Origin of the sequence: Bacillus cereus (genome assembly GCF_015071065.1) — a bacterium.
GTDB lineage: Bacteria > Bacillota > Bacilli > Bacillales > Bacillaceae_G > Bacillus_A > Bacillus_A cereus_BA.
The window spans coordinates 287,370-344,680 of sequence record NZ_VOVA01000003.1 but is presented as its reverse complement, the minus strand read 5'-3'; the positions used below and the strand labels follow the sequence as shown (position 1 = coordinate 344,680).

Sequence of the window (57,311 nt, the reverse complement as noted above, 5' to 3'; positions counted from 1 at the left end):
AAAGAGTTTGCTTTGCCGTTGAAATACTTTGTATAAAAAGTACGCATTAATTCTAAGTCATTTACCCAAATTGCAATATGTTCAATGTTCATTGGTTTCACCAATCCTATCTGTACTAATTAGGCTTCCACTGTATAAAAGTTGCATGTACATTGCAAGAAATTTGATTTGGTGAAAAAAGATAATTGTTAATTTTTGGTTGTTTACGTACATACAATTATGTAATTAAGTGAATGACTTACATAGGAATTACAGAAAAGGGTGAATGAGGCTTATGAGTCAATTAGAGCAAATGATGTACGTTGGTGTCATCATGTCTATTGTACTTTCCGTAATGATTTTGGGGTCTTTATATTATAACCCTCGTCTTTCGTTAAATGATTATCCGAAAGATATTCAAAAGGTAGTTTTTCCGAAATCAATTCATGAAAAAAAGCAAACGATTTACTTTAATATTGCATACAATGTGATTCTCTTCGGTACTCCTTTCGTTTCAACCTATATACTATATCAACATGAAACATTATTGTATATTGAGGCCTATTTACATACTTTTGGTATTTTAATGATTTTCAATTTAGTAGATTTATTAATAATCGATTGGCTTATTTTTTGCTGGATTACCCCGAGGTTTGTTGTTATTCCTTGTACGGATGGGATGAAGGGATATAAAGATTACATGTTTCATTTAAGAGGGGCTATAGTGGGTACTCCATTTTTAGCAATTGTAAGTTTATTTCTGGCAGGAATTGCGACAACTATTTAGTATAAAGAAGAAAGATAGGAAACGTTTATATAAGGTAAGGAGATTTATAATTTATAGAATTAAAAATGAGAATTTGATACTATTGAAGTAAAGGGTTCTAATAGCGATATATTAAGCGGTATCAATATATGGTTGCGAATGTTTTGATATTCCATGAAATCACCTAATTTTATGGAAGTATTTGATAGAACTCAAAAAAACGCAATGGAGGCTAATATGAAAAAAATAATTGGCGCAGCAACAGCAACAGTTCTTGGATTGGGGGCTTTTACCACATCTGCTATCGCAGAAACTATCGTAACAGCGGATGTACTCAACGTACGTGAAAAGCCAACTACGGAATCAAAAGTTGTCGAAAAAGTAAAAGAAGGACAAAAGTTAAAGGTCATACATACTGAAGAAGGATGGTCAAAAATTGATTTAAATGGTAAAGAATTGTTTGTAAGTTCGGAGTATACAAAAGATATTTATCATGTAACAGCAAACCTATTAAATGTACGTTCGGAAGCAAACACAGAATCAGAAATTCTTGGCAGACTGAAAAAAGATGATGTAATTGAATCAACTCATCAAGTAAAAGACGGATGGCTACAATTTGAGTATAAAGGAAAAACAGCTTATGCAAATGTTTCTTTCCTATCAAGTACAGCACCGATTGAAAAGAAATCCGAAGAGAAAACGAAGCAAGTAGCGAAAGTGCAAGAAGTGGTAAATGCAAAGGAAGAAGCAAAAACGCAGAAAGTAGCAAAAGTAAAGGAAGAAACGAAAACGCAGGAAGTAGCAAAAGCTAAGGTAGCATCAAAAGTTAAGGTAGCATCAAAAGCGAAAGAAAAAGAACAAGAAATAGCAAAAGTGAAAGAACAGGAAGTAACAAAAGCGAAAGAAGATGCGAAAGAACAGGAAGTAACAAAAGCGAAAGAAGATGTGAAAGAACAGGAAGTAACAAAAGCGAAAGAAGATGTGAAAGAACAGGAAGTAACAAAAGCGAAAGAAGATGTGAAAGAACAGGAAGTAACAAAAGCGAAAGAAGATGTGAAAGAACAGGAAATAGCAAAAGCGAAGGAACAGGAAATAGCAAAAGCGAAGGAACAGGAAATAGCAAAAGCGAAGGAACAAGAAATAGCAAAAGCGAAGGAACAAGAAATAGCAAAAGTGAAGGAACAAGAAATAGCAAAAGCGAAGGAACAGGAAATAGCAAAAGCGAAGGAACAGGAAATAGCAAAAGCGAAGGAACAGGAAATAGCAAAAGCGAAGGAACAAGAAATAACAAAAGCGAAGGAACGAGAAATAGCAAAGGCGAAGGAACAAGAAATAGCAAAAGCGAAGGAACGAGAAATAGCAAAGGCGAAAGAAGAAGCGAAAGCAAAAGAATCAACAAAGACACAAGAAGTATCTAAAAATAACACACAGTCTGCTAAACGTGAATTAACGGTAGTAGCGACAGCTTATACTGCTGATCCAAGTGAAAATGGTACATATGGTGGACGCGTTTTAACTGCGATGGGGCATGATTTAACGGGAAATCCGAATATGAGAATTATCGCAGTTGATCCGAAAGTAATTCCATTAGGATCAAAAGTATGGGTAGAAAATTATGGTGAAGCAATCGCTGGTGATACTGGTAGTGCAATTAAAGGTAATCGTATTGATGTTTTAATGGGTTCAAAAAGTAAAGCTATGAATTGGGGAAGACAAACTGTTAAAGTAAAAGTTCTATAATAACGATAGTTATCCAAAAAGAAGTCAGTTCTCTTTATTGAGACTGGCTTTTATTTTTTGAGATAGTGTAATTTCATTGGAAAACTTTGTTGGTCTGACATTGTTAAATCTGCACCAAAACTTAAATTAAATATGACACTTGTATCGTAACATCATTAAGAATTGCATGAAATATATCTTTTTGCGTGAAACCATCTGTAAAAACAGTTTCTCCATTCACTTCAATCGTATCGTGCGGACTATACCATTTCTGTAATGCATCCTCACCAAATTCATGCCGTTTTTCTCTTGTATTATGTCGTCTAATCGTTTCTTCTAATGATAAATCGAAATAATATGTATACGCGTTGCCTTTGAAATAATGTATTAATTCTTTGAGCATATCACCGTATCTACGACTGTTTAAAATACCTTCTAAAATAACAAATTCACATTTTCCTTTTCCGTACTTCGTAATTTCAAAGATTAAATCATGAGATAAGTTACCCATCGTGTCGTGTACTTTTAACATATCTCTACGCACGACATCTTGAGAGACTAGAAGTGTTCCTTGCCCGAAATGTTCTTGTAATTCCTTTGCGATTGTTGTTTTGCCACTCGCGGAGTTTCCCCTAAGGATAATTAAAGTTGATTTTTGTATAGGATTAGACATAATATATTTCCCCCCAACACCTTTGAATATATAGAAGATTTTAACAAAATTTGCAAGGGAAGTGTATAATCAATTTGATGGGAATAAAAAAGGTGGGAGATAGATGGAAAATAAATTAAATAAAGCGCAGCCGATTTGGAAGTGAAATTGGTTTCGTTATTTAGGGGCATTTATAATTGTGCAATTTATTTTTATAATTTGTGATGTTGCCGAATGGGCACCAAACTTTAGACCAGGAGGAGAATTTTTTAATAGAATTTTACATTCTCAATTTTTCACGGAATGGTTCACTCCATATAAAGTCCCTCAGTTTAATTTATTCACAGCGTTTTTTGCGATAACATTACTACCAAATGCGTTAATAGGCGCAATTAAAGATTTAACTTTAAGAAAAAATATAAATAATTTATAAGAGGTACCACATGCTATTTCAAAAAGAAAATGTATCGGTTAGGTATGTAATAGAAAACGATGCACCTATCATTTCAAAATGGTTAACAGAACCAGAAGTCCTGCAGTATTACGAAGGACGAGATAATCCGCAATCTGTAGAAAAAGTACTTGATCATTTTATACATAATCCAAACAGTCATGAAAAAAGATGTTTAATAGAATTTGATGCCGTGCCGATCGGTTACATACAAATGTATCCTGTTGATACTGAGTGGAAAGCTTTATATGGATATGAAGAATCACAAAATGTATGGGGCATGGACCAATTCATCGGTGAACCGATTTTTTGGGGAAAAGGAATTGGAACAAAACTTGTTCAAGCAGCAATTACATACATTATGGAGAACTTAGGAGCAGAAGCAATCGCGATGGATCCGAGAGTAAATAATGAACGTGCGATAAAGTGTTATGAAAAATGCGGATTTAAAAAGGTGAAAGTACTAAAGAAACATGAACTGCATGAAGGGGATTTAGAAGATTGTTGGATGGTGGAATATAAAGCATTATAATGAATATGTAATGGCTTATACAAACAAAGGGAGCTGTGTGAAATGAAAAAAGCATTAATAGTAATTGATGTGCAAGCGGGTATGTATACAGCAGGAATGCCAGTACATAATGGGGAAAAGTTTTTAGAAACGTTGCAAGAACTTATTGGGGAATGTCGTTCGAATGGTATTCCGGTTATTTATGTACAACATAACGGGCCAAAAGATCATCCGTTAGAAAAAGATACAGATGGCTGGAAAGTACATGCGGCGATTGCACCGCAAGAAGGGGATCTTGTCGTTGAAAAGACGACTCCAGATTCATTCTATAAGACAAATTTAAACGAAGTGTTACAAGGAAAAGACATTGAGCATGTTATTATTTCAGGAATGCAAACAGAGTACTGTGTTGATACGACAACGCGCAGAGCGTTTAGTGAAGGGTATAAAGTAACGTTAGTAAGTGATGCCCATAGCACGTTTGATACAGATGTATTGCGTGCTGAAGATATTGTAAAACATCATAATGTTGTATTTGGATCATTTGCAGATGTTATTACGTTAAAAGATTTAAAAGTAAAAGCGTAATTACAGAAGTTGCTGTCTCTTAATGGGGGGCAGCTTTTTTATTTGAAGATAGGATATCAAACGTTGACGATAAATCGATATTTCTTGTCGAATCGTTGATATAAGTAGAGTTACGATAGATATATTCAAAAAATCTTTGAAATAATTTCATTCACCGTATTAAAATCACAAAAAAACAAAAAGGAGCACCACATAATCAAAAAGGGGGCTCCTTCATCGAAACTTTACTTCTTCTTATCTTTATCCAACACATTCTGTTCTTCAGCAAACTCCGTACCATATGCAAATCGGCGATTAATACGAATGCTATCGTTGTTATGTTGTGTGCGAGAATTAGAAAAGCGATGAACGATTACTTCAGATAATGTAAAGACAATAGCGGAAAGGAAACTGCCCCATGCGATTTGCATGTAGTTGTCTAATAAAATATTACCGAAAATCCAAACGCTTAAATACGTTAGTAAGAAATCTGTCATAATGGCACCAGTATTGCCAATTCGATTTAAAATAATTTTATCAACGAACATATAAGATACGATTGTTACAAAGAGACTGAAGGAAATAATTTGGACGAACGTTGCAGGGAAAAATAAAGCGAGTCCAATGCTAAAAGCGATGATACACGAAATAAATTTGATAAGTACTACAGTAAAATCATTCAATATTTACACCTCCGATTTATACATAGTTTTGCAATAAATTCGGGCGTTCATACATTGTAACTGATTTATTTAGATAAAACTTTTTCATGTTCGAATTTTTATCTAAATATTAAAAAAACAATAAAAAAATGTTATAGTAAAATGAGAGTATATGACATTTTTAGGTAAGGAGGGGATCTAGATGTGGATTACTTCAGAAGTAGAAATTCCAGATGAGTTAATCGATCACCTTGAACAAGGGAAGTTAGTATTATTCGTTGGAGCAGGAGTTTCTATGAAGGGGAAATCAAACTTACCGAATTTCGATGATTTAGTTGATGAAATTTCGAAAGCTTTATATGTCGAAAGGCGTGAGATGACAGAACCCCACGATTATTATCTCGGTAAAATTGCGAAAACGAAAGATGTACATCAAGTTGCAAGAGATCTAGTTCATATAGAAAAGTCAAAACCAAATCCGCTTCATTATGCAATTCCGAGGTTGTTTCCTTTAGATACAGAAGTCCGCATTGTAACGACAAATTTTGATCGACATTTTACAACTGTGATGAAAGAAATGAATAGAGAATTAAACGTTTATTACGCACCTGCTTTACCTACAGGTAGAGCGTTTAAAGGGCTGGCTTACATACATGGCAATATAGAACAGGAAAAAGAAGCTTTAATTTTAACAGATGGTGATTTTGGAAGGGCTTACTTAACAGAAGGATGGGCGAGACGATTTTTAGTTGATTTATTCTCAAATTACACCGTTTTATTCGTTGGATATAGCCATAATGACCCAGTAATGAAATATTTAGCAACTGGTTTACCACCAAGTACAAGGCGTTATGCATTTGTCGCACAAGGGGAAAATACGTACCACTGGGAACATTTAGGGATAAGACCGATTGTGTATCCGAATAAAGCAAATAATCATCAGTCCCTTGTCAAAGCGGTGAAACGTTGGGCGGAATTAATGGGGGATAATTATATTACGAAAAGAATGCGTATTCGTGATATTGTAACCGTACCTCCATCAGTAGAGCAGGAGCAATTATCCTATATAAAACAGTCAATAAAAAAAATTGAAACTGTTCGGTACTTCGTTGAATTTGCCCGTGATTATGAATGGGTCGAATGGCTTGAAGCAGAAGGGAAATTACAAAATTTATTTTTACTTACGCCAAACTATGATGAAGTAGATGAGTTACTTGCAGAATGGTTAGTAGAACAATTTCTTTTTAGTCATCAAAAAGAATTATTTCAATTGATTTTTAAAAATCATTCTAAAATATCTCCATTATTATGGAAAACGATTTGTAGCTACTTAAACGAAACGAAGATCAAGATGGACCCGTTGTTGTTTGCAAGGTGGACACTTCTTTTATTAGAAACAGCTGAAAAAGATAGTAGATCTATAGAAAAAATCTCTTACTTACTTCAAAAATGTTCTTTTCCTGAGCATAAAGAAATTGCTTTATTGTTACTCACGTTTATTTTGGACGGAAAACTTAAGTTGAAGCGTGAAAGAAAGTGGGGAAATGATACGCAAGAATCAATTGAACTCGAGGAATCGAGTCGTTTACCAGTGTCTACCTTTTCTCATGTGGAGCAAATTTGGAATGAGAAAATGAGACCGCATATCTCTTATTACGCTGTTCCAATTATGATGATGGGATTAGAGAAGATGCGAATATTGTCATTAAGACAAACAGCACTGAAAAAAAGAGATAAGGAAAATGTAGAGAAAGAGTTTCATCAAAATGACCTTGCATTTTTAATTCAAATTGTAAAAGAGTGTCTAACCTATTTGTGTGAAAACAATGAGAAAAAAGCGAATTATTATATTACAGAAATGATAGAAGCGAATAGTGTACTTCAAAAGCGAATTGCAATTGATGCGATGAATAAAAATATATTTGTTAGCGTAGATGACAAAATGAAATGGTTGTTACAGGAAGGATTTCTTTTAGATGTCACATATAAACACGAAGTTTTTCAACTTTTAAAAAATCATTACGCACATTCTTTAGAAAAAACAAAGGAAGAAGTCATTCAAACTGTAATGAAGCGTCTTGTAGAGGAGAGGGCATTTGATGTTTGTTTAGTCTTAGATGTATTATTCACTTATGATTCGAATAGTCCAGCTACAGCAAAAGGATATGAGTTAATGAAGCAAAAACATCCTCATTTCAATTCTGATCGATACAGTGTACAAAAGAAAGAGACTACAGAACAAAGCATTACTTGTAATGTAACTGCTGATGGATTATTGCAACTGAAAGACGATGAAATTATGAAGCAAGTTCGTCAATTTTCTCAAGACGGTCTTTTTGAACAACGCCATTTTTTAGAGATGTTATCGAAAGCATGTAAATTGAATACAGAATGGAGTATTTCATTTGCATACCAATTAGTAGGTGTACATGAAATAAGTAATGAAGTATGGTTCGTTTGTATAAGAGAGTGGCGAAATAACCGGGGACTGACAAATGAGCAAATCCCAAAAATTATTCCGCTATTGCAGAAATTTGTTAGAAATACCGCCTTTCATTGGCTAATTAGTAGTTTTCTATATGAAATTAGTAATCGATTAGAAGAGTTAGAGGAGAATAGTATACGGGTTGTAAAACGATTTGCTTTTTCAGTATTTCCTCAAGTTATGAAAAGCGATACAGATTTTAAGCTTGGAAAACAAGACTTTTACAATGAATCGATTCAGCATCCTGTCGGGAAAATGACAGCTGTATTATTAAAACTGTTATCATATGATCATTTATACGATCGTAATGTGTATGAATATTTATTTTTGTTTGAAGAACAAGTAAGAGTTAGTTCAGAACGGACAAACCTTATGTGTGCTCGTTTAATAGCAGATATTACATTTTTATATCATATTGAGAAGCAATGGTGCCGAAAATATATGTTACCGTACTTAGATTTAAAGAAGGAAAATGAAATTACGAAATATGCGTGGGCGGGCTTATGTTACACGCAAATAAATTTACCTTTATTTACAGAGATGAAGCGATTTATTAAGTATGCGGTAGAACATTTGGAAGTATTACATCCGCATACGAGGGAAGCTTTTTTGAAGTGGCTAAGCTTTGTATTTATTAAATGTGTACTGTATTGGGAGCAAAAAACAGATTGGTTATATCCTTTACTCATACAAGAAAATGAAGAAAATAAAATTAAGTTCATGCAGTATTTATGCTATTACGTCAAAACGCTAAGTGTAAAAGAACAACAAAAATTTTGGACAGCTTGGCTCAGTATATTTTTACGAGAACGACCAAAAATGGGCGAGATAAAAACGAGAGAATATGTAATGCTTTTACGCATTATTTTATACATGGATGAAATTTTAGAAAAAGGATTATGTATTATGTCTCGTACATTTTCGGGTGTAAATGGAAAATGTACGGGGGAGGAAATGAAGCAGTTATTTATCGAAATGCTTGATAAGAAAGAGAGTATGAAAGCGCATAAAAAAATGTTTGCAAACGTGTTTTTTATTTTACTGCAAACATGTCAGGAAGCCGATTTACTTGAAAATGAAATCATACAAATAAAAGAATTGTTAATCCAATATGAAGTAGAGGAATGTGTTTTACATTTACTTGAAAATGAAATAATCCGTATCGGAATTGTTATGGGGAATTTACAAGAGGAATCATAGGGCGAAAACGGAATTTTAAAAAATAAATAAAAAGTTGTTGACAGTGTTTTGAAAAGCGTTCTATAATACGAATCATACTTATTCAATTTCAAAAACATTTGAATAAACAAAGTGCAATGAAGAGATCACAGTAGTGGTTAGTCTTACTGTAACAGAGAGCTGGTGGTTGGTGTGAACCAGTACAGGGATAATCATGAATTACAGTCTTGGAGCATCTTTTTCGTAGTAAAGATAGTATTGTCTTTATGAAGAAAAAGCGGTCAAATGATCGTTAACAGTGAAGAGAGGTAGACGGAAAGTTAGTCTACAACTAGGGTGGTACCGCGATAAATATCGTCCCTACTGATTTATTCAGTAGGGACTTTTTGTATTTTAATGGTCCAACTTGAAAATAAAATATATATGCGTTGAAAGGAAAAGGAGTAGTTGTTGTTTCCCTGTAACAGAGAGCTGGTGGTTGGTGCGAACCAGTACAAAAACAAGAGCGAATTACAGTCCTGGAGCATCTTTTTCGTAGTAAAGATAGTATTGTCTTTATGAAGGGAAAGACGGTCAGATGATCGTTAACAATGAAGAGAGGTAGACGAAAGAAGTCTACAACTAGGGTGGTACCGCGATAAATATCGTCCCTACTGATTGGATCAGTAGGGCTTTTTTGTACAAAAAAAGTGATTTTTAACTAGTAGATAGTGTCTTTATGGTAATTATTAGTTTAAAATAAGAAGAGGTATCGATTCCACGAAGAATTTGTATAATTTATCAGTTCAGAAAATAGAGAATTTTACATTCTCTTACTATACTTTTAAAACATTAGAGGAGGATTTCCAAATGGCAAATCATGAATTAGATCAATTACGTAAACAGGTAGATGAAATTAACTTACAACTATTACACCTTTTAAACAAACGCGGTGAAATCGTTCAAAAAATTGGGGAGCAAAAACAAGTACAAGGTACGAAACGTTTTGATCCAGTACGTGAGCGTGAAGTGCTTGATATGATCGCAGAGCATAACGAAGGACCATTCGAAACGTCAACGGTTCAACATATTTTCAAAACGATTTTCAAAGCAAGCTTAGAATTACAAGAAGATGATAACCGTAAAGCATTACTAGTTTCACGTAAAAAGAAAAAAGAAAATACAATTGTTAATGTTAAAGGTGAATTGATTGGAAACGGAACACAAACGTTCATTATGGGACCTTGTGCGGTAGAAAGTTTAGAGCAAGTTCGCCAAGTAGGGCAAGCGATGAAAGACCAAGGCTTAAAATTAATGCGCGGTGGTGCTTTTAAACCGAGAACATCTCCATACGATTTCCAAGGTTTAGGAGTAGAAGGATTACAAATTTTACGCCAAGTAGCAGATGAATTCGACTTAGCGATTATTAGTGAAATTTTAAATCCGAATGATGTTGAAATGGCATTAGAATACGTTGATGTAATTCAAGTTGGCGCACGTAACATGCAAAACTTTGACTTACTACGAGCTGTAGGTAAAGTTAACAAGCCAGTATTATTAAAACGTGGATTAGCAGCAACAATTGATGAGTTCATTAACGCAGCGGAATACATTATTGCGCAAGGTAACGACCAAATTATTCTTTGTGAGCGCGGTATTCGCACATACGAAAGAGCGACACGTAACACATTAGATATTTCAGCAGTACCAATTTTAAAGAAAGAAACACATTTACCAGTTATCGTTGATGTGACGCATTCAACTGGACGTAGAGATCTATTATTACCAACAGCGAAAGCGGCACTTGCAATTGGAGCAGATGCAGTAATGGCTGAAGTTCATCCGGATCCAGCAGTTGCGTTATCAGATTCTGCACAACAAATGGATATTCCAGAATTCCATAGATTCATGGATGAGTTAAAAAGTTTCAAAAATAAATTGTCTTAATTCCATATCATATATGCGCTGAAGAGGAAACAGTAGTGCTTATCTCACTGTTAAAGAGAGCTGATGGCCGGTGTGAATCAGTACAAAGGTAAGCATGAATTACAGCCTTGGAGCATCTTTCCCGCCAACTTTTGAAGGGAAAGACGGTCAAACGATCGTTAAAGAAGAAGAGAGGTAGACGACAGTTGTCTACAACTAGGGTGGTACCGCGATAAACATCGTCCCTACTGAGCGCTCAGTAGGGACTTTTTTGTACAAAAAAATAGTAAAGGGGCAAGAGAAATGAGATACATTACAGCTGGAGAATCACATGGTCCGCAGTTAACAGTTATTTTAGAAGGTGTACCAGCAGGTTTAACACTCGCAGCGGAACATATTAATAAAGAATTGTTAAGAAGACAAAAAGGGCATGGACGCGGAAGACGCATGCAAATTGAAACAGATACAGTTGAAATTGTAAGTGGTGTACGTCACGGGATGACACTTGGCTCACCGATTACGTTAATCGTAAAAAATGATGATTTCAAACATTGGACGAAAGTAATGGGTGCAGACCCGATTTCGGAGCAAGAAAGTAAAGAAATGAAACGTACCATAACGAAACCACGTCCAGGACATGCGGATTTAAACGGAGCCATTAAATACGGCCATCGTGATATAAGAAACGTATTAGAGCGCTCTTCTGCAAGAGAAACGACAGTTCGTGTAGCTGCTGGTGCAGTTGCGAAGCAAATTTTGAAAGAGTTAGGTGTGGAAATTGCAGGGCATGTTCTTGAAATTGGCGGAGTAAAAGCGAAGCCTATTACTCACTTGCCGATAGAAGAAATTCAAACGATTACTGAAAACTCACCTGTTCGATGTTTAGATAAAGAAGTAGAACAAGAGATGATGGATGCGATTGATGATGCGAAAAGCAGCGGAGATTCAATCGGTGGTATTGTTGAAGTAATTGCAGAAGGTATGCCAATTGGAGTTGGTAGCTACGTTCATTACGACCGTAAATTAGATGCAAAACTTGCCGGTGCTATTATGAGTGTGAATGCATTTAAAGGTGCTGAAATCGGAATTGGTTTTGAAGCGGCAAGACAGCCGGGAAGTAAAGTGCACGATGAAATTATGTGGGATGAAGAAAAAGGATACACGAGAAAAACGAATAATGCGGGCGGTTTAGAAGGCGGTATGACAACAGGTATGCCAATTGTAGTAAGAGGTGTAATGAAGCCAATTCCTACATTATATAAACCGTTAGCAAGCGTAGATATTGATACGAAAGAAGCATTTCAAGCGAGTATTGAAAGATCTGATAGCTGTGCAGTACCAGCAGCAGGGGTTGTAGCTGAAGCTGTTATTGCGTGGGAACTTGCAGATGCACTAGTCGAACAATTTGGAAAAGATCGCATGGAATTACTAAAGCAAAACATTTCGCAACATAACAAATACGCAAAAGAATTTTAATGAAAAGGTGGATTTAACATGCAAGTAAAGGATCAATTATCGTCATTACAACCGTATAAACCAGGTAAATCACCAGAGCAAATGAAAGAAGTATACGGGAATCATTCATTTGTTAAGTTAGCATCAAACGAAAATCCATTTGGCTGTTCACCACGTGTTTTAGAAGAATTACAAAAGTCATGGTTGGAACATGCTTTATATCCTGACGGAGGTGCTACAACACTCCGTCAAACGATTGCAGAGAAATTACAAGTGCAAATGGAACAAGTGCTTTGTGGTAGTGGGCTCGATGAAGTCATTCAAATTATAAGCCGTGCAGTGCTCTGTAAAGGAGATAATATCGTAACTGCTGGCGCGACATTCCCTCAGTACCGTCATCATGCAATTATTGAAGGCTGTGAAGTGAAAGAAGTTCCTTTAAATAACGGTGTATATGATCTAGACGAAATTTCTTCAGCAGTTGATGAATATACAAAAATCGTATGGATTTGTAATCCGAATAATCCGACAGGCACATATATTGATGAGAAAAAATTGACTCAATTTATTGAGGGAGTTAGTGAAAAGACGTTACTTGTCATTGACGAAGCATACTATGAATACGTAACCGCGAAAGATTTCCCAGAGACGTTACCACTATTAGAAAAACATAAAAACCTTCTTATTTTAAGAACGTTTTCTAAAGCGTACGGTTTAGCATCATTTCGCGTTGGGTATGCGATTGGACAAGAAGAATTAATCGAGAAATTAAATGTCGTTCGTTTGCCGTTTAACGTGTCTTCATTAGCACAAAAAGCGGCAACGATTGCCTTTAGTGATGAAGCGTTTATTGAAGAAATCGTACGTGTTAACGAAGAGGGATTACAACAGTACGAAAGTTTTTGTACAGAAAATGAAATCCCGTTTTATCCGTCGCAAACGAACTTTATCTTCTTGCCAGTAGATGATGCTGGAGAAATTTATGAATCTTGCGCGCACGCTGGGTTTATTATTCGTTCGTTTCCAAATGGCGTCCGTATTACAATCGGAACTAGGGAACAAAATGAAGGAGTGATTTCAGTGTTAAAACAACACTTTGAAAATAAAAAAGGTAAGTCTCGAGATGAGGCAAATGTGTAAAAAGGTAGTATTAATCGGTACTGGATTAATAGGAGGCTCTCTTGCATTAGCGATTAAAAAAGAGCACGATGTAACGATTATCGGTTATGACATATTTAAAGAACAAGTAGAGCGCGCGAAAGAATTACATGTAGTTGACGAAGTAGCAGTAGATTTACAAAGAGCATGTGAAGAGGCAAATTTAATTATTTTTGCCTCTCCAGTTGAAGAAACGAAAAAGTTATTACACAAACTTGCATCATTCCATTTACGAGAAGATGTTATTGTTACCGATGTAGGAAGTACAAAAGGAACAATTATGAATGAAGCAGAAGCTTTATTATCAAAGGAAGTTTCTTTTATCGGCGGACATCCGATGGCAGGTTCTCATAAAACTGGCGTTGAAAGTGCAAAGGCGCATTTGTTTGAAAATGCATTTTACATTTTAACGCCAATGAATCACGTGCCAACTAATCAAGTAGACGAGCTTAAAGAATGGTTAAAAGGAACAGGCTCGCATTTTCTTGTTTTAAATACAAAAGAACACGATTATGTAACAGGAATTGTTAGCCATTTTCCCCATCTAATAGCAGCAGGATTAGTAAAACAAGTTGAGAAACATGCTGGGGATAATCCGCTTATTCATCAACTAGCGGCAGGCGGTTTTAAAGATATAACACGCATTGCATCAAGTAGTCCGAAAATGTGGAGTGATATCGTAAAGCAAAATCGCGGGCATTTATTGGAACTATTAGAAGAATGGATTTCAGAAATGGAAGAGCTATATAAGACGGTTTCTAAAGGAGATGCAGGAGAAATACAAAGCTATTTTGCTGACGCAAAAGAATACCGTGATTCTTTACCAGTACGAAAGAGGGGCGCAATTCCTGCCTATCACGACTTATACGTCGATGTTTTAGATAAAATAGGGGCTTTAGCTCATATTACGAGTATTTTAGCAGAAGAAGAAATTAGTATTACAAACTTGCAAATATTAGAAGCCCGCGAAGGATTACTTGGGGTGCTTAGAATTAGCTTCCAAAGAGAAGAAGATCGCATGAAGGCAAAGCTGGCGCTAGGAAAAGAAGAATACCAAACGTATGAAACAATTTAAAAAGAGGGTGAAAATGTGAAAGTAACTACAATACAACCTGTAACTAGCGGATTGAATGGCGCAATTACAATCCCAGGTGATAAATCAATTTCGCATCGCGCTGTCATGTTCGGTGCGATTGCAGAAGGGAAAACAACAATTAAAGGTTTCCTTCCTGGTGCGGATTGTTTAAGTACGATTTCTTGTTTTAAAGAAATGGGAGTAGAGATTACGCAAAATGAAGACGAAGTTACGGTAATTGGAAAAGGATTAGAAGGTTTGCAAGAACCAAAAGCTGTATTAGATGTTGGTAATTCTGGTACAACAATCCGATTAATGTCAGGAATACTTGCAAACACACCATTCTTTTCTTGTGTACAAGGCGATGAGTCTATTGCAAAAAGACCAATGAAACGTGTAACAGCTCCATTAAAGCAAATGGGTGCAAAAATTGATGGCCGAGAAGAGGGGACGTTTACGCCGCTCACAATACGCGGAGGAGATTTAAAAGCGCTCCAATATACTTCTCCTGTCGCAAGCGCGCAGGTGAAATCAGCTATTTTACTTGCAGGTCTTCGTGCAGAAGGCGTAACAGCTGTTACAGAACCTCACGTTTCGCGTGATCATACAGAAAGAATGCTTGAGGCGTTTGGTGTAAAGGTAACTCGCGTGGGGGAAACTGTAAAACTAGCAGGTGGACAAAAGTTAACAGCAACAAACGTTCAAGTGCCAGGTGACGTATCATCTGCGGCATTTTTCTTAGTAGCAGGTGCAATTATTCCAAATAGTAAACTACTATTACAAAATGTAGGAATGAATCCGACTCGTACAGGTATTATTGATGTTCTTGAGAAAATGGGGGCGACGTTTACTGTAGAGCCAATTAACGAAGGTGCATCAGAACCTGCTGCAAACATTACAATTGAAACATCTTCATTGAAAGGAATCGAAATCGGCGGGGATATTATTCCGAGATTAATCGATGAAATTCCAATAATCGCTTTAGCGGCAACGCAAGCAGAAGGAATTACAGTCATTAAAGATGCACACGAGCTAAAAGTGAAAGAAACGAATCGTATCGATACAGTCGTTGCGGAACTAACGAAACTAGGAGCTCGCATTGAAGCGACCGACGATGGAATGATTATTTACGGTAAATGTAAGCTAAAAGGAAATACAGTACATAGTCACGGTGATCATCGTATTGGAATGATGCTTGCGATTGCTGGCTGCATTGCTGAAGGAGAAACAACAATTGAAGATGCAGAAGCAGTAGGTGTATCGTATCCTACATTTTTTGAAGAGCTTCAAACGTTAGCTAAATAAATTGATGAGAGGCAGATGCGTAATGTATCTGCTTTTTTATATAAGATAGGTGTCGATATACTTTGTCGAAGCGTCGGTATAATTTCATTCACCGCAATGGAATGTTAAGAATTATGGTACAATTCAAACAAAGGATGGAGGAGAAATATATGAACGTTATACAACTAAAAGAAGATAAATTCAGAGAAGCGTTAGCTTTATCAGAATACGCTTTTCAATATAAAGTAAATGAGGAACGATTGCAGCAGCAACTTACTCGAATGAAAGAAAGCCATCAAATATACGGTATCATGGAAGGTGAAGAGTTAGCGGCAAAGTTACACTTAATTCCTTTTCATATTTACATAGGAAAAGAAAAGTTTAAAATGGGCGGCGTTGCGGGGGTAGCGACGTATCCGGAATATAGAAGAAGTGGATATGTAAAAGAGTTACTTCAGCATTCACTGCAAACTATGAAAAGAGATGGATATAGTGTATCGATGTTACATCCATTTGCCGTTTCATTTTATCGTAAATACGGCTGGGAACTTTGTGCGAATCGAATCGTATGTCAGATGACAAAGAGCGATTTAATAATTAAAAAACAAGTGAATGGTACAGTGAAACGTTTTAGTAAAGATAATCATCCAGAAGAAGTAGAGAATCTATATGAAACATTTGCAGAACGATTTTCTGGTATGTTAGTTCGCGGACGTAAATGGTGGCTACAAGCGGTGTATCATGATTTAACATTGGCAGTTTACTATGATGAAAATAAAACGGCGGCTGGTTACATTTTATACAAAATAGAGAATTCTAAAATGAAAGTAGAAGAATTTGTCCCATTACATAATGAAGCAAGAATTGGTCTTTGGAACTTCATTTGCCAACATGATTCTATGATTAAAGATCTAGAAATGATACTAAGTGAGACAGAACCACTTCTTTACACATTACAAGAACCACGAGTAAAAGCAGAAGTAACTCCATATTTCATGGGAAGAATTGTAGATGTAGAACAGTTTTTCAAACAATATGAATGGAATAGGAGCAACGAAGAGCAAGAAGTGATTTTACATATTACAGATTCATTTGCACCGTGGAATAACGTAACGGTTCAACTTATAAATAATGAAATAAAAATCATTAAAGAAGAAACAGCAAAAGAAAAAGGGATTCAAATGGATATTAATGCGTTATCTACTATTATATTTGGTTATAAACGTCCGTTAGAATTAAATGAATTAGAGTTAATAAGCGGAAACGAAGAGGAGATACGTGCATTTGAGAATTTAGTGCCTGTGCGTAAGCCATTTATTTATGATTTCTTTTGATGTTTAAAGAAATTATTTTGTACCCAATACAATGATGTAAGATATACCTTTAGTTTGTTAAATATGTTATAGTAATTGAAGTATGTATATAAAAGTATCGAAATTGGAGGAAACACATGATTACAGTAAGTAACGTTAGTTTGCGTTTCGCAGATCGCAAATTGTTTGAAGATGTTAACATAAAATTCACGCCAGGTAATTGCTACGGTTTAATCGGAGCAAACGGTGCTGGTAAATCAACATTTCTAAAGATTTTATCTGGAGAAGTTGACCAATCAACAGGTGACATACATATTACGCCAGGTGAGCGTCTAGCTGTATTAAAACAGAATCACTTCGAATATGAAGAGTTCCCTGCACTAGAAACAGTAATGATGGGTCACACACGTCTTTATAAAGTAATGCAAGAGAAAAATGCAATTTACATGAAAGAAGACTTTAGTGATGAAGATGGCATGCGTGCTGCAGAACTTGAAGGTGAGTTCGCTGAGCTAAACGGTTGGGAAGCAGAGTCTGAAGCAGCAATCCTTCTAAAAGGATTGGGCATCGGTGAAGATATTCATGATAAAAAGATGTCTGAATTAACAGGGGCAGAGAAAGTAAAAGTATTACTTGCTCAAGCTTTATTCGGTCAACCTGACATTCTATTACTAGATGAGCCTACCAACCACTTGGACTTAAAAGCGATCCAATGGTTAGAAAACTTCTTAATGAACTTTGAAAATACAGTTATCGTTGTATCCCATGACCGTCACTTCTTAAATAAAGTATGTACGCACATGGCTGACCTTGATTTCGGTAAAATTCAATTATACGTTGGTAACTATGACTTCTGGTATGAATCAAGCCAATTAGCATTAAAACTAACGCAAGATTCTAACAAGAAAAAAGAAGAAAAAGTAAAAGAGTTACAAAACTTTATTGCACGCTTTAGCTCAAATGCATCTAAAGCGAAACAGGCAACTTCTCGTAAAAAATTGTTAGATAAAATTACATTAGATGATATTAGACCATCATCACGTCGTTATCCGTTCGTTGGTTTCACACCAGAACGTGAAGTAGGGAATGACCTATTAACAGTTGAAGGTATTTCGAAAACGATTGATGGCGAAAAAATATTAGATAATGTGTACTTCACTTTAAATAAAGGTGATAAAGTTGCATTTATCGGACGTAACGATATTGCGATGACAACATTATTTAAAATTCTTATGGGTGAAATGGAGCCAGATAGCGGTTCATTCAAATGGGGTGTAACAACATCTCAAGCTCATTTCCCAAGAGATAACTCTGAGTACTTCGAGAACAGTGATTACACTTTAATTGATTGGTTACGTCAGTTCTCTCCACAAGATGAATCAGAAAGTTTCTTACGTGGTTTCTTAGGCCGTATGCTATTCTCTGGTGAAGAAGTAAAGAAAAACGTTTCTGTTTTATCTGGAGGAGAAAAAGTTCGTTGTATGTTATCTAAAATGATGTTAAGCGGAGCAAACGTATTAACACTTGATGATCCGACGAACCATTTAGACCTTGAGTCTATTACAGCATTAAACAACGGTTTAATCACATTTAAAGGAACATTACTATTCACTTCTCATGACCATCAGTTCGTACAAACAATTGCAAACCGTATTATCGAAGTAACGCCAAACGGTGTAGTTGATAAGGTAGCAACGTATGATGAGTTCTTAGAAAGTGAAGAACTTCAAAAACAAGTTGATGCAATGTACAAAGGTCAATAATAAATGATGAAAAGGAGCTGTCTCATAAGTCGAGTTTTCGACTGTGTGACAGCTCTTTTTTTTCATTTACTGAAAGGAAAATATTAATTTTGTTTTTATATAAAACGAATAATTATTCAACAATAATATTAATGATAGCAAGAAACTTTTGAAGTAGGGATAAACCTTGAAATGATAATAAACTGTTTTTTATAGTGAATTTTAGTACATTACATTAATGTTCCAAAATTGGAGATAGATATGTTTGCGGATTAATGAATAAAGGTTTATAGTGGGTAATGTTCTAATTAGCGGATGAATTTAGGGGAGAACTTAATGTAAGAAAACAGGAAATGTTACAAATGTATTTTGTTAAATAGAAACCAAGGTCAAAATATTTAAAAAGAAATAGTTGAATAAATAAAAGCTACAAATTATAATTACTAATATTCTTCATATAGTTAAACAAATAAAATCTATTTGAAGAAGAAAAATTGAATAGAGAGACAGACTTATACAAAATAAGCCTTGGATGATCAAAAGAGGTGGAGAGATGCAACAATTTTTATTAAAGAGTAAACGAGTATTAAGTAATCATTTTGGATTTTTCGTATTTGCCGTTATTTTACTTTGGTTAAAAACATATGCAGCATATGTGACAGAATTTAATTTAGGGATATCGAACACAATCCAAAAGTTCTTACTGTTTTTCAACCCGTTAAGCTCCGCAGTTCTATTTTTAGGACTCGCATTATTCGCAAAAGGGAAACGAGCTTACATTTGGTTAATCATTATTAATTTGCTAATGTCTATACTTTTATACGCAAACGTAGTATATTATCGCTTTTTCAGCGACTTTATTACGTTCCCGACATTAACACAATCGAATAACTTTGGAGATTTAGGCGGTAGTATTTTTGCATTGCTACACTTATATGATCCACTATATTTCTTAGATACAATCATTTTAATTGTTTTAGTCGCAACGAAATTTGTAAATCCTAAGCCAATCCGTGTTGCGAAGCATAAAATATCTCTAGTATTTGTAGCAGGTATTTTACTCTTTAGTATTAACCTAGGTCTTGCAGAATCTGACCGTCCTGAATTATTAACAAGAACATTTGATCGCAATTATATCGTGAAATATTTAGGGGCGTACAACTTTACGATTTATGATGGTATTCAAAGTGCGAAAGCATCAACAGAACGAGCATTAGCTGATGGAGATAATATGACAGAAGTTAGAAACTATCTTACATCAACTTATGCAAGTCCAAATCCTGAGTATTTTGGTAAAGGAAAAGGAATGAACGTAATTTATATTCATTTAGAGTCATTCCAAAACTTTTTACTAAACTACAAGCTAAATGGCCAAGAGGTTACACCATTCTTAAACTCATTTACAAAAGATGCGAATACGTTATACTTTGATAACTTCTTCCATCAAACAGGACAAGGTAAAACATCTGATGCGGAGTTCATGTTAGAGAACGCAATGTTTGGATTACCACAAGGATCTGTATTTACAAATAAAGCTCATAACACGTATCAATCAGCACCAGCTATTTTAGGCCAACAAGGATACACATCAGCAGTGTTCCACGGTAACTACAAAACATTCTGGAACCGTGATGAAATTTATAAATCATTTGGTTTTAATAAATTCTTTGATGCGTCATACTATGATATGAATGAAAAAGATGTAGTAAACTATGGCTTAAAAGATAAACCGTTCTTTAATGAATCAATTCCGTTATTACAAACGTTGAAACAACCGTTCTATACGAAATTCATTACGTTATCGAACCATTTCCCTTATCCAATTGATAAAGCGGAAGCAACGATTGAACCAGCTAAAACAGGTGATTCATCAGTAGATACGTACTTCCAAACAGCACGCTATTTAGATGAATCTGTAAAAGGATTCATGGATTACTTGAAACAATCTGGTTTATACGATAACTCAATTATCGTTATGTACGGTGACCATTACGGTATTTCAGATAATCATAGTGCAGCAATGTCTCAAATAATGGGTAAAGAAATGAACTCATTTGAAAATGCTCAATTACAACGTGTACCTTTAATCATTCGCGTACCAGGAATGGAAGGCGGCGTACAACATCAATACGGCGGAGAAATTGACGTTCTTCCAACGTTATTACACTTACTAGGTACAGATACGAAAAATTATGTCCAATTCGGATCAGATTTATTATCACCAGAGCATAAACAAGTCGTTCCGTTCCGTAACGGTAACTACGTAAGCCCAACAGTTACAGCACTTAACGGCAAATACTATGATACAGCGACTGGGAAACCTGTAGAATTTACAGATGAAATAAAACAAAATGAACAAATGGTTCAAAAATCACTAAAATACTCCGACCAAGTTGTTAACGGTGATTTATTACGATTCTACACACCAGAAGGATTTACACCAGTAGATAGTTCTAAATATAACTATAACAATCGTGATAACAATAAAACGAAGGTGAAGACGACTGAGGACGGGGAAACAAAATAAATAATAAAAAATCCTACTCGTATGGAATACGGGTAGGATTTTTTATTTTAAGATTTACTTTCGGATTTTTGGAGTGCTACTTTTTTAGGCATGAAACATGCAAATATTAGTGCTACAAAAGATAAGACTAACATAAATGCGTAGGCATCACTTGAGCTGAAGATAGAAGATAATTTCTTTACTTGCATAACTGAAATGTTTCCATTTTCACTAGATAACTGCGAAGCATGTGAAGTTGATTGAATTGTGTATACCGTGATAATAACTGCTGTTCCAATAGCACCTGCTAATTGACGTACGGTATTATTCACTGCGGAACCATGTGAACCCAGTTCTCTTGGTAAAGCGTTTAAACCTGCTGTATTTAAAGGCATCGAAATGAAACTTAGTCCAATGCGTAGAATAATGGTACGAACCATTAAATACATATAAGTGGTGGATTCGGTCAAATCAATTACACCCCACATCGATATAATGATACATATTAAACCTGTAATAAAGAGTGGCTTCGCCCCATATTTATCAAACATTTTACCTGTGATAGGTGATAAGAATGCATTAATTACAGCGCCAGGTAATAGAAGTAAACCTGATTCAGATGCAGTGAAACCTCGTCCATTTTGCAAGTAAATCGGTAAAAGAATTAAATCAGCATACATAATCATTGTAATGAGTACGTTAATGACTGATGTAAGGGTGAAAATTTTATATTTAAATACGGATAAATTTAATAGTGGATCGCTAGACTTTATTTGACGTAAACAGAATAGAGTTGTAACGATTATTCCAATGATAATTGTAGTAATAACAACTGGATGATCCCATCCTTTACTTCCTGCACTACTAAATCCAAATATAATACAACCAAAGCCAATCGTTGATAAAATGACACTTACAATATCTAATTTTACTTTTGTTGTCTCAGCAACATTCATTAAATATTTTAGCGCGAGAATAATAACGATTAATACAAATGGAGCTAATCCAATAAATAACCATCTCCATGATACATATTCAATGATAAATCCAGATAATGTTGGAGCGATGGCTGGCGCGAAAATTATGGCGAAGCCGATGGTTCCCATAATACTGCCACGCTTTTCACTAGGGTATAAATATAAAATAACTGTCATCATTAGTGGCATAATAATTCCTGCTCCAACTGCTTGAATCATTCTTCCTGTTAACAAAATGCCAAAATTCATGGCGCATGCACAAAGAACGGTCCCAATAAACAAGGAGAGCATTGAGCTAATGAATAGCTGCCTTGTAGTAAATCGTTTCATTAAAAATGCAGTAATTGGCACGAGAACGCCATTTATGAGCATAAAGCCTGTTGATAGCCATTGCACTGTTGCAGCCGTAACATCAAATACCGCCATTAAATTACTCATCGCTACATTTAATAGCGTCTGATTTAATGTTGATAAAAAACAGCCGGCAATAAGGACAACTAATATAATTTTTTTATTTCTTGCCGAAAATTCCTTTTGCATTGGTAAACTCCTTCATTGTTGTCTTGATTTATCGACAACGTGTCGATAAAATTAATGGTAACAAAATAAATTTTCTTTGACCATGAACAGTTTTGTTGAAAATGTTCACTACTCGACATATAAGGTATGCACTGTCGAGTAAGTAAAGAGAAAATCTATAAAGGAGTTTCAAAATGTCTACACCTAAAAAAGAAGATCCTCGTACAGTTCGTTCAAGAGAAATGTTTAAAAATGCTGTTTTTTCTCTTTTATGTGAGAATCCTAGTATTTCAAGCTTAACGGTTCAGAAAGTCGCAACAAAAGCAGGATTAAATCGGACAACATTTTACTTACATTATCAAGATATTCAAGATTTACTAGACCAAATCACAAATGAGATTTTAAATGAGCTTTCTAATAAAATTGTTGATTTAATACATGCAAAAGATTTATCAGAAAAACAAAAGCTAACACAATTACTTGATTATTTATATATCCACCGAAATTATTTATTTATATTATTTAAAATGAATCAATTTGAGGAGCAATTATTTTTATTTTTAAAAGAGTTAATAGAAACGAGAAGGGAGAATACAAAAAAGGATTTACCAGACGATTATGTTGCGGTTGATATTAAAACAGCTTCATTGGTAGGTATTATCATGTGGTGGATAAGGAATGGACTTCACTTTAGTTCAGATTATATTGCAAATCAAATTTATTTCATGTACAAAGGGTAATGATTTTAAGGATCGGAATTAATACAATTTTATAAAACGAAAGATTCCAAGAAAGAAGGAGATATTCATGAATTTTAAAAATGAAAAAGTATCATTACATTTAGAGGTTGTGAAATACCAATTTAAAGATGAGAAAGACGAGTGTGATAGAAACTGGTTAATAGTAAAGGCGAAAATGTTGGAAGAAAATAAAGTTTTTAAAACGATGGATCCTTTTTTACAAACTTATGACTTGCAGTACATGATAAAATGGTTTGAATCTTTACCAAACCCTACATATAATGAACTAGATTTCATAGAACCAAATTTGGCGTTTGAATATGTCGGAGAAAATGAAGGGGAGTTTCACATTGTTATTCGCTTATCGCAAGAACTTAATCCTGCATGGTGTAAGGAAGAGGAGTACGAATTTTCTATCAGTATAACTCAAGATGATAGAGAGAATATTATTCGTGCTATTGAAGAGCAGCAAAAGAAATTCCCAAAACGATAAAAAAAGACTTGATAACCTACAAGAGGAAATCAAGTCTTTTTATTACATACGATTATCATGCCAGAAGTTTAATGGGAAGTGTTCGTTCTCATTATAGCTTTCTAATTCATATCCTCTTTCTTTCAGCCCTTTAATAATTCCAGGTACTGCTTTTACTGATTGTGGATGAATATCGTGCATAAGGATAACTTCTGTTGGGTTTGTAGCACCATGTAGAACGTTTTCTACGATTTTAGCAGATGCAGCGTCTACTGGCATTTTGTTGTATTTCCAGTCTAATGAATCAATTGTCCAGTCCCAAACTTTTAAACCATTTTCGACAACTTTGTTGCGAAGGGCTTCATTTAATCCTGGCATTGAGCCGTAAGCTGGACGAGTTAATACTGGTGATTTCCCTAGAACGCCAGCGATTAAGCCTTGGTCTTCTTTCATTTCATCAACGTAATGACCTTCTGTGTAAAGCTTCTTGTAGTTATGAGTCATACTGTGCATCCCAACATAGTGGCCTTCAGCATTTTCACGTTTTACAAGGTCAGGGAAAGCTTTCACGTTTGAACCAATTAGGAAGAATGTTGCTTTTGCATTTTCACTTTTTAACATATCTAAAAGCTCAGCTGTGTATTTTCCAGGACCATCGTCAAATGTTAAGTAAGCGACTTTTCTAACTTGCCCGTTATAGTGCTTTGGAGCTTCTTTCGGAGCAAGGGACGTTTGAATTTCACTTACAAGTTGAACAGATTTAGCCTCATCCTCTGTACTTGCTAGAGCGATATGTGTTGATCCGTAAGCAGCTTCGTATGTAAATAATACCCCAGCGCAAATCAACAGAGCCCTTTTCACTAAAGTTGTCATCCGAATTCCATTGTGCATAATTTTCCTACTCTCTATAAAAGTTCTACTCTACTATATTAGCAATTTTAGAGGGGGAAATGCAAAAAAAATTTTTTACAAGCGCAAAAAAGTTTGTTAGAAAATATGCAAGATTTCAGTTGTTTGCAGGTTTAATAAAATGAAACAAGAATTGAATAAATGGAACTGTATGTAAAATGGTTCATACATGTTTTTTTGTTTTAGAAAGGGAGGATAAGTATGAAAAAACTAGCTTGTTTACATGCTCATCATTCAAATATTGAATACATTGACCGAGCGTTGCAATCTTTTGGAATAGAAATAATCCATTTTGTAGATCCCATCTTATCACGCAGACTAAAAATAGAACGAGAATTTCAAAAAGAAAAAGCACGAAATAAATTAAAAGATATTATAAAGTATATAGCTGAAAGTGATGTAGATACACTTTTACTCACTTGTACAGATTATATTGCGCTATTAGATGAGAATTTCAAAATAGACATACCTATATTGAAAATTGATGAGCCATTCTTTGAAATGATTTGTCATGTTGAAGAGCCACAAACAATACTTTTTACAAATAACCGTACTGTTTCAGGAACGATGGAACGTTTAACACAATACGCTAAGCAGAATAATAAATCCATACATGTAAAAGTAGTAGTGATAGAAGGGATATTTGAGTTAATTATGCAAGGTCGTAAAGCAGAGCATGATGCTAAATTAGAAAAGTATTTATATGAAATTATGAAAGATAGAAACGAAATACTTTCAGTTGCGCAATTATCGATGGTAGACGCTGCTACAAGGGTAGAAAATATAATAGGAAGGAACATAATAAATCCGTTGAATGCGCTAGTGGAGTATTGTATAGAGAGTGTGAATGGACAACCGTGTGAAAAATAAGGAAGAGGATTTTTGTTGTTTTAAAATACATCAATAAAAATTTCACATACCGTATTTGAAAAATAAATATAGGAAAACCAAAAAGTAATGTAGAATATATCGTACATGCATATGTGAAGTCAACATAAAACATAAAAGAGGTGGGTATATGTTACTTGAAGAAGTAATGCAGCAACTAGAGGAATATGGAACAGAACAAAATCGTAAAACGTTTAAAAATCATGGGGCGAAAGAGCCGTTATTCGGAGTTAGTTTTGCGAATTTAAAATTGTTAAAAAAGAAGATAAAAAAGGATCATGATTTAGCAATTTCACTATGGGAAACGAAAAATATGGATGCAATGACTTTAGCAACGATGATTTTAGATCCAAAGAAACTAACTTCAGAACAGCTAAATAGATGGGTACAGGAAATTGATTATTATTGTTTAATGGACGTTCTTATGACGGCTATATGTACGTCACCAATCGCTATAGAAAGAATGGAAGAATGGACGAAATCTGACGATGAATGGACTGGAAGAGCAGGTTGGTCTTTATTAGCGAATATCGCTATGAAAAATAAAACATTAGATGATGAATACTTCTTACCTTATTTAGAAGAGATTAAAATTCATATACATAATGAGAAAAATCGAAAAAGAGAAGCAATGAATAGAACTTTAATTGCAATAGGGGTTCGGAATGAAAGTTTGGAACAAAAAGCAATTGAAATTGCACGTGAAATTGGAAAAGTAGAAGTTGATCACGGTGTAACGTCATGCAAAACACCAGATGCAGAAGCTTATATTAAAAAGACACGAGAAAGAACTGAAAAAAAGAAAGTAAAATAAGAGAAGGGGAAAGGCTATGGAACCAATTGAAGCGGCACGAAGCATAATTGCATCACAATTTCCGAATTGTGATGTTGCTTTACTAGGGGGAAGTGTTGCTAGAGGAGATGCTACGAAAACATCTGACCTTGATATTGTAATTTTCGACCAAAGTTTGTCATCTTGTTATAGAGAATCTTTCTATAGTAATGGGTGGCCTGTTGAAGTGTTTGTACATAATTTTGAAACGTATAAAACCTTTTTTAAAATGGATTGTGACCGCGGGAGACCTTCTTTACCACAATTAGTATTAGAAGGGTTTGTTTTAAAAGGGAAAGTTGAAATTGTTGAGCGGTTAAAAAGAGAAGCGAATGATTTACTAATGAAGGGACCAGACAAATGGACCGAAGAAAAGATGAAGCAGAAGCGCTATTTTATTACGGATGCTTTGGATGACTTTATTGGTGCAACAAAGAGAGAAGAAGAGTTGTTTATCGCAAACTTATTAGCTGATTTAGTACATGAATATGTTTTGAGGGTAAATGGACAATGGCTTGGAAATTCAAAATGGTTTATTAGAGTGTTGAAAAGGTATAACGAAGTATATGCAGAGAAATTTGTTATGGTTTTCGATCACTTTTATAAAACAGGTGAGAAAAAGGAATTAATCGCTTTTATAGAAAAAACGTTAGAAGAGTATGGGGGAAGAATGTTCGAAGGATTTTCTATAGGGAAATGAGAAGGGGTAGCAAAATGAATTTACCAATTGTCCAATTAAGAGAACTATCACTAGATGATGTAGAAGATCGGTACAGGTGGTCATTAGATACAGAAGTAACAAAGCACTTAGTTGTACCAGATCAATATCCACCGTTCACTCGTGAAGATACGAGAAGGTGGATTGAAACGTGTATAAGTCGAAAGAATGGATATGAACAACGGGCTATTCTAACTGATAAGGGTGTACACATTGGATGGGTAGATATTAAAAATTTCGATAAAACGAATAAAAATGCTGAACTAGGGATTGCCATTGGAAATAAAGAATATTGGGGTAAAGGATATGGAATAGCAGCTCTATACAGTATGTTACAAATTGGCTTTTCTGCATTCGAATTAGAAAAAATATGGCTACGAGTAGACGAAGATAATTTACCAGCTAGAAAGAGTTATGAAAAAGCAGGATTTGTTTGTGAAGGAATAATGAGAAATGATAGATTGCGTCATGGTAAATTCATTCACCGCTATCGTTATAGTATGTTAAAAGAAGAATATCAATCTTTATTTAATAGTCTATAAAAATATTATGTAAACTTAAGGGAGATAGGGAAAATGATTCGATTACTTACTAAAGAAGATGCGGAAAAATATTGGAACTTACGCTTACAAGCATTACGAGTAAATCCAGAGGCGTTTATAACAACTTATGAAGAGGCAATCCGCCAGGAAAATCCTCTTGACCGAGTTGCAAGTAATTTATCATCTAATACGAGCTGTACATTCGGTGCTTTTAATGAAGTAAATCATTTAGTTGGAGTTGTTACTTTATTAACGGAAGAGAAGCAAGCATATAAGCATAAAGGACATATTGTCGCGATGTATGTAGATGCACAAAATAGACGTAATGGACTGGCACGTGAGTTAATTGCAAATGCAATTCAAAGAGCGAGAGAAATAGAACTAGAGCAATTAACCTTAGGTGTTGTATCCACAAACGAACCAGCAAAAAAATTATACGGATCCATGGGCTTTAAAACGTATGGAATTGAAAAAAGAGCTATAAAGATGAATGGTGTGTATAGTGATGATGAAAATATGGTGTTGTTTCTTTAAAGACTACATCTATAATGAGATTTTTGAATATTAATTATATTCATTTTGTTATATAGTAAAAGGAGAAACTATATAAGGGGTTTTAAGATGAAAGCTATTGCGATTGGGATATTGGCATCGTTTTTCTTTGCCTTTACCTTTGTGTTAAACCGGTCGATGGACTTAGAAGGTGGAAGTTGGATTTGGAGTGCATCTTTACGGTATTACTTTATGGTTCCCATGCTATTACTAATTGTCATGTATAGAGGTAACTTAAAACAACTCTTTCAATATATGAAAAACAATCCGAAAGAGTGGTTGATATGGAGTATTGTAGGGTTTGGTCTTTTTTATGCACCACTTAGTTTCGCGGGTGCTTTTGGACCGGGGTGGCTTGTTGCTTCAACTTGGCAAATTACGATAGTCGCAGGGATTTTATTAACACCATTATTCGCTACAAACTCATTACATAAAAAACTTCCGATAAAGGAATTAGTAATGTCGGGCATTATTTTATTCGGTGTTGTTCTCATGCAAGTAGAACACGCTTCTTCTTTAGGAATTCGTGAAACGGTTTTATGTGTAGTTCCTGTACTCATTGCAGCCTTTGCATATCCACTTGGAAATAGAAAGATGATGCAAGTTTGTAAGGGCGAATTAGATGTCTTCCAACGTGTTCTCGGTATGACATTAGCCAGCTTACCATTTTGGTTTTTACTATCTGGTTATGAAGTTTCTACAAGTGGATTACCGTCAAGTAGCCAAGTTTTCCAATGTTTTATCGTAGCAATTAGTTCTGGATTAATTGCGACAGTATTATTCTTCTTTGCGACAGATCTTGTAAAAGATGATCCGCAAAAACTAGCAACAGTTGAAGCGACGCAGTCTGGTGAAGTTTTATTTGCATTAGTAGGAGAGCTCATCTGGCTATCTGCTCCAATTCCGTCTTCTTTATCTTGGATTGGAATGAGCCTCGTAATTGTCGGCATGATACTGCATAGTTATGTAGCTGTAGTTGTGAAAAAAGAAGAAAAAATAACCGCGTAAAAAGATTAGCTCTTTTTCAATAAAGAGCTAGTCTTTTTTTATGAGAAGGGATGGGAGTAAAATGCTACAACGTGTTGAGCATATAGAAATAGATCCAATTAAGGAAGTATTAAAGTATGCGATCGGTCCGAGTGAAATAAGCTTAAATAAAGCGGTGGCACTGTATGAAAATAATCATGCAGTACTATATAAATATGGGAATATGGGGTGCATAGGTATTGTATTAATTGATACAAATAGAGCGAGAATGTGTCACATAGCTGTTGATGAAATATATCGTCATCAAGGAATTGCACTTCAAATGATAAGAGAAATAATTAGGAAGTGTGAATTAACATATATAGAGGCAGAGACAGACGAAGAGGCAGTCGGATTTTATAAAAAGTGTAAGTTTAAGATTAAAAGTCTGGGAGAAAAACATCCAGGGGTGGAAAGATTTCATTGCCATTTTGAGAATGAACAGTTTAAAAGTATGTGAAATATGTAATTTTACATATTTAGTTTAGTTTGAAAAAAATGATATATACAGTATATAATAAAGACAATTGGAAAAATATAGATAAATAGAAATTAGGTGTATAACACATGAGAATGGATAAAAGCAAATTTGTGAAAATTGCAGCTTCAATAGGAGTGTCATCTTTTTTATTAACAGGATGTGCTGATAATGATGAAGAGAGTGCACAAAAAGAAAGTAGTGCGGTAAAAACAGATGGTACGAAGCAAGAAAGCGAGCGAGAAACATTAAATTGTGATGATAAAGCACCAACGACAGAAAATATAGAAAAAGAAGAATTATGTAGAGAGAATAATTCACCTGCTACATTTAATAATGGGAGTTCTCATCTGCCGATACTCCCGTTTGTTGCTGGATATTTATTAGCAAGTAAGACGTCGAATATGTATAGTACTGCGAAACCAAATCTTACAAAGAAACCATATGCAAATAACATTATTCCATACCGTGAAAAAGATGAGCGAAGAAGTGGTGGCAGCGGTGGTGGTGGGTATTACGGTGGCACTAGTAGCAATAACGATTCTTCAAAGAAAGTGGATTTGAATAAGCAACAGCCGAACAGTTCAACTAAAGTGACGCCAGATCCAAATACGTCAAAATCATCTACTACGCAAACGCCGAAAGTGAATTCTGGTTCAAATGGAATTGGAAACGCAAAAGCACCAGCTGGATCCTAATTTGAAAGGATAATGGAGAAATGTATACAGAAAAAGAACAGGAAGAGTATATGAAAATCTGGTTTTCTCTTGCAGAAGAGGCTGGTAGAAATGGATTTACATGGCCGAGTTTGTTAGAGAGTGAAGAATGGAATCAATATATGGCAACTAGTATGTATCGTATGCCAGTACGTACATATACTGCAATTTCTAAAGCGACAGAAGAAATTATGTATGTGTTATATAAAACATATCAATACATTACAAATACACCAGCACAATTTCAAAAACTTGGTTTTCCACCAGAGACGTGGGAAATTGCAAGAATGAAACATACTGGTTTATTTTCATATTTTACAAGGCTTGATTTCATCGTAAATCATGAGGATATTAAATTAATTGAAGTAAATTGCGATACTCCGACAGGCTATTTAGAACCATCCGTCGCTAATGAAGTATTGTGTCGATATCATGATGTGAATCATCCGAATCATATTGAAGAACACGTTGTTCAAGCTTGGGAACAAATTAAACATGATTACAAAATAAGTCCTGACGAAACAATTTATTTTACAAGCTACGATTGGCATGATGAAGACCATCAAACCGTTCAGTTTTTAAGAAGTTATTGCTTACAACAACAAACCGATTATGTAGGAATACAAGATATCGTTGTTGCAGATGATGGAATATACACTCCGGCAGGCGATAAAATTAAATACTTATATCGTTTATATCCAATTGAATATTTAGTTGCAGATACTGATAAAAATGGTAAAAGAATTGGTCTACAATTTTTAGATCATATCGCACAAGGAAGGGTGCAAATTATTAACCCACCGGCTGCCTTTGTTATGCAAAATAAAGGTATGCTCGCATTAATTTGGCAACTTTATGAAGATGAAGTTTTCTTTGACAAAGAAGAACGAGAGATCATTAAGAAATACTTCCTTCCAACGTATTTTACAAATAAACGATTTTTAGAAAGTAAAGAATCTTATGTTTCAAAACCGTTATTTGGCCGTGAAGGCGGCGGAGTGTCTATTTATGAAAATGATGAACTATTAGCTGAAGATCAAACGGAGTATTATTTTGAACAACGAAAAATATATCAGCAATATGTAGACATGCCTGACTATACAATTGATACGTGGGATGGACCGTATACTGGTAAATTACTTATCGGTTCTCATTGTATTAGCGGAAGAGCCGCTGGACTGTTTTTACGTGTGGGAGAAAAAATAACAGGGAATTTATCAATGTTTACTGGAGTTACGATTGAAGGGTAGCAACAGTTGAATTAAAAGGTAATTAACAAAGAGCGCATCATTTGTGATGGGCTCTTTCATATGAGTATAAAGCTTGAATTAAGAGTGCTAGAGTGCAATTTTTTCATTGCTTTGATGTAACGCTTTCATTTTGTTTCATTTCAAAAATTTTCATACCATCTTCATCTACAATTTTAATAGAATCTCTAAGTTTAGGCACACCGATATACATAACAGGGTTTTTATCTGGTCCTTTGTTTTTTTCAATACGTAAGACGATAACTGATGTATCTTTTTCGTCTTTAACTTCTTTTACTGTAATTTTATCGTTTTTATACTTTTCTCCAAATGCTAAATATACCATTCTCTTTCCTTCACTAATGCTATCATTTGAGTAATGAAGCATAGTTGGATCTTCTTGTGCTTTTTCGTATAAGTTTGAAGGGCCATATCCACCTTCGTTATATCTAGATTTTTCTAACACCCAAAAATCTTCATATTCATTATTAGAAAAAGTACAACCACTTAAGCTAATCATTCCTAATATGAAAAGGGATAATATCATTTTTTTCATCGTGTTCACCTTTCTATAATTTATTTCAAATTAATATACCATAATTTAACTGTTTTCGATATGATAAAAATGACAGACGTATAGTAATCGGAATGATTAAGTTAAAAATTAAGAAAAATATGATAATATATGTATGTATTAGTTTAAAGAAAAATGGGGGAACAATCGTGAAAATGAATGACATAGTGGCGAATACACAATTTCCAAATACAATCGAAACAATGACAAATGATTTAAAAGCATTAGGGATAGAAAAGGGAATGACAGTTATTGTACATTCTTCATTAAGTTCGATCGGTTGGATATCTGGTGGGGCAGTTGCCATAGTAGAAGCGTTAATGAAAGTTGTTACAGAAGAAGGAACGATAATTATGCCAACCCAATCTTCAGATTTATCCGATCCAAAACATTGGTCAAGACCACCTGTACCAGAAGACTGGTGGCAAATTATCCGGGATAACGTCCCAGCATTTGACCCACGTATAACACCAACAAGGGCAATGGGAAAAGTAGTTGAATGTTTTCGTACATATCCGAATGTATTGCGCAGTAATCATCCGCTTAGTAGTTTTGCAGCATGGGGGAAACACGCAGAAGAAATTACAGCGAATCATTCACTTTCCATAAGTTTTGGTGAAGAATCGCCATTAAGAAAAATATACGATTTAGATGGATACATATTATTACTTGGTGTCGGTTATGACTCCAATACGTCCATACATTTATCTGAGGTACGTACAGGTGCACGCGAGTTACTAAAGGTAGGAGCGCCTATTATAGAAGAAGGTGTAAGAGTATGGAAAGAATTCGTTGAAATGGATTACGATTCTGACACGTTTGTAGAAATCGGAGTTGAATATGAGCGTAAAGGAACAGTTACGCGCGGGAAGATAGGGAATGCGACGTGCCGTTTTATGAGGCAACGTGATGCAGTTGACTTTGGAACAGAGTGGTTTCGTGCGAAAAATCAGTAAGGGATGGTTATGATGAAGGGGAAAAAAGTATTAATTACGAGCGGCGGTTGCCTAGAAAAGTGGGATCAAGTACGCGGACATACAAATTTAGCAAAAGGTACGATTGGAAGAATTATTGCAGAAGAGTTAATGACAAAAGGAGCAAATGTTATATATTTGCATGGCTATTTTGCTGAGAAGCCAATGGATGTAAATAACCAATTAGAATTGCACCCATTTGAGGGGATTATTGATTTACAAGATAAGATGAAAAGTATTATTACACATGAAAAAGTTGATGCGGTTATTATGGCTGCTGCTGGCTCAGATTGGATTGTCGAAAAGATTTGTGATCAAGATGGAAATGTTCTTAATATGAACGGAAAGATTTCAAGTGATATCGCACCAATTATTCATTTTCAAAAAGCGCCAAAAGTATTAAAACAAATAAAGAGTTGGGATCCAGAAACGATACTCGTTGGCTTTAAACTGGAAAGTGACGTAAATGAAGCAGAACTTATTGAAAGAGCAAGCAAAAGGATGGAAGATGCAAAAGCGAGTGTAATGGTAGCGAACTCACCGCATTCTTTATATTCTCGCGGCGCTGTGCATCACGTCATTGGACGAGATGGTAAGGTGAAGTTATGTAATGGGAAAGATGAAACAGCAAAAGAAATTGTCAATATGTTAGAGCATTTATGCAATCGTATTACTGCTATGGAAATTTAAGCTTTTAGAAAGAGATGCAGTCGCATAGTATATAATGGAGTTAATAGTAAATTAGTGGGGGAACGTATCCCTCACTAATTATTAAATTGAATCAAATCAATGGAATAGATCAGTAGCTGCTCGTAAATGTGTAATACATGATATATGCATAATGAACATTTTGTGAGGAGTGGATTGCATGGAACATTTATTAAAGCAAGCTATTAAACTTAGAAATGAAAAAAAATATGCGCAGTCTAGAGAGATACTTATAGGATTAACAAACTTTACGAGGGATGCAGAAGTGCTATATCAATGCGCTTGGATACATGATGTAATGGGGCTTGAAACGGAGGCGGTGCCGTATTATGAACAGGCGATTGCGAACGGGCTTGATGGTGAATCCCTTCGCGGTGCGTATATCGGTCTTGGCAGTACGTATCGTTGTATAGGGGAGTACGATAAAGCGATTATTGTATTAGAAGCAGGGATAAAGAAGTTCCCGGAAAATGACGTGATGAAAGTGTTTTTATCACTAGCAAAATATAACGTAAACGATCATGAAGAAGCGATGAAATTACTGCTTGAAACGGTCGTTAAAGTAGAGGAAGTAAAAGAATTTGAACGTGCCATTTCATTTTATAAAGACCATCTAAATGAGATTTTTAAATAAAGGAGTTAACGTATGAATTTATCCATATCACGAAGGAGAAAAGGTATTTGGATTGGGCTCGTATCTTTAATTATGTTATCAAACTATTTATTGTATGCCCTTCCAATAGTGCCAGCTGCCCCGAAAGAAGTAGTCCTCGGTTCATTATTAGATTTTATGTTTGTAATTCCAGTCATCACATATTTATTTATTATACGGAAAAGATATTCGTTAACGTATATGTTCCCTGTAGTTATAGCTGGATACGTATTCGCAAGATTTATAATTCCTAGTGATTATTTACAAGCTTTTTCATTTGTTTCGTATGTAATAGTTGCTGGAGAAATTGTGTTCGTATGTTTTGAACTGTTTCTTATATATAAAATGATAAGAGTACTTCCTAAAATAATAAAACGATATAAAGAATATAGAAGTGAGTATTCTTCATTTTCTTATGCGATTGATGCAGCGTTTGATGCTAATATGAAGAGAAGTAAGGCAGTAAATATCATTCTAACAGAGTGTAAATTACTCTATTATGCTTCTTTATCGTGGCGTGTAAAAGCATTAGAAAGTGAATTCACATACTCATATCATAAAAAGACCGGTGCAATAGGTGTTTATATCATGATTATTCATGCAACATTAATTGAAAGTATCGGTTTTCATTATTTACTTCATCAATGGAATCCAGTAATAGCTTGGATTTTACTCATCTTAAACATATATGCGATGTTTTATTTTTTAGCTGAAATACAAGCGATGCGTAAAAATCCAATTATCATTGCGGAAGAAAAAGTGATCATTCAAATTGGATTAGGAAAGAAAATCGTTATACCATTTACACAAATTGATAACATTGCGTTTTATAAAGGCGAACCTTTAACGAAAGAAGAAAAGAAAGAGGTTCTTGACGCAACTGTTATGGAATTTATAAAAGAACCTGCAACTTTTGAAATAACGTTAAAAGAGCCAATTAAAGCGCAGTTGTTATATGGATTTTCTAAAACAGTAAGTCGTGTTCACTTAAATGTAGATGATGAACGGAAATTTTATGATGCGGTTATGGAGAAGTTGAAATAGGAGTGGAAATAGTGAAAAATAAAAAAACTCGCAGCCTAATAGCTTGCGGGTTTTCGTCGTAAACAATTAAAAAATATGATAAAATTAAGAGGTAACTTATGGTACGGTTGGTTGTTCAATTATCACTTCTCCGAGTAGGAGGGGGGTGATAATACGTGAGTGAAATTACGTTGTTACTGCAAGGTGGACTGTTTCTCATTGCATTGTTAACGTTTATTGTCGTCTTAATTGACAAGCTCAAAAAATAACAACCCACCTATGCCTATAGAATGTGGGTTGTTGTGTTTGTACGAAACAAATAGGATAAATGAACAATCCAATCTGCTAAGTTACGTGGACTAGTGTGTAGCCGCACACTAGTCTTTTTTATTTATATACAGTTTTTAATTGTTTTATGTGATTGTATTGTTCTTTTCATACTCATTATAACACAGTGTCTTTTCATGAAGAAAGGAGACCGTATGTTCTTATATGGATTAAATAGAACGTGTAGTTTCTTTAAATAGCCCATCCATATACTGTTTTAAACTTTCCACAAAAAATCCTTTTTTGTCTACATTATTTACACCGACAATTGGTGATGGAAGATTGTATCTCTTTTCTGATAAATGAACAACAACATCAAAAATATCAAATAGGCGAATGAAGCAGAACAGACCGTCTTTATCACTAAGTAAAATAAAGTAATGGTTTTCGCTCGTTGTATTTAATGTATTCCATAAAGAGCTTTTGCTTAAGTCACGAACGATACTCTTTTCCTTTAATTCCATGAAATCGGCATTTAATAGAATAGTAGAAATATCAATCGCATCTGGATCGTCAAAGTAACCATCAATTGTTTGTACAGCAAAAGTATAAGCCATTTTTAATACACTCATCTTATATTTACGGTTATCTAAAAGCAATTCACGTTGAATAGAACTAGCTACTTTTGTTACACTCTCTTCTTTCCAAATTTCATTATGTAATGAAATATCGTGCTTTTTACATAGTTTCATAATTAATGCATTGGAATAAAGCATCTCATCACTTACTTCGACTACATCTGTCTCAGCGGCTGCTAGCTCCTCACCATGTTCATTCGTATAGAGAGGGGAGTCGATTTGTTTTTTCATTTGCTCAATCTTATATTGACTTAGTTTATGCCTAATTAAAGGACGGTCAACATTTGTTGTCAAATGTTCATGACAGGAATCACAAATTGAGTTTGTGAAATAATATCCACATAATATCTCTGGAATGACATATTGTTCACTAAGTTCTTTCGTATCTTTTCTGCAAATGATGCATTGTGTCATATTTATCACCTTTACCTGCGAATTTGTCTGTAATCTCATTGTAGTGTATTTAATAGGATTTTGGAACATTGTAAAGGAAAATATTATGTGAAATCTAAGTTTAATTTGGTACAATGAAGAGAAGTGCTAGTTTAAAGGAGGACGTTTTTTTGAAATCGAAAGTGCACTTTTGGACATTAGAAGTGCTGATGGTTGTAGGAATCATATTTATTTGCACAAAAATATCGTTTCTATTTCAACCGATTGGTATCTTCATATCAACATTATTTTTCCCAATTTTAATCGCGCTATTTTTATACTTCATATTTAACCCTGTGTTAGTCTTTTTGGAGAATAAAAAAGTACCTAGAGGTTTAGCGATTTTACTACTGTATCTTTTTATCATCACATTAACTGGAGTTGCTATTGGAGTAGTTGTTCCAACCATCTCACAACAGCTAATGGATCTAGTGAAAAACATGCCGACTTATATAAAAGAGGGGAAAGTATACATACAAGATCTATCCCATCATAGGTTATTTGAATGGTTATCTACACAAAACTATGTTTCCATTGAAGCAATTGAAAAAAATGCGATTGAATACTTAAAGGAAATACCAAACACAATTACGTCGAGTGCAACGGCTTTATTTGGTATTATCACGAATGTGGCGTTAGTTATCTTTACAGTACCGTTCATTTTATTTTATATGTTTAAAGATGGACATGCATTTCCAGGAAAAGCTGTTAGTGTATTACCAGAGTCTTACCGTGAAGAAGGACTTCGTATCATAAAGGAAACGAACGAAACATTATCTGCATATATTCAAGGGCAAGCGCTCGTTTGTTTATTTATAGGTGCTTTTACATTTACTGGTTATTTAATTATCGGTTTACCGTATGCTTTCGTTTTAGGAATTATCGCAGCATTTACAAATATAATTCCGAACTTAGGTCCATTTATCGGAGCAGCACCAGCTGTCATTGTAGGGCTGTTCGTATCTCCGATGCAAGCTCTGTACGTAATTATTATAGTAACAATTGTACAGCAGTTTGAAAGTAACATCATATCTCCACGTATTATGAGTTCAAAATTAAATATCCATCCGTTAACAATTATCATCCTTATTTTAGGGGTAGGTAATTTCGCGGGAATTATCGGAATGATTTTAGCAGTACCAGCTTATGCGGTAACAAAAACAGTTGTTTCGAACTTAGTGAGATTGTTTAAGACGAAACGAAGTAAACGGAAATAGAATATGTTGAGAAAGATACACCGCTTAATAAAAAAGAGGTGTATCTTTTATTTTTTTAGAGTGTATGAAATACGTATTATTATATATTTTTGACACATCAAATCAGCGGTGAATTTTTGTTAAATAAACTATGTGGAATCCCTCTGAACTATCCAAATCATTTCTTTACACCGCGTTATTAACATCATAATCGACTCCTTTCATTTCTAATATAAGTTCAAACAATTATAGGTGAGTGTAGTACTTGCTTCTACGATCACGAATTTCATCTATAATCTTTTTATACTGTTTCTCTTGTTGTACTTCATTTGCAGATATAGTTTCTTTTTGAATCGTAATGGTTAAAAAGAAAAGGTGAAACTTCATACATGAATTCCTCCTTTCGAATAGGAATTACAGGTGACTACAATAATGACTTTGTCGTTCTTTTACGTTGTCCATAGCCTGTTCAATTTGTCGGTCATGAAGCATATCAGAATCAGACAGTTTATTTTTTTGAATGGTAATAGTTAAAAATAATACTCTGAATTTCATTGGATTTTTACCCCTTTATAATTTATTTAGTAAAGACGATTGTAATAAGAGGACTGGCGCTCTTTCACATCATCCATAATATTTTTAATTTGTTGTTCGCGAGAAATTTCATCTCTTGAAAGTTTACGTTTTTGAATGGTAATCGTTAAAAAGAAAGCCTTAAATTTCATTAGGATATTGCCCCTTTATAATTTATTTAGTAAAGACGATTGTAATAAGAGGACTGGCGCTCTTTTACTCCGTCCATAATATTTTTAATTTGGTGTTCACGTGAAATTTCATCTCTTGAAAGTTTACGTTTTTGAATGGTAATCGTTAAAAAGAAAGCCTTAAATTTCATTAGGATATTGCCCCTTTATAATTTATTTAGTAAAGACGATTGTAATAAGAGGACTGACGCTCTTTTACTCCGTCCATAATATTTTTAATTTGTTGTTCACGTAAGATTTCAGCTTTTGAAGATTTACGTTTTTGAATGGTGATAGTTAAAAAGAAAGCTTTAAATTTCATTAGGATATTGCCCCTTTAAAAAATATTTTTAATACATTTGTGTATAATACGAACTTTTAATGTCCGTTATTTTATCCATAGTTTGTTTTAATTGTTGTTTACGAAAGATTTCAGCTTCAGATAACGTTTTTTTCTGAAGTGCTGTCGTAAAAAAGAAAATATGAAAAGTCATAGACGAATTCCTCCTTTCGAAAAGGAATTACAGGTGATCACAATAAAGCATTTGGCGCTCCTTAATATCGTTCATAGCTTTTTCAATTTGCTCATTATGAAAAATTTCAGCTTTGGAAATTGTATTTCTTTGAATCGTAATACTTAAAAACAATACGCTAATAGTCATCGAATGTTGCTCCTTTCTTTTAAAAATAATGTAAGAGACTAAAAAATCGCACAAAAAAGCCACAGGAAGATATCGTTCTCCTATGGCCGGCGTGAAAAAGCCACAGGAAAGTATACGACCTCCTGTGGCGAATTTATGAATTAAAAGAAATAAAGTACGATTTTCAATTCTCCATTATGGTGGTCGAACTTATATTTAATTGTCCGAAAAACAAAGGTGCAGCTAACGCTAAAGTTAATGCATGTAATTGTAATTTCATCATTTCATTCGACCTCCTTTTAGAATATTTTTCTTACGTTAGTAATTATATACAATTAATGGATAATTGTAAACACGAAAAGTGAAAATTTTTAATTTTGATTAAAATGCGTATATTTTGAAGGGTTTTTAATGGATATATTGTATTACTCGAATTATATATAGAAAATGGGGGTGTCTAATGAACTATATGAATAAAATAGCGAGTGTTATGCTAACAATTTTTTTATTTGTTACTGCTTGTTCTAACGGAGGGAGAATAAAAGAAATATCTGATATAGAACCAGTGGATTTTAAGAAATATACGTGGAGCTACGTTGGAAATAATTCCGATGTGTCTGCGATTGTTAAAAACTTACCTGGTGGTGAAACAGTTCAAAGTTTAAGTTTGAAAGATGAGAAGATCACAGTGAAATACGGTGAGAAAAAGAACGATAATTTAACAGAAGATATGATTGAGACGTATTGGTTTGACGGAAAGGATACGATGAAGAAGAATTTTCTCTTTAACGCTATTTATCTTGCAATTTTAGTACCAAATGCGAAAGGATATGAGTTTCAGTTGGGAACTAAGGATTTTACACTGAAAAGAGAAGAAATCTTACCCATACTGTATAAAGAATTTAATGATTTTCCGAAAGGTGATCAAATATGGAATAAGGGAATCATAATGAACTTCTTTTACGGTAATCTAGAAAAAATAGTAGCGCTTGTTAATAATAAAGCTTTCCGGAAACAATTTTTTGATGAGCATCCTGTGCGGGAATCTAAATGATATAGGGGAGGAAGATGGAGTTATTTCACGATTGAAAATGCGAAGGTTTTTGAAGGGGAGTCATTCAATATAGAATGACTCTCTTTTTTTAGAAATTAATGGAAAAACATTCATTGGTGTGATATGGTTACTTACATAAGTAATGAACCTATGAACCTAAGGTGGTGAAATTGTGAAACCTACTCTGGAGCAAAATAAGTTAATATACATACAAATTGCAGAAACCATTGAATCTGATATTTTAAAAGACATATTGCTTGAAGAAGAACAAGTCCCATCGACAAATCAATTTGCGAAGATGTTACAAATTAATCCGGCTACAGCTGCAAAAGGAGTAAATCTACTAGTGGATGAGGGGATTTTATATAAAAAGAGAGGGATCGGGATGTTTGTTGCAAAGGGAGCAAAAGAAGTCGTACTAAAAAAAAGACAGCATGTTTTTATGAATGAATATTTACCTAAAGTGTGGGAAGAAGCAAAAGTACTAGAAATATCAAAAGACGAATTGATGGACATGATACAAAAAATTACGAAGGAGTGGAAAGAGAGATGATTGCAATTGAAACGAAAAACTTGTCTAAAAAATATAAAAAGAAAGTAGCTGTTAACGAAGTAACTATTTCATTGGAAGAGCATAAAATATATGGTTTGCTTGGAAGGAACGGAGCAGGGAAAACGACATTATTAAACATACTTGCTGGTCAAATTATTTCAAGTGGTGGCAGTGTATCTGTATTTGGTGAAAATGTTTTTGAAAATAGTAATGCGATGCAAAATATTTGTTTCGTAAAGGTGAAAGAAAACATTAATTTAAGTAGTAAGGTAAAAGATGTTTTTTATTTGTGTAACATGTTTTATGAAAATTGGGATCAAGAATATGCTGAGGAACTTATTAAAAAATTTCAATTGAATGCAAAAGAAAAATATTATGATTTATCCCATGGTATGCAAACAATTGTTGGTATTATTAAAGGTTTAGCTAGTAGAGCACCAATTACTATTTTTGATGAGCCGACTACCGGTTTAGATGCAGCACATCGAGAGTTGTTTTACGAATTACTATTGGAAGATTATAGTGAATATCCACGAACAATCATCTTATCAACACATTTAGTTGAGGAAGTGTCCCATGTTATAGAAAATGTAATCATATTAAAAGAAGGATCATTAGCTGTTCAATCCTCTGTGGAAGATTTTTTAGAAAAAGGACACATAATATTAGGACATAAAGATAAAGTGACAAATTTTTTAATGGGGAAAAATGTTGTAAAACAAGAGTTGTATGGGAATAAAGAGATTTCTGCGATATGGGAAGATCTTTCTGCTAGAGATTATGAGCTGATAGAAACTGAAGGCTTAGAAATAGACAGAGTAACACTGCAAAAACTATTTATTTATCTAACAGATAATGAGGTGAAATGAAAATGCTTTTAAAACAATTAAAGTTACATATGAAATTTCATTATAAGGCTGTTCTTATCTTTTGGTGTGTGGCATTACTTATAAAATGGACAACAACTGCAACTGATATAAAGGGACTAAAGGTAGCATTTTTACATGGTATCTTCAATAATTCATCTATCGCAATTGCAATATTTATTGTGGCAAGTGTTTTTCTTGTTCAAGATGACATATTTCGTACAGTTGTCTCATTTGGCGTTACTAGATTACAATTCTTTATTGGTTCAGTATGTTTTATCATATTACAATCAGTAATTTTTTCATTTCTTCAAGTTTTGCTTTTACAAGGTACATTTTATGAAACGAAACATATAAATTTAGGAGCACATACAATCGAACAATTCTTTGCACAGTTCGTGTTCTATCTTTTATTAGCTAGCTTATTTCAATTAACAACTATTTTTCAGAAAAGATTTAATTGGATAGGCTTTGCTTTTAGTGTGATTTTTTTCTTGGGGTTGACGAGTACAATTTATGGTAAGCAAGGTTTGAAAGAATTGGTATTTATTGATAGTAAATCGTTAATTGATATACCTAATTTTATATCAATTTCGATAGTGCTTATTTTAATATACTTTATAATTAGCGCTCTATTTATTCGTAAAGTTTCTTTTGAGGATACGATTTAAGCACAATTACTTTAAGAGAGAAGGAAGACTGTATGGGAGATACTTCTTCACTAATAACCGTCTTTTTATGCGTAGCACTGCTGATTTTTTGGCGACGATATCGTTCTATGTATAAGCCGATAAAGGGAAAGGGAAAACGTATTTTGTGGCCATTACTATTTTTAACACCAGGTATTTTATTGTTTTTTGGTCCAGTACACCCAGCTATATTACAAGTGACTATAGCAGTATTCATTGGAGTTCTTTTCGCTGTGCCACTTATAGTTCTAACAAATTATGAGCGAAGAGATGATGGGAATATTTATACGAAAAAAAGTGCAGCCTTTTTAATTACCTTTATTGGAATTGTTATTTTAAGATATGGTTCAAGACAATATATTGTTGACTTAGATCAGCAAACAATAGGTTTATTATTTTACGTAGTTGCAGTATCGTATATTATTCCGTGGAGAATTGCTTGTTATATAAAATTTAGTAAAGTTTGGCGGAAAAATAATAACCATGCTATATGAAAACTTCTCATTTGAGAAGTTTTTTGTTTTTATATGCAAGCAAAATAATTTGTTGAAGTTCACGCTACCATACAATATGATAAATATAAAAAAATTGAGAGGGAGTAGGGGATATAAAAGTGCGTACAATTCTACTGTTTTTACAAAACATGCTCATTGATGAAATAGAGAGTATGAGAGAAAATCATGATCCTTTATTTGGATTAATCCCTCCTCATATAACAATTGTATTCCCGTTTGAAAGTTCCATTTCGAATGATGAGCTGGAATTATATATTTTGAATGTGGCGAAAGGGGTTCGTCCGATTGAAATTGAGTTTGCTAGCCGGATAAGCAACGAGGGAGAGTATTTATTTTTGGAAGTGGAAAGAGGGAAAGAAAAAATAGAAGAATTGCACGATAGATTGTATACAGGTCCTTTACTACAATTTTTGAGAACGGATATCCCATACATACCACATGTAACGGTTGGGAGAAAAGGTAGCGCGGAATTAGCAACTGAAATAGCGAAGGAGATTCCTAGTTTTCATGAGAAGTTGAACTGTGTAATTAATAGAATTAGTGTGGAACGTATTGAGGAGAACGGAGAATCAATTATTGAATTTGAAGTATCGCTTTAAAAAAAGCTGACAAAAGTCAGCTTTTTTATTTCGTAGCATGAAGCAAAGCACCAATTGCACCACTATACCCATCATCTTGTATAAAGACTGGTATTTTATTTTGATATTCTGTATAGCTACTTATAATGTTTTGAAGGTGTACGTTATTACTTAGGGTAGAACCAATGTAAACGATATGGTCAATGCTTTTCGCTTCGGCGAATTGAAGGCTTAATGCTGTGACGACTTCACCGACAAGTCCTTGAACGGTAGCTAGTATATCTGAACTACTGAAATTCGAGTCTGTAATGGCTGCTTTCCCAAAGTTGCTAGCTGTTAAGCTATTATCGATAGGAGAGAGAATACCACCATAAATATCTCCAACTGTAATATCTAGCCCTTTTCTTGAGCCTGTTTTCGTAAGAGGAATTACGTCTTCAAAATGATCTATATTTGTTAATAGTTTTGAAAGACCCATAATTGTACCTCCGCCAACTCCAGTTCCACCGGCGCGGACATATTGTTTGTCATGAACGTAATGTATGGAAGTACCTGTACCGATATTTGTTAATACAAAGTTGTTTATAGCACGTTTTTCTTCTTTTAGTATGTATCGTACTCCTGCTAAAGTAGCTTCAAACTCGTTTAACGCTACTATTTTATATGAACCTGAAAGTAGTTGTTCTAACTGTTTAGCTTTACCACCTGTAATGCATAATTGTGTAATTGAATTATTATTATGAAGCCATTCTTTAATTCTTTCTTGTTCATATGAATAAAATTTTTCGAAAACTAATTTGTTCATTTCGTTAAAGTAAGCAATTTTTGTTAATGTTCCCCCAGCATCAATACCAACAACATTCCGCATTTTCCTACTCCTTACTATGTAATCTGTTTAATCAGCTTGATATATTAATAGCTTTTCAATGGTAGCGATTGATTGACCGTTTACAGAGGCAATTCCTTTCCCAAGAATAAAACCTCGTCTGTTACGTGTTAATTCATAATGTAAGTCAAGTTTATCACCTGGATACGCATTTTCATGAAATTCCACCCCATCTAAAGAGGAGAGGAAACCAAGTCCTTCAGATTCACCTGTACTTACAAAAGCACTAAGTTGAGCCAGTGCTTCTACAATTAACATATGAGGCATATAGTTTTGATTGTTATTAATAAACCACTCATTATTTGTGATTAGTTTGTATCCTGTAGCTGATTGAGATTCTTTAACGTTTGTAATTTTATCAATCATTAAAAAGGGATAGCGATGGGGAAGAGTATCTTTAATATTCATATCGTACCTCCAGGAATAATAATACCCCTGCTAAAGTTAAGCAGGGGAGTTATTATTAATTTTCAACTAATTCCTCTACTTTTTCAATAGAGAAAATACCGCTGTTTTTAATATTTTCAACTGCTTCTTGTAATACTACTTCATCTTGAACAAGTGCAATACGTACAAAGCCTTCACCGTGAGGACCAAATGCATGGCCTGGTGTGACAACGACATTCGCGCGATCCATAAGTGCATAAGCGAATGCTAGAGAAGTCCAACCCTTCGGAATTTCAGCCCAGACGAACATACTTCCAGCTGGTTTATCGACATTCCAACCGAATGTTCGGAATCCGTCCACTAAAGTATCTCTACGTTCTTGGTAAATGCTTCGGTTTTTCTCGCAAAATGCAGCGCCGTGTCGTAATGCAGCGGATGCAGCTTTTTGAATTGGTAAAAACACACCGTAATCTGTATTAGATTTAAATTGCGTAAGTGCACCGACAATTTCTTCGTTACCAATCATATAACCAATCCGGCTACCAGCTAAACTATAACTTTTAGATAAAGAATTAATTTCAACGCCAACTTCTTTTGCACCAGGTACAGATAAGAAGCTAATTGGCTTTTGGCCATCAAAATAAAATTCAGCATAAGCAAAATCATGGACAATGATAATATTATGTTTTTTCGCGAATGCGATTACCTCTTTAAAGAAATCTTCATGAGCTATTGCTGGAACTGGATTCCCTGGGAAGTTCAAAATCATCATCTTCGCTTTCTCGGCGATTTCTTCAGGGATAATTTCTAAGTTTGGTAAGAAATCATTTTCTTTCTTTAAAGGCATGTAGTAAGATGTTGCACCAGCCATTTGAATACCTGTTTCATAAGCCGTATATCCTGGATCAGGAACTAATATAACATCTCCCGGATTTGCATAAACCATAGGTAAATGAACGAGTCCGTCTTGTGAACCCATTAATAATAAAACTTCTTTATCGGCATTTAATTTAACGTTATGAGTATTATTGTAATATTCAGTTACAGCTTCGTGAAATTCTTGAATACCAGTTAATGTGTATCCGTAACTTTCTTTTTCACTCGCTGTATGTACTATTGCTTCTCTTACGAAATCAGCAGGTGGCATATCAGGATTCCCGATACTTAAATCGATCATTTTATGACCTGCTGCAATTTTCTCTTTTTTATAGGCCCCTAATTCACTAAATATAGAAGATTGGAATGCTTTCATTCTAGTTGCTAACGTGTAAGTCATCAAAACCCCTCCTAAAACAGTGTTTTCTTTTTGCGTTTTTAATTATTCTGAAAACACATGTTTATATTTTATCATTGTTTTATGAAAATTAAAACGATTGACAAATTTAGAGGGAGGATAATAAGTGGAAAAATAAAAATAACGCAGAAAATATTTTCTACGTTATAAATGAAGATTAATTGTTTGTTTTTTTGTATGTACATGTTTTTTCAGTTGTAAAAAAGTATACATTTAATTTATTATCAACAACTCTTAAAGATTGATCCGATGTAAACGAGTTACCATAATCAATATGATAAACGTTAGAATTTTTAACAAACGATCCTTTAAATAAATCCTCTTTTTTATTTGTTGTTTGCATTTCCACTAAATTGTGAACAACCTTTTCTTTCTTTTCTTCTTTTACAACTGTTTCAAATTTATAAGACGTAGGGCATTCACCATCTTTATTATCAACGACTTCCCAAGAAGCAAATATGTCATTATTACTACATCCACTTAGTAGAACAACTAGTATAGGGAAAATAAGTAGATACTTTTTCATTTTGTGCTCCTTTCTTATTAGTATTTATAAACGTGCGAATACGATAGGAATATTGTAATGAATAAAGTTTAAATTTTTATAAAGAATTAATAAATTTCACATAAAAATTTTGGGGGAGATGGGAATTTCAAAATAAAAAGGCATGAATCTAGTGTAATGCCAGATTCATGCCTAGCAGTCTATCTTATGTTATGTCTTTTGAGGATAAATGAAGCGGAAAGAAGAATGACAATTCCATTTACAACATACATATTTGCAATAATAAAGGCTAGGTTAGCTGCGCCAAATCCACCTTTATCGAATATGGAAGCGAATGCTGTAGTAGTCAAAAAGATAATGGGAGTTAACAGTAAAAATAAGAAACCTGCAACAATCCTTCTTTTAAAGTTATTTTGAGATAGGGAAATGGCTAAAAAATTAAGGACGCCAAACATAATTAATGAAAACAGAAGGGTAATTAATAATTGCATACCAACAGACATTCCCACAGCTCCTTTTTGAAAAATCTATTGTTTATTGTATTCGAAAACAGTAGGCGATCCACCTTTAAATATTTGGACTATACAAAGTATATAAAGTTTGATCATAGAAATTGAAAAAGAATGGACCAAGTAAAATACTGGATCCATTCTTAAGAAGTATTAGTCTTACTGCCCGTAAAAGCCCGATTGGTGAGGGCTAATAATCAGTGGGGGATGAACAAAACCCTCCACTGATTAAAGTTTCACTTTATAAATTCGCAGATTGCGACGTTTGTTTTTCAAATTGTTTCTGCTTAGAAAGGGAAATAAAAATAATTACCAATGAAATGAGACCGAAAATTAGAACCATATACTGTAATCCAATCGTATCTAAGAAGAAGCCTGTGCCGAGTAAGACAATTTGGAACATAACTCTTTCAAACATATTACGGAATGAGAAGAGACGTCCGTGATAACTTTTTTCCACTTTCGTTTGGAAAATTGTCGACATAATAGGGAAGAAGCAACCAACACTAAATCCAAACAAACCAAATGAGGCAAGTGCCATCCATTTAATATCGCTAAAGAACAACGAAAGGTGTGCAAAAGCGGTACAAAATGCGAAGAAATATAGTAACTTTTCAGGTTTGAAATGATCAGATAAACGTTTAATAACGAATGCACCTAACATAAACGCTACACCTTCAATTGTATATATGAATCCTTTAATTGTTGGGTCATGTTGCATTTCGCTAATGTTAATAACCATTAAATTGAATCCAGCTATAAATAAAAGAGGGATAATACTTAATATAAGTGCTTTAAAAGCAATAGGGATTCCTTTTAAAATACGAAATACTTCCATAAAACTATTATCTTTCGCTGCTTGTTTATTTGGTGTAGTTGGTTTTTCATCTTCAAATTGTAGGAAGAAAGTTGAGAGGAATAATAAAGCGTAAGCTGCCATGGAGAAGGCATACATATACTGTAAACTCATTACAACTAAAAGAATTCCACCTAGTGAAGTACCTGCAATACGAGCGATTGTACCGATATTCATATGTACACCGTTCATCTGTAATAGCTCATGTTCACGAACGATGAGTGGAATTACAGATTGTAATGCTGGGAAATAAAATGCTGCTGAAATTTGAAGTACAACCATAAATGCAATCATAAAGGCGATACTTTCATATTGAATGGCGAAAAACATGAAAATAACACTAATAACACGACCAAATCCAGCGTAAAGAAGTACTTTCTTTTTTTCATACTGGTCAATTACTCGACCAGCCATTGGACCAACTAGAACGCCAGCTAACAGTCCGATAAATAATATAACTGATTTCATGAAATCAGAAGGGACGTATTTTTGCATAAATTCAAGGTTACCAAGAATACCAAGCCATAAACCGAGACCAGCAATAAACTCCCCAATTAATACGATCCAAACGTTTTTATTACGCCACATAATTAAAAACCTCGCAGTCATTTATAATTTAAAAATCGTATATAAAACCTCCTTATTTATTCGTTATTTTTTAACGTGCTTTTTTTAGAGTCAGAGTCTATATTACGTGTTTCATTAGTGGATTTCAATTTTTTTGATTTGTAAAAAAATTACTTTGTTAAGTACTGAAATAAGCAATTCAAAATGTAAAAAAACTTATGCTTAAATACCAATTGATAGTAAAGATAAACATAGAAAAAATAAAAAAGCAAGAACGTATATACTACGTCTCGCTTTTTTGAAATACAAAATTAAACAATAAATTTACTTAGCAACACTTATGATCTTGTCCAATAGCTAAACCGCTAAAAGATAGTGGACCAACAACATCTGCACTTGCACCACTAGTAAGGTTTTCTACAGTTAATGAATATTCGTGAGTCCCGCAGCTAACATTTTGATCTATAGCTTGAAATGTTTGCGCGTAAAATTGCTCAGAATCTGTAGATTCAATCCCTACTTGAGCGTTGAAGATTTCTGTATTGTCACGGAAAATTCGGAATAAAACTTGTGAAATCTCAGTTATACCTTTAACTCCAACTGTAGCAATTAATTCTACTCGATTATTACGTGAATCTCTTCTTGAAATTTTTAATTTAATATTTGCTAGAATTGCTTTTTCTGGGGAATGGGGAATTGCAAAAGTTGTTTCACCAGTTTTATTTATTGGTTGAGTAGCTTGGTAATCAATGATATGAGTCATGTTCGTCACCTCCTCATATACTAAAATATGAAGGTAACGATGAATTAGCTTGGACATATACTAGAAGATTTTAAGAGAATTGAGAAATAGTGTTGAATATAGGGAGATAATATAAAAGCATCAAAAATGAATCACAATTATGTGAGCTGTTTCTTGATGCTTTTCATACTTTAGGCAGAGAATTCCTCTTTACGTACTTCAAAGAATTCATTCCGGCGTAAGTAATTAAAAATTTTCTCTGAAACCTCTTTTTCCTCGGATATTAAGAAACGATGATCAAAAGCATAGAAAGATTGACCTTTAATTAATTTTACGTAGTATATTTTACACGCCTCCTTTAAATTAGGATTCTTAAATACTTTATATTATGATGACCTATCTGGCTGTTAATAATACTTAAAGTTTCAAAGGAGAGAAGTATAAATTCAAAAACATTGAAACAGCTTACAAATCTGTAATGATTTTGTCACCTTTGCCGATAGTTAAAATTAACCAACACCTTCTATACTACAAATAAGTTACATAAAACAAGGAGGTAGAAAGATGGAGGAAGTAATTGGAGAAGTTGTAGCAGGGATTTGTGAATTTGTAGTTGGAGTTACTGCGGATGTTATAGGTAACTTAATGTCTGGAAATGACGAAGAAAAAGAAACAATATAAATAGATTTGTCAAAATTTTAATACTGCTAGTGTATAAAAGCTGACTTCTAATGGAAAAGCGGTTTTTATATTTTTACATTATATTAACTTAATCTGAATATTGAACTGTTATGATGTATATGAAATCAATAAAGGAGCTGATTAATATGCATATGCCGAATTCTGGATTTGATGTTTCTATTTCTCGTTTGATTGTAGCAACTAAAGATGAACAGAAGTATCATTTTACTGTTCGCGAACATCCAATCGCTGGGAAGTTTATCTCGTTATTAGAAAATGGGATAGAATATGGATTAATAGATAAGCAAACGGTTAATAAGAATAGATTTATGAGATTGGAACTTGTTAAGTTAGAAAATGTAAGGAATGCGGTACTTGATGGTTCAGCAGAATGGATATGGGTTGGTATGAATCAATCTGAAATGTTTGCAAGATTGGTAACTAATAATGAAATTGAATTCTATGTGGATTTGCAAGAGAATATTCACCTTTTAGACGAATGTGAATGGGCCCTTATGTAAGGGGCGGTTTATGAGGTTGTGGGGATAAATTCTCACAACCTTTTTTTGTTTTCTCTTGATAATCTAAGTATTCAATTATTATAACTCAACAATTTACATAGAAGAATTAAGTTTTGGATATGTAACAAATAAGTCTAAAAGAGGATTTGAAAATATGTAAAGAGAACTTATTAATTAAATGAATCGTATATGTAAATAACAATAGAAAGAAGATGATAAAAATGAGTAAAGAAGAGCTTGTGAAACAACAATTTGGTAGTAATGCAGAGAAGTATGTAAAAAGTAAAATTCATGCAAATGGACCGGATTTACAATATGTAGTTCAGCAAGTTGAAACTCGTCATAATACTCGTCTTCTTGATATTGCTACTGGTGGTGGACATGTTGCAAATTTGTTAGCCCCAATGTTTAAAGAGGTAGTCGCTCTTGATTTAACAGAAAAAATGTTAGAAAAAGCAAAAGGTTTTATAGAAGGGAACGGGCATGAAAATGTATCATTTGTAGCAGGAAATGCAGAAAGGTTACCATTTGCTGAAGAATCTTTTGATACAATTACATGCCGAATTGCAGCACATCACTTTGTTGATCCTTTGCAATTTATTTTTGAAGTAAATCGAACGTTAGAGGATAATGGATTATTTATATTAATTGATAATGTTTCACCAGAAAATAATGAATTTGATACATTTTATAACTTTATCGAAAAGAAACGTGATCCAAGCCATGAACGAGCTCTGAAAAAAACAGAATGGATTACTTTATTAGAAAAACATGGTTTACAAATGCAGTCATGTCTTACTTTTGACAAGAAGTTCGATTTTGATTGGTGGTGCGATATGATGGATGTACCTATGCAAAAACGTGTAAAGTTAACAGAGTGTATGATGAAAACATCAAATGAAATGCAGGAATTTTTCAAAATTCAATTTGAAAACAATAAAATAGAATCGTTCTATACTGAAATGGCACTGTTCGTATGTAAAAAAAGTTCAACATTAAAAAGATAAATTTCTTGCAGACTTTCTGAAGTACGATATACTTAGTACAGAGAAAATGAGAATTGAGGAATAGCAATAATGATTCGTGTACGTATTGAGGGAACTGAGGAAGAGATGCTTGAATTTTTAGAGAAAATGCCTGACATTCCTGGGTTTGAAAAAACACATATGAGAGAACCGAGAAAAGGGAATAATCCGAAATATGATTCAAGCAAAAATGTACTAGCGTATTTATCGTATAAGAAGATTGAAGTCGCCAATAAATAAATAGGCGGCTTTTTTAATTATCTCCGTTTCACCGCCTTGTCTTTTTCGCATAATAATGATAGTAGATTATGCTGGAGAGAGGTGAGGAAAGTTAATAAAAAAATAATCTTTTTCGGAGATTTTGGTATTGATGATGCAGTAACGTTAATTTATGCGAATAAAACATGCAAATTAGATATTATAGGTATTGTTGCAGAGTATGGAAATGTATCAAGAGAAATTGTAACGGAAAATGTTTATTTTTTAGAAAGATACTATACAAAAGTGAAAATTATTGAAGGTGCCAGTAGACCGATGACAGCTGAAGAGCCGTTGTTTTTCCCTGAAATTCATGGGGATCACGGTTTAGGTCCAATTATTCCACCGAAAATGAGAATTTGTGACAGCGAAAATTTTTGCGAATTGATTAAATTAATTGAGCCTTGTCCTGAAGATATTATTATTGTAGCGACGGGGCGATTAACGACACTTGCAACATTATTTTTATTGTACCCCAATTTAATGAATCGAGTATGTTCTTATTATATAATGGGTGGTGCTTTTCTTTTTCCGGGAAACGTTACACCAGTATCGGAAGCTAATTTTTACGGCGATCCAATTGCGGCGAATATCGTTATGAAATATGCGAAGAATGCTACTATATATCCGTTAAATGTAACGCAGCGCGCTCTTATTACCCCTGAAATGGTCGATATTATTGACAAAGAAGGAACAGGGCAGGCGAAACTTATTAAGCCAATGATCGATTTTTATTACGAGAACTTTTACAAAAAAGAATATCCAGGTATTGGTGGGAGTCCGATTCACGATTTACTTCCGTTCATTTCATTTATAAATGATGATATTTTTGAATATAAAAAATCAGCAGTTTGGATAAGTACGACAAATGATGTAACGAGAGGTCAAAGTGTTGCAGATTTTAGAAAAATAGCTGAGCCGACGAGGTTTGATGATCGGCCAATACAAAGAATTGCGGTTGATTTTAATTATCAAGTGTTTAAAGGCGAATTTATGAGAACAATATTGAAGCCAGATTGTCCTTAAAAGGTTGAGCAGATTTGAATGATTTTCATAAGACGAATAACTTACGAAAAATGTAACATAACTAATGGTAAGCAATTGTTTCTAATTATAATTTTTATTGGTCAATTATAAAGGAGGAAATGATATGATTTGGTCTTTAATAGTCGGTGGTATATTAGGTTGGTTTGCAAGTTTAATTACTGGAAAAGATGTACCGGGCGGTGTAATTGGTAATATTATTGCGGGTATTGTCGGTTCTTGGCTTGGTACAGCGTTACTTGGTAAATTTGGACCTGTTATAGGCGGATATGCGATTGTTCCGGCTTTAATAGGCGCGATTGTTTTGATTTTCATCGTAAGCTTTATATTCCGTGCAATGCGGAAATGAATACAGGGGGCTGTTTACATTTGTAAGCAGTCCCTTTGTGTTATGTTGTCTAATCTGTTATGCTACTGTTATACAATCAGGAGGTGTCAGCATTGAAATCATTTACAGTAAATTTCCATCAAGAAGATAATGCAAAGGCAACAACAGTACATAAATTAAGTGAAGAGGACTTCGATAAAGCAACAGAAAAAGGTACTCGTCATCTATTTGATTTAGATACAAACGTTGGTTTCTTCGTATTCTTTGATGCTGAAGATGCAGAAGGAAACGAGCAATATTTAATGTTACAATATGAAGGAGATCATGAAGAACCAAGTGCTTGCTACGGATTTGATTTGAAACTGTTCTATCAATTTTTAGCATTATACTTAAATGATCTTGAATTCCAAGGTGAAACAAATGAAGAAGAGGAAGAAAATGGTCCAATTCATCATTTAGCACACTTACTTTACCATATCGTTGAAGATGGTAAATCTATCGAAGTATAAAATACATAATTGAAGCTGCCCTTTAATAGGGCAGTTTTTTTACTTTTCATGATTATGATGAATGCTTTGCTTTACATAACAGTAAATGGATTTCTGACGACGACAAATGGTTTGATTAAATTTCAGAAACCCCAACAATATTAAATCAGCAGGGAATGATTATTCACTCCCTGCTGGTTTTTTGCATTTAAAGGGGTTTTTGTGACAGTGTATTTCAAGTTATAGAAAAAGGATATAACGAGTAAGGAGAGAAGGTGTATACAAGGAGATGAATAAGATGATTAACAATACAATTCCAAGCTTTTTAAAGCTTTTGGAAAGCAATGATATAGGATTACATGACTTGACTTGAACAAATATTATGATATGCACCCAGAGGCATTCGAAGAGTATTTTAAGTTTCACTGTCCTAAGACAGAAGAACGTCTTGTTAGTGCGATTGCAAAATATTCTGCAAAACTAGAAGACATTCGTATTATTTCGGAAACTTTACCATCAATTATTCAAGAAGTTGGTGAGGACTATCGTATTCAATTTGGTTTTAATATAAATTTAACATTTCATATATTTGTAGGTGGATTTGGTTCCAATATTATAAAGAAAATGAGAAGAAATTAAGAAACGTTTTTTACAGGATTATGTTGAAGGTTGGACAGCTGAAAAAGAGAAAGAATGGTTCCGTCTATCAGGAGGGAACTATTTCGGATACAATCGCCTAGGTTATTTTTTAGGCACATCTTATATGGAGTATATCGTGCATACTTTCGGGGAAAGAGAAGCACTTACTTTTTGGAGCAAAAATAATTTGAAGAGTAGTGTAATGGAATGGTTGCAAAAGTGAATATGTTGAAGAGGGAGGCTGAAAATGATGAAAGTATATATGAAAGTGCTTATATTATTCCTAACTTTAACGTGTGTAGCGGCTTTAACCGCGTGTAATAACGAAGAGGAAAAGAAACAAACTAATCCAACATCAGAAAATAGTACGGAAGAAAAGAACGATAAGCCGGAAACGAGTAAAAAGAATGAGGAGACTGCTCCGAAAAAAGAGAAAGAACCTGTGGAAAAACCAAAAGATCAAGACTCATCCAAACCTTCAAAAGACTCTAATTCAAAAAATACAGCAGTTAATCAAAAATCAATTAACCATGTAAAAGATTTATTTGAGCAGGCGAAAGAAGGTAAAGTACCTAACGTACCATATGCAGCACATACAGGTGACATCGAGGAAATAGAAAAAGCGTGGGGAAAAGCGGATAAAACTGAGCCAGCAGGAAACGGGATGTACGCGACTTTTACAAATAAAAATGTTTCATTTGGCTTTAATAAAGGATCGCAAGTCTTTGACGTACGCTCTTACCATTCAGAACTCAAATCAATTACGTTACAAGAAATCGAAAAGGCTTTAGGAAAACCAGCGTCTGTTAAAGTCAACGGTAATGATAAAATATACATTTATAAAGTAAATAATCAGTTTGAGTTGAAATTCGTTATTCCAACTTCGACTGGAAAAGTACATCACATTTCTGTGTTCTCACCAGAGGATAGTATTAATAAAATGGCGGGTTAAATGAAAGAGCTGTTCCTATAGGGACAGCTCTTTTACTTTGTTTCTTTCTAACGATTGAACAAAAAATGATTGAATGATACCGCCAATTATTAATAAGAAGGCACAAATGTAAAATAGAGTACTACCGCTAAATGTGCTTAATAACAGTGCTCCTATAAAAGGCCCGCAAGTTCTTGAAATATCCCAATGTATACCGTAAATCGAAAAGTACAATCCGCGTCTATGACTTGGAGCGATTTGTGAAACGAATCGTAGTAAATGATTTAAAGCAATACTTTCCCCAATTACTAAAAAGAGTAGTGTTAAGAGTAATGACCATATTGTTGTGGAATAACCGTAGCCAATCGCAGCTAAAGTAAAGCAAGTATAGGAAATAACAATGATTTTAGCCATAGAAAATCGTTCAGACCATTTCACAAGGAAAATTTGGAGAATAACAGTCATGACAGCTTTACAAGTTGAGATAAATACGAGTATGAATAGAAAATTTGGAAATACACTTTCAGCGAATATGCGATAATTCGATTCGGTTTGAGCGTAGAAAAAACTAATAGGAATTGTAGAAACCATGAGCCCAAATACAGCATAATGTTTCGAAATAAATTGTTTTGGCGAATATACTTCTTTCATTTTTTCATTGTTGTTTATAAGTGGGGCAGTTTCAGGAAGTTGCGTCCAAACGAGTACGGCATATAGCGTAAGGGCTACACCTTGCAAAATAAATAAATACTCAGGGTGACTAGTATAGAAAAAGGCGCCAATCAATGGGCCAATTACAGAGCCAATCGCTCCCATCGTTTGCAGAACAGCAAATATTTCTGCCTGTTGTTCTGCCCTCGTTAAGTCAGCGATTTGAGCGCGCTGTGCCGGAATATATAAAGAGCGTCCAATACCATTTACGACATACAATAAGGCGAAAAAGGCGACCGATTCAGCAAAAACGAATCCGCTTACGGCAAAAGCTTGTAAAAGTAAGCCGAGTAACATTATTTTCTTTCGGCCGTATTTATCTGTTACACCTCCAGCAAGTAATGTAAACACAATATCAGCGAGTGGCTGTAATCCGAAAAGAAGCATTGTAACTATGACATTACCATGTAAAACTTTATTAACATGAACAATAAAAATGATAGCTAACATTGCTTCAGTTGTTCGAACTAACAATTCACCGAACAACCGAATGAGGATGGGCTTATTATAACGTTTTAAAAGATGATTCATTTCTAATTCCTCCTTTCTATATTAAAATGATAAGATGGAAGCTAGAAATGAAAAAGGGTAGAATGAAAGAGGAAGATTTTTCATCTTTTAGGGGGCGTTATATGACTATTTTGGAGCAATATATGCACCTATGGCTCCAGTATGGAAAAGGGAGATCAGAGGGGGAACAATTAGAAATAACAATACAAAATATATCTGAAACATTATTTTGTACAGAGCGAAATAGTAAACTAATCATAAAAAAATTAGAAGAATTAAATTGGATTATGTGGTTTCCAGG

The 57,311-nt window shown here is 34.1% G+C and carries 67 protein-coding genes, 2 pseudogenes and 3 other annotated features (2 of these 72 cut by a window edge); of the genes and pseudogenes, 46 read left to right on the top strand and 23 right to left on the bottom strand.

Annotated features, from left to right (window positions below):
• Positions 1-92, bottom strand: the 5' portion of a protein-coding gene (locus FT637_RS12475) for a VOC family protein (RefSeq protein ID WP_193646716.1). Its footprint begins 289 nt before the window's first position; 92 of the gene's 381 nt are visible here — the first part of the coding sequence; its start codon is at positions 90-92; its stop codon lies off the left edge, out of view.
• 182 nt (positions 93-274) lie between these two features.
• On the opposite strand from FT637_RS12475, the gene FT637_RS12470 reads away from it, so the two are divergent.
• Positions 275-766 carry a nitroreductase gene (locus FT637_RS12470; RefSeq protein WP_193646562.1) on the top strand — a complete coding sequence of 164 codons (492 nt, stop codon included), beginning with the start codon at positions 275-277 and terminating at the stop codon, positions 764-766.
• A 216-nt stretch (positions 767-982) separates the two neighbouring features.
• Complete coding sequence (locus FT637_RS12465) at positions 983-2,485, top strand: SH3 domain-containing protein (protein WP_227493778.1); 1,503 nt, start codon at positions 983-985, stop codon at positions 2,483-2,485.
• Between the two features lie 121 nt (positions 2,486-2,606).
• Here FT637_RS12465 and FT637_RS12460 read toward each other — a convergent pair whose 3' ends face one another.
• A complete protein-coding gene (locus FT637_RS12460; protein ID WP_193646561.1) occupies positions 2,607-3,137 on the bottom strand; it encodes a kinase in 531 nt (176 codons plus the stop codon).
• 103 nt (positions 3,138-3,240) lie between these two features.
• Between FT637_RS12460 and FT637_RS12455 the strand changes: the two are divergent.
• The 3 genes and pseudogenes from FT637_RS12455 (at position 3,241) to FT637_RS29885 (ending at position 4,666) form a co-directional block, all read left to right on the top strand.
• Positions 3,241-3,549 (top strand): annotated as a pseudogene (locus FT637_RS12455) (YfzA family protein).
• Positions 3,550-3,559: 10 nt separating this feature from the next.
• On the top strand, positions 3,560-4,099 hold the full coding sequence (locus tag FT637_RS29890; RefSeq protein ID WP_227493777.1) for a GNAT family N-acetyltransferase: 540 nt from the start codon (positions 3,560-3,562) through the stop codon (positions 4,097-4,099).
• Positions 4,100-4,141: 42 nt separating this feature from the next.
• Positions 4,142-4,666: a cysteine hydrolase family protein gene (locus FT637_RS29885; RefSeq protein WP_227493776.1), complete on the top strand. Its 525-nt coding sequence runs from the start codon at positions 4,142-4,144 to the stop codon at positions 4,664-4,666.
• A 224-nt stretch (positions 4,667-4,890) separates the two neighbouring features.
• On the opposite strand, the gene FT637_RS12445 is transcribed toward FT637_RS29885, so the two are convergent.
• The gene (locus tag FT637_RS12445) at positions 4,891-5,328 is read right to left on the bottom strand and encodes a YndM family protein (RefSeq protein WP_193646560.1); all 438 of its coding nucleotides are present in this window, start codon (positions 5,326-5,328) and stop codon (positions 4,891-4,893) included.
• Positions 5,329-5,509: 181 nt separating this feature from the next.
• Between FT637_RS12445 and FT637_RS12440 the strand changes: the two genes are divergently transcribed.
• The 9 genes from FT637_RS12440 (at position 5,510) to FT637_RS12400 (ending at position 21,430) form a co-directional block, all read left to right on the top strand.
• A complete protein-coding gene (locus tag FT637_RS12440) occupies positions 5,510-8,992 on the top strand; it encodes a DUF4020 domain-containing protein (protein WP_193646559.1) in 3,483 nt (1,160 codons plus the stop codon).
• A gap of 107 nt (positions 8,993-9,099) precedes the next feature.
• Positions 9,100-9,336: a binding site (T-box leader), on the top strand.
• Positions 9,337-9,390: 54 nt separating this feature from the next.
• Positions 9,391-9,626: a binding site (T-box leader), on the top strand.
• Positions 9,627-9,820: 194 nt separating this feature from the next.
• Positions 9,821-10,897 carry a bifunctional 3-deoxy-7-phosphoheptulonate synthase/chorismate mutase gene (locus FT637_RS12435; protein WP_193646558.1) on the top strand — a complete coding sequence of 359 codons (1,077 nt, stop codon included), beginning with the start codon at positions 9,821-9,823 and terminating at the stop codon, positions 10,895-10,897.
• A 9-nt stretch (positions 10,898-10,906) separates the two neighbouring features.
• Positions 10,907-11,126 (top strand) — a binding site (T-box leader).
• A gap of 53 nt (positions 11,127-11,179) precedes the next feature.
• Positions 11,180-12,352 (top strand): chorismate synthase, encoded by a 1,173-nt coding sequence (aroC, locus tag FT637_RS12430; RefSeq protein WP_193646557.1) that lies wholly within the window; start codon positions 11,180-11,182, stop codon positions 12,350-12,352.
• 18 nt (positions 12,353-12,370) lie between these two features.
• A complete protein-coding gene (hisC, locus tag FT637_RS12425; protein ID WP_193646556.1) occupies positions 12,371-13,471 on the top strand; it encodes a histidinol-phosphate transaminase in 1,101 nt (366 codons plus the stop codon).
• Positions 13,464-14,564 carry a prephenate dehydrogenase gene (gene tyrA, locus FT637_RS12420; protein WP_193646714.1) on the top strand — a complete coding sequence of 367 codons (1,101 nt, stop codon included), beginning with the start codon at positions 13,464-13,466 and terminating at the stop codon, positions 14,562-14,564. The genes hisC and tyrA overlap by 8 nt, the downstream gene beginning before the upstream one ends.
• 15 nt (positions 14,565-14,579) lie before the next feature.
• Positions 14,580-15,869 (top strand): 3-phosphoshikimate 1-carboxyvinyltransferase, encoded by a 1,290-nt coding sequence (gene aroA / locus FT637_RS12415; RefSeq protein WP_193646555.1) that lies wholly within the window; start codon positions 14,580-14,582, stop codon positions 15,867-15,869.
• Between the two features lie 149 nt (positions 15,870-16,018).
• The gene (eis, locus tag FT637_RS12410) at positions 16,019-17,182 is read left to right on the top strand and encodes an enhanced intracellular survival protein Eis (RefSeq protein ID WP_193646554.1); all 1,164 of its coding nucleotides are present in this window, start codon (positions 16,019-16,021) and stop codon (positions 17,180-17,182) included.
• A 116-nt stretch (positions 17,183-17,298) separates the two neighbouring features.
• Entirely contained in the window at positions 17,299-18,924 is a 1,626-nt protein-coding gene (locus FT637_RS12405) for an ABC-F family ATP-binding cassette domain-containing protein (RefSeq protein ID WP_193646553.1), read from the top strand.
• 532 nt (positions 18,925-19,456) lie between these two features.
• A complete protein-coding gene (locus FT637_RS12400; RefSeq protein WP_193646552.1) occupies positions 19,457-21,430 on the top strand; it encodes an LTA synthase family protein in 1,974 nt (657 codons plus the stop codon).
• A 47-nt stretch (positions 21,431-21,477) separates the two neighbouring features.
• On the opposite strand, the gene FT637_RS12395 is transcribed toward FT637_RS12400, so the two are convergent.
• A complete protein-coding gene (locus tag FT637_RS12395; RefSeq protein WP_193646551.1) occupies positions 21,478-22,926 on the bottom strand; it encodes a DHA2 family efflux MFS transporter permease subunit in 1,449 nt (482 codons plus the stop codon).
• Positions 22,927-23,099: 173 nt separating this feature from the next.
• On the opposite strand from FT637_RS12395, the gene FT637_RS12390 reads away from it, so the two are divergent.
• Both FT637_RS12390 and FT637_RS12385 read left to right on the top strand, forming a co-directional pair.
• A complete protein-coding gene (locus tag FT637_RS12390; protein ID WP_193646550.1) occupies positions 23,100-23,645 on the top strand; it encodes a TetR/AcrR family transcriptional regulator in 546 nt (181 codons plus the stop codon).
• Between the two features lie 67 nt (positions 23,646-23,712).
• Positions 23,713-24,138, top strand: coding sequence for a PadR family transcriptional regulator (locus FT637_RS12385; protein WP_193646549.1), 426 nt, complete (start codon positions 23,713-23,715; stop codon positions 24,136-24,138).
• Positions 24,139-24,180: 42 nt separating this feature from the next.
• Here FT637_RS12385 and FT637_RS12380 read toward each other — a convergent pair whose 3' ends face one another.
• Positions 24,181-25,008: a peptidoglycan-N-acetylglucosamine deacetylase gene (locus FT637_RS12380; protein ID WP_002147180.1), complete on the bottom strand. Its 828-nt coding sequence runs from the start codon at positions 25,006-25,008 to the stop codon at positions 24,181-24,183.
• Positions 25,009-25,227: 219 nt separating this feature from the next.
• On the opposite strand from FT637_RS12380, the gene FT637_RS12375 reads away from it, so the two are divergent.
• The 9 genes from FT637_RS12375 (at position 25,228) to FT637_RS12335 (ending at position 32,028) form a co-directional block, all read left to right on the top strand.
• Positions 25,228-25,896: a hypothetical protein gene (locus tag FT637_RS12375; RefSeq protein WP_193646548.1), complete on the top strand. Its 669-nt coding sequence runs from the start codon at positions 25,228-25,230 to the stop codon at positions 25,894-25,896.
• A gap of 148 nt (positions 25,897-26,044) precedes the next feature.
• On the top strand, positions 26,045-26,728 hold the full coding sequence (locus tag FT637_RS12370; RefSeq protein WP_193646547.1) for a DNA alkylation repair protein: 684 nt from the start codon (positions 26,045-26,047) through the stop codon (positions 26,726-26,728).
• 16 nt (positions 26,729-26,744) lie between these two features.
• Positions 26,745-27,446: a nucleotidyltransferase domain-containing protein gene (locus FT637_RS12365; protein WP_193646546.1), complete on the top strand. Its 702-nt coding sequence runs from the start codon at positions 26,745-26,747 to the stop codon at positions 27,444-27,446.
• Positions 27,447-27,460: 14 nt separating this feature from the next.
• Complete coding sequence (locus tag FT637_RS12360) at positions 27,461-28,006, top strand: GNAT family N-acetyltransferase (RefSeq protein WP_193646545.1); 546 nt, start codon at positions 27,461-27,463, stop codon at positions 28,004-28,006.
• Positions 28,007-28,039: 33 nt separating this feature from the next.
• The gene (locus FT637_RS12355) at positions 28,040-28,540 is read left to right on the top strand and encodes a GNAT family N-acetyltransferase (RefSeq protein WP_193646544.1); all 501 of its coding nucleotides are present in this window, start codon (positions 28,040-28,042) and stop codon (positions 28,538-28,540) included.
• 87 nt (positions 28,541-28,627) lie between these two features.
• Positions 28,628-29,566 (top strand): multidrug resistance efflux transporter family protein, encoded by a 939-nt coding sequence (locus tag FT637_RS12350; protein ID WP_193646543.1) that lies wholly within the window; start codon positions 28,628-28,630, stop codon positions 29,564-29,566.
• A gap of 61 nt (positions 29,567-29,627) precedes the next feature.
• Positions 29,628-30,044: a GNAT family N-acetyltransferase gene (locus FT637_RS12345; RefSeq protein WP_193646542.1), complete on the top strand. Its 417-nt coding sequence runs from the start codon at positions 29,628-29,630 to the stop codon at positions 30,042-30,044.
• A gap of 107 nt (positions 30,045-30,151) precedes the next feature.
• Complete coding sequence (locus tag FT637_RS12340) at positions 30,152-30,760, top strand: hypothetical protein (protein WP_193646541.1); 609 nt, start codon at positions 30,152-30,154, stop codon at positions 30,758-30,760.
• A 20-nt stretch (positions 30,761-30,780) separates the two neighbouring features.
• Positions 30,781-32,028 carry a glutathionylspermidine synthase family protein gene (locus FT637_RS12335; protein ID WP_193646540.1) on the top strand — a complete coding sequence of 416 codons (1,248 nt, stop codon included), beginning with the start codon at positions 30,781-30,783 and terminating at the stop codon, positions 32,026-32,028.
• Between the two features lie 103 nt (positions 32,029-32,131).
• On the opposite strand, the gene FT637_RS12330 is transcribed toward FT637_RS12335, so the two are convergent.
• Entirely contained in the window at positions 32,132-32,572 is a 441-nt protein-coding gene (locus tag FT637_RS12330; protein WP_413773230.1) for a hypothetical protein, read from the bottom strand.
• 182 nt (positions 32,573-32,754) lie between these two features.
• Between FT637_RS12330 and FT637_RS12325 the strand changes: the two genes are divergently transcribed.
• The 5 genes from FT637_RS12325 to FT637_RS29880 all read left to right on the top strand — a co-directional run bounded on the left by FT637_RS12325 (position 32,755) and on the right by FT637_RS29880 (position 36,225).
• Entirely contained in the window at positions 32,755-33,555 is an 801-nt protein-coding gene (locus FT637_RS12325; protein WP_193646713.1) for an aminoglycoside N(3)-acetyltransferase, read from the top strand.
• 12 nt (positions 33,556-33,567) lie between these two features.
• Positions 33,568-34,263 (top strand): phosphopantothenoylcysteine decarboxylase, encoded by a 696-nt coding sequence (locus tag FT637_RS12320; RefSeq protein WP_193646538.1) that lies wholly within the window; start codon positions 33,568-33,570, stop codon positions 34,261-34,263.
• 178 nt (positions 34,264-34,441) lie between these two features.
• A complete protein-coding gene (locus FT637_RS12315; protein ID WP_193646537.1) occupies positions 34,442-34,915 on the top strand; it encodes a tetratricopeptide repeat protein in 474 nt (157 codons plus the stop codon).
• 12 nt (positions 34,916-34,927) lie between these two features.
• Positions 34,928-35,977 (top strand): hypothetical protein, encoded by a 1,050-nt coding sequence (locus FT637_RS12310; protein WP_193646536.1) that lies wholly within the window; start codon positions 34,928-34,930, stop codon positions 35,975-35,977.
• Positions 35,978-36,132: 155 nt separating this feature from the next.
• Positions 36,133-36,225 carry a putative holin-like toxin gene (locus FT637_RS29880; RefSeq protein ID WP_087945754.1) on the top strand — a complete coding sequence of 31 codons (93 nt, stop codon included), beginning with the start codon at positions 36,133-36,135 and terminating at the stop codon, positions 36,223-36,225.
• A gap of 228 nt (positions 36,226-36,453) precedes the next feature.
• On the opposite strand, the gene FT637_RS12305 is transcribed toward FT637_RS29880, so the two are convergent.
• Positions 36,454-37,275 (bottom strand): HNH endonuclease, encoded by an 822-nt coding sequence (locus tag FT637_RS12305; RefSeq protein WP_193646535.1) that lies wholly within the window; start codon positions 37,273-37,275, stop codon positions 36,454-36,456.
• A 149-nt stretch (positions 37,276-37,424) separates the two neighbouring features.
• Here FT637_RS12305 and FT637_RS12300 point away from each other — a divergent pair, with 149 nt between their 5' ends.
• Complete coding sequence (locus FT637_RS12300) at positions 37,425-38,510, top strand: AI-2E family transporter (RefSeq protein ID WP_193646534.1); 1,086 nt, start codon at positions 37,425-37,427, stop codon at positions 38,508-38,510.
• Positions 38,511-38,735: 225 nt separating this feature from the next.
• Here the strand turns inward: FT637_RS12300 and FT637_RS12295 are convergent, their stop codons facing one another.
• Genes FT637_RS12295 through FT637_RS12265 form a run of 7 tightly spaced genes read right to left on the bottom strand, consistent with a single transcriptional unit; the run spans position 38,736 to position 39,894 of the window.
• Positions 38,736-38,876, bottom strand: coding sequence for a YrzI family small protein (locus tag FT637_RS12295; RefSeq protein WP_193646533.1), 141 nt, complete (start codon positions 38,874-38,876; stop codon positions 38,736-38,738).
• 27 nt (positions 38,877-38,903) lie between these two features.
• On the bottom strand, positions 38,904-39,044 hold the full coding sequence (locus FT637_RS12290) for a YrzI family small protein (RefSeq protein WP_193646532.1): 141 nt from the start codon (positions 39,042-39,044) through the stop codon (positions 38,904-38,906).
• Between the two features lie 26 nt (positions 39,045-39,070).
• Positions 39,071-39,214, bottom strand: coding sequence for a YrzI family small protein (locus FT637_RS12285; protein ID WP_002120145.1), 144 nt, complete (start codon positions 39,212-39,214; stop codon positions 39,071-39,073).
• 26 nt (positions 39,215-39,240) lie between these two features.
• On the bottom strand, positions 39,241-39,384 hold the full coding sequence (locus tag FT637_RS12280; protein WP_193646531.1) for a YrzI family small protein: 144 nt from the start codon (positions 39,382-39,384) through the stop codon (positions 39,241-39,243).
• A 26-nt stretch (positions 39,385-39,410) separates the two neighbouring features.
• The gene (locus tag FT637_RS12275; RefSeq protein ID WP_002142196.1) at positions 39,411-39,554 is read right to left on the bottom strand and encodes a YrzI family small protein; all 144 of its coding nucleotides are present in this window, start codon (positions 39,552-39,554) and stop codon (positions 39,411-39,413) included.
• A gap of 28 nt (positions 39,555-39,582) precedes the next feature.
• Positions 39,583-39,726, bottom strand: a complete 144-nt coding sequence (locus FT637_RS12270) for a YrzI family small protein (protein WP_000142704.1) — start codon at positions 39,724-39,726, stop codon at positions 39,583-39,585.
• 27 nt (positions 39,727-39,753) lie between these two features.
• Complete coding sequence (locus FT637_RS12265) at positions 39,754-39,894, bottom strand: YrzI family small protein (RefSeq protein WP_193646530.1); 141 nt, start codon at positions 39,892-39,894, stop codon at positions 39,754-39,756.
• A gap of 439 nt (positions 39,895-40,333) precedes the next feature.
• Here FT637_RS12265 and FT637_RS12260 point away from each other — a divergent pair, with 439 nt between their 5' ends.
• The 6 genes from FT637_RS12260 (at position 40,334) to FT637_RS12235 (ending at position 44,149) form a co-directional block, all read left to right on the top strand.
• A complete protein-coding gene (locus FT637_RS12260) occupies positions 40,334-40,927 on the top strand; it encodes a DUF4825 domain-containing protein (protein WP_193646529.1) in 594 nt (197 codons plus the stop codon).
• Positions 40,928-41,099: 172 nt separating this feature from the next.
• Positions 41,100-41,480 carry a GntR family transcriptional regulator gene (locus tag FT637_RS12255; RefSeq protein WP_193646528.1) on the top strand — a complete coding sequence of 127 codons (381 nt, stop codon included), beginning with the start codon at positions 41,100-41,102 and terminating at the stop codon, positions 41,478-41,480.
• On the top strand, positions 41,477-42,349 hold the full coding sequence (locus tag FT637_RS12250; protein WP_193646712.1) for an ATP-binding cassette domain-containing protein: 873 nt from the start codon (positions 41,477-41,479) through the stop codon (positions 42,347-42,349). Before FT637_RS12255 ends, FT637_RS12250 begins: the two co-directional genes overlap by 4 nt.
• Positions 42,346-43,017, top strand: coding sequence for a DUF4052 family protein (locus FT637_RS12245; RefSeq protein WP_193646527.1), 672 nt, complete (start codon positions 42,346-42,348; stop codon positions 43,015-43,017). The genes FT637_RS12250 and FT637_RS12245 overlap by 4 nt, the downstream gene beginning before the upstream one ends.
• Before the next feature lie 32 nt (positions 43,018-43,049).
• A complete protein-coding gene (locus tag FT637_RS12240; protein WP_193646526.1) occupies positions 43,050-43,529 on the top strand; it encodes a CcdC family protein in 480 nt (159 codons plus the stop codon).
• A gap of 119 nt (positions 43,530-43,648) precedes the next feature.
• The gene (locus tag FT637_RS12235; RefSeq protein WP_193646525.1) at positions 43,649-44,149 is read left to right on the top strand and encodes a 2'-5' RNA ligase family protein; all 501 of its coding nucleotides are present in this window, start codon (positions 43,649-43,651) and stop codon (positions 44,147-44,149) included.
• Positions 44,150-44,174: 25 nt separating this feature from the next.
• Here FT637_RS12235 and coaW read toward each other — a convergent pair whose 3' ends face one another.
• The 8 genes from coaW to FT637_RS12195 all read right to left on the bottom strand — a co-directional run bounded on the left by coaW (position 44,175) and on the right by FT637_RS12195 (position 50,218).
• A complete protein-coding gene (gene coaW, locus FT637_RS12230; RefSeq protein ID WP_193646524.1) occupies positions 44,175-44,996 on the bottom strand; it encodes a type II pantothenate kinase in 822 nt (273 codons plus the stop codon).
• A gap of 27 nt (positions 44,997-45,023) precedes the next feature.
• On the bottom strand, positions 45,024-45,422 hold the full coding sequence (locus FT637_RS12225) for a 3-hydroxyacyl-ACP dehydratase FabZ family protein (protein ID WP_193646523.1): 399 nt from the start codon (positions 45,420-45,422) through the stop codon (positions 45,024-45,026).
• Positions 45,423-45,477: 55 nt separating this feature from the next.
• On the bottom strand, positions 45,478-46,677 hold the full coding sequence (locus FT637_RS12220) for an LL-diaminopimelate aminotransferase (RefSeq protein WP_193646522.1): 1,200 nt from the start codon (positions 46,675-46,677) through the stop codon (positions 45,478-45,480).
• A 175-nt stretch (positions 46,678-46,852) separates the two neighbouring features.
• Complete coding sequence (locus FT637_RS12215) at positions 46,853-47,221, bottom strand: hypothetical protein (RefSeq protein ID WP_193646521.1); 369 nt, start codon at positions 47,219-47,221, stop codon at positions 46,853-46,855.
• Between the two features lie 179 nt (positions 47,222-47,400).
• Positions 47,401-47,703: a hypothetical protein gene (locus tag FT637_RS12210; protein WP_193646520.1), complete on the bottom strand. Its 303-nt coding sequence runs from the start codon at positions 47,701-47,703 to the stop codon at positions 47,401-47,403.
• Between the two features lie 247 nt (positions 47,704-47,950).
• Positions 47,951-49,153 (bottom strand): MFS transporter, encoded by a 1,203-nt coding sequence (locus FT637_RS12205; protein WP_193646519.1) that lies wholly within the window; start codon positions 49,151-49,153, stop codon positions 47,951-47,953.
• A gap of 307 nt (positions 49,154-49,460) precedes the next feature.
• A complete protein-coding gene (gene exsC / locus FT637_RS12200; protein ID WP_193646711.1) occupies positions 49,461-49,895 on the bottom strand; it encodes an exosporium protein ExsC in 435 nt (144 codons plus the stop codon).
• A 170-nt stretch (positions 49,896-50,065) separates the two neighbouring features.
• A complete protein-coding gene (locus FT637_RS12195) occupies positions 50,066-50,218 on the bottom strand; it encodes a YqbF domain-containing protein (RefSeq protein WP_078174330.1) in 153 nt (50 codons plus the stop codon).
• Between the two features lie 489 nt (positions 50,219-50,707).
• On the opposite strand from FT637_RS12195, the gene FT637_RS12190 reads away from it, so the two are divergent.
• The 8 genes and pseudogenes from FT637_RS12190 to FT637_RS12155 all read left to right on the top strand — a co-directional run bounded on the left by FT637_RS12190 (position 50,708) and on the right by FT637_RS12155 (position 55,810).
• Positions 50,708-51,076, top strand: coding sequence for a hypothetical protein (locus tag FT637_RS12190; RefSeq protein ID WP_193646710.1), 369 nt, complete (start codon positions 50,708-50,710; stop codon positions 51,074-51,076).
• A gap of 221 nt (positions 51,077-51,297) precedes the next feature.
• A complete protein-coding gene (locus FT637_RS12185) occupies positions 51,298-52,083 on the top strand; it encodes a class I SAM-dependent methyltransferase (RefSeq protein WP_193646518.1) in 786 nt (261 codons plus the stop codon).
• Positions 52,084-52,152: 69 nt separating this feature from the next.
• Complete coding sequence (locus tag FT637_RS12180; protein ID WP_002110407.1) at positions 52,153-52,341, top strand: DUF3970 family protein; 189 nt, start codon at positions 52,153-52,155, stop codon at positions 52,339-52,341.
• 81 nt (positions 52,342-52,422) lie between these two features.
• Positions 52,423-53,385: a nucleoside hydrolase gene (locus tag FT637_RS12175; protein ID WP_193646517.1), complete on the top strand. Its 963-nt coding sequence runs from the start codon at positions 52,423-52,425 to the stop codon at positions 53,383-53,385.
• A 124-nt stretch (positions 53,386-53,509) separates the two neighbouring features.
• Positions 53,510-53,752, top strand: coding sequence for a GlsB/YeaQ/YmgE family stress response membrane protein (locus FT637_RS12170; RefSeq protein WP_002013368.1), 243 nt, complete (start codon positions 53,510-53,512; stop codon positions 53,750-53,752).
• A 92-nt stretch (positions 53,753-53,844) separates the two neighbouring features.
• Positions 53,845-54,240, top strand: a complete 396-nt coding sequence (locus tag FT637_RS12165) for a hypothetical protein (protein WP_002110404.1) — start codon at positions 53,845-53,847, stop codon at positions 54,238-54,240.
• Positions 54,241-54,517: 277 nt separating this feature from the next.
• Positions 54,518-55,081, top strand: a pseudogene (locus FT637_RS12160) (hypothetical protein).
• A gap of 24 nt (positions 55,082-55,105) precedes the next feature.
• Positions 55,106-55,810 carry a YjgB family protein gene (locus FT637_RS12155; RefSeq protein ID WP_193646516.1) on the top strand — a complete coding sequence of 235 codons (705 nt, stop codon included), beginning with the start codon at positions 55,106-55,108 and terminating at the stop codon, positions 55,808-55,810.
• Between the two features lie 15 nt (positions 55,811-55,825).
• Here FT637_RS12155 and FT637_RS12150 read toward each other — a convergent pair whose 3' ends face one another.
• On the bottom strand, positions 55,826-57,031 hold the full coding sequence (locus FT637_RS12150; protein ID WP_193646515.1) for an MDR family MFS transporter: 1,206 nt from the start codon (positions 57,029-57,031) through the stop codon (positions 55,826-55,828).
• A 62-nt stretch (positions 57,032-57,093) separates the two neighbouring features.
• Here FT637_RS12150 and FT637_RS12145 point away from each other — a divergent pair, with 62 nt between their 5' ends.
• Positions 57,094-57,311, top strand: partial view of an SgrR family transcriptional regulator gene (locus FT637_RS12145; RefSeq protein ID WP_193646709.1) — the beginning only. The gene runs 1,558 nt beyond the window's last position; the window shows 218 of its 1,776 coding nt (coding positions 1-218); the start codon lies at positions 57,094-57,096; its stop codon lies off the right edge, out of view.

Bases quoted from the DNA above. Each gene is read 5' to 3' on its own strand.
- FT637_RS12470 (WP_193646562.1), top strand. From the start codon at position 275: ATGAGTCAATTAGAGCAAATGATGTACGTTGGTGTCATCATGTCTATT.
- FT637_RS12465 (WP_227493778.1), top strand. From the start codon at position 983: ATGAAAAAAATAATTGGCGCAGCAACAGCAACAGTTCTTGGATTGGGG.
- FT637_RS12460 (WP_193646561.1), bottom strand. From the start codon at position 3,137: ATGTCTAATCCTATACAAAAATCAACTTTAATTATCCTTAGGGGAAAC.
- FT637_RS29890 (WP_227493777.1), top strand. From the start codon at position 3,560: ATGCTATTTCAAAAAGAAAATGTATCGGTTAGGTATGTAATAGAAAAC.
- FT637_RS29885 (WP_227493776.1), top strand. From the start codon at position 4,142: ATGAAAAAAGCATTAATAGTAATTGATGTGCAAGCGGGTATGTATACA.
- FT637_RS12440 (WP_193646559.1), top strand. From the start codon at position 5,510: ATGTGGATTACTTCAGAAGTAGAAATTCCAGATGAGTTAATCGATCAC.
- FT637_RS12435 (WP_193646558.1), top strand. From the start codon at position 9,821: ATGGCAAATCATGAATTAGATCAATTACGTAAACAGGTAGATGAAATT.
- aroC (WP_193646557.1), top strand. From the start codon at position 11,180: ATGAGATACATTACAGCTGGAGAATCACATGGTCCGCAGTTAACAGTT.
- hisC (WP_193646556.1), top strand. From the start codon at position 12,371: ATGCAAGTAAAGGATCAATTATCGTCATTACAACCGTATAAACCAGGT.
- tyrA (WP_193646714.1), top strand. From the start codon at position 13,464: ATGTGTAAAAAGGTAGTATTAATCGGTACTGGATTAATAGGAGGCTCT.
- eis (WP_193646554.1), top strand. From the start codon at position 16,019: ATGAACGTTATACAACTAAAAGAAGATAAATTCAGAGAAGCGTTAGCT.
- FT637_RS12405 (WP_193646553.1), top strand. From the start codon at position 17,299: ATGATTACAGTAAGTAACGTTAGTTTGCGTTTCGCAGATCGCAAATTG.
- FT637_RS12400 (WP_193646552.1), top strand. From the start codon at position 19,457: ATGCAACAATTTTTATTAAAGAGTAAACGAGTATTAAGTAATCATTTT.
- FT637_RS12395 (WP_193646551.1), bottom strand. From the start codon at position 22,926: ATGCAAAAGGAATTTTCGGCAAGAAATAAAAAAATTATATTAGTTGTC.
- FT637_RS12390 (WP_193646550.1), top strand. From the start codon at position 23,100: ATGTCTACACCTAAAAAAGAAGATCCTCGTACAGTTCGTTCAAGAGAA.
- FT637_RS12385 (WP_193646549.1), top strand. From the start codon at position 23,713: ATGAATTTTAAAAATGAAAAAGTATCATTACATTTAGAGGTTGTGAAA.
- FT637_RS12380 (WP_002147180.1), bottom strand. From the start codon at position 25,008: ATGCACAATGGAATTCGGATGACAACTTTAGTGAAAAGGGCTCTGTTG.
- FT637_RS12375 (WP_193646548.1), top strand. From the start codon at position 25,228: ATGAAAAAACTAGCTTGTTTACATGCTCATCATTCAAATATTGAATAC.
- FT637_RS12370 (WP_193646547.1), top strand. From the start codon at position 26,045: ATGTTACTTGAAGAAGTAATGCAGCAACTAGAGGAATATGGAACAGAA.
- FT637_RS12365 (WP_193646546.1), top strand. From the start codon at position 26,745: ATGGAACCAATTGAAGCGGCACGAAGCATAATTGCATCACAATTTCCG.
- FT637_RS12360 (WP_193646545.1), top strand. From the start codon at position 27,461: ATGAATTTACCAATTGTCCAATTAAGAGAACTATCACTAGATGATGTA.
- FT637_RS12355 (WP_193646544.1), top strand. From the start codon at position 28,040: ATGATTCGATTACTTACTAAAGAAGATGCGGAAAAATATTGGAACTTA.
- FT637_RS12350 (WP_193646543.1), top strand. From the start codon at position 28,628: ATGAAAGCTATTGCGATTGGGATATTGGCATCGTTTTTCTTTGCCTTT.
- FT637_RS12345 (WP_193646542.1), top strand. From the start codon at position 29,628: ATGCTACAACGTGTTGAGCATATAGAAATAGATCCAATTAAGGAAGTA.
- FT637_RS12340 (WP_193646541.1), top strand. From the start codon at position 30,152: ATGAGAATGGATAAAAGCAAATTTGTGAAAATTGCAGCTTCAATAGGA.
- FT637_RS12335 (WP_193646540.1), top strand. From the start codon at position 30,781: ATGTATACAGAAAAAGAACAGGAAGAGTATATGAAAATCTGGTTTTCT.
- FT637_RS12330 (WP_413773230.1), bottom strand. From the start codon at position 32,572: ATGATATTATCCCTTTTCATATTAGGAATGATTAGCTTAAGTGGTTGT.
- FT637_RS12325 (WP_193646713.1), top strand. From the start codon at position 32,755: ATGAATGACATAGTGGCGAATACACAATTTCCAAATACAATCGAAACA.
- FT637_RS12320 (WP_193646538.1), top strand. From the start codon at position 33,568: ATGAAGGGGAAAAAAGTATTAATTACGAGCGGCGGTTGCCTAGAAAAG.
- FT637_RS12315 (WP_193646537.1), top strand. From the start codon at position 34,442: ATGGAACATTTATTAAAGCAAGCTATTAAACTTAGAAATGAAAAAAAA.
- FT637_RS12310 (WP_193646536.1), top strand. From the start codon at position 34,928: ATGAATTTATCCATATCACGAAGGAGAAAAGGTATTTGGATTGGGCTC.
- FT637_RS12305 (WP_193646535.1), bottom strand. From the start codon at position 37,275: ATGACACAATGCATCATTTGCAGAAAAGATACGAAAGAACTTAGTGAA.
- FT637_RS12295 (WP_193646533.1), bottom strand. From the start codon at position 38,876: ATGAAGTTTCACCTTTTCTTTTTAACCATTACGATTCAAAAAGAAACT.
- FT637_RS12290 (WP_193646532.1), bottom strand. From the start codon at position 39,044: ATGAAATTCAGAGTATTATTTTTAACTATTACCATTCAAAAAAATAAA.
- FT637_RS12285 (WP_002120145.1), bottom strand. From the start codon at position 39,214: ATGAAATTTAAGGCTTTCTTTTTAACGATTACCATTCAAAAACGTAAA.
- FT637_RS12280 (WP_193646531.1), bottom strand. From the start codon at position 39,384: ATGAAATTTAAGGCTTTCTTTTTAACGATTACCATTCAAAAACGTAAA.
- FT637_RS12275 (WP_002142196.1), bottom strand. From the start codon at position 39,554: ATGAAATTTAAAGCTTTCTTTTTAACTATCACCATTCAAAAACGTAAA.
- FT637_RS12270 (WP_000142704.1), bottom strand. From the start codon at position 39,726: ATGACTTTTCATATTTTCTTTTTTACGACAGCACTTCAGAAAAAAACG.
- FT637_RS12265 (WP_193646530.1), bottom strand. From the start codon at position 39,894: ATGACTATTAGCGTATTGTTTTTAAGTATTACGATTCAAAGAAATACA.
- FT637_RS12260 (WP_193646529.1), top strand. From the start codon at position 40,334: ATGAACTATATGAATAAAATAGCGAGTGTTATGCTAACAATTTTTTTA.
- FT637_RS12250 (WP_193646712.1), top strand. From the start codon at position 41,477: ATGATTGCAATTGAAACGAAAAACTTGTCTAAAAAATATAAAAAGAAA.
- FT637_RS12245 (WP_193646527.1), top strand. From the start codon at position 42,346: ATGAAAATGCTTTTAAAACAATTAAAGTTACATATGAAATTTCATTAT.
- FT637_RS12240 (WP_193646526.1), top strand. From the start codon at position 43,050: ATGGGAGATACTTCTTCACTAATAACCGTCTTTTTATGCGTAGCACTG.
- coaW (WP_193646524.1), bottom strand. From the start codon at position 44,996: ATGCGGAATGTTGTTGGTATTGATGCTGGGGGAACATTAACAAAAATT.
- FT637_RS12225 (WP_193646523.1), bottom strand. From the start codon at position 45,422: ATGAATATTAAAGATACTCTTCCCCATCGCTATCCCTTTTTAATGATT.
- FT637_RS12220 (WP_193646522.1), bottom strand. From the start codon at position 46,677: ATGACTTACACGTTAGCAACTAGAATGAAAGCATTCCAATCTTCTATA.
- FT637_RS12215 (WP_193646521.1), bottom strand. From the start codon at position 47,221: ATGAAAAAGTATCTACTTATTTTCCCTATACTAGTTGTTCTACTAAGT.
- FT637_RS12210 (WP_193646520.1), bottom strand. From the start codon at position 47,703: ATGTCTGTTGGTATGCAATTATTAATTACCCTTCTGTTTTCATTAATT.
- FT637_RS12205 (WP_193646519.1), bottom strand. From the start codon at position 49,153: ATGTGGCGTAATAAAAACGTTTGGATCGTATTAATTGGGGAGTTTATT.
- exsC (WP_193646711.1), bottom strand. From the start codon at position 49,895: ATGACTCATATCATTGATTACCAAGCTACTCAACCAATAAATAAAACT.
- FT637_RS12190 (WP_193646710.1), top strand. From the start codon at position 50,708: ATGCCGAATTCTGGATTTGATGTTTCTATTTCTCGTTTGATTGTAGCA.
- FT637_RS12185 (WP_193646518.1), top strand. From the start codon at position 51,298: ATGAGTAAAGAAGAGCTTGTGAAACAACAATTTGGTAGTAATGCAGAG.
- FT637_RS12180 (WP_002110407.1), top strand. From the start codon at position 52,153: ATGATTCGTGTACGTATTGAGGGAACTGAGGAAGAGATGCTTGAATTT.
- FT637_RS12170 (WP_002013368.1), top strand. From the start codon at position 53,510: ATGATTTGGTCTTTAATAGTCGGTGGTATATTAGGTTGGTTTGCAAGT.
- FT637_RS12155 (WP_193646516.1), top strand. From the start codon at position 55,106: ATGATGAAAGTATATATGAAAGTGCTTATATTATTCCTAACTTTAACG.
- FT637_RS12150 (WP_193646515.1), bottom strand. From the start codon at position 57,031: ATGAATCATCTTTTAAAACGTTATAATAAGCCCATCCTCATTCGGTTG.